The organism is Achromobacter sp. JD-1 (assembly GCF_038594925.1).
GTDB classification, from domain to species: domain Bacteria; phylum Pseudomonadota; class Gammaproteobacteria; order Burkholderiales; family Burkholderiaceae_B; genus Achromobacter; species Achromobacter spanius_C.
The window spans coordinates 349,568-403,864 of the sequence record NZ_JBCGCS010000003.1 but is presented as its reverse complement, the minus strand read 5'-3'; the positions used below and the strand labels follow the sequence as shown (position 1 = coordinate 403,864).

Sequence of the window (54,297 nt, the reverse complement as noted above, 5' to 3'; positions counted from 1 at the left end):
TGGACTTCGGGTTGCGTGCCATGGTCGGTCTCCTTGAAAACCATCATAGGCCTGCACACAAAAATCCTGACAGTCCCCGCCAGATCGATGCCAAGAACACCACCACCCATCGCGCGAAACCCATCAAGCAGCGCCCAAAAATTCATCACCCGTAGGATGGGTGCAGCGCGCCAGACCGATGGCAAAAACATCACCCCCCATCGCGCGAAACCCATCAAGCAGCGCCCAAACATTCATCACCCGTAGGATGGGTGCAGCGCGCCAGATCGATGCCAAGAACACCACCCCCCATCGCGCGAAACCCATCACAGCAGCCGACTACAGCAACTTCCCCGGATTCATGATTCCCGCTGGGTCCATCACCTTCTTGATATCCCGCATCAGCCGCAGCTCCACCGCGTCCTTGCTGTGCAGAAAATGGTCGCGCTTGAGCTGCCCGATGCCGTGTTCGGCGGAAATGCTCCCGCCATAGCGGTTCACCTCGTCCAGCACGGCGTCGGTGATGGCCGCCCCGTTCACCGCCACCCAATCGCGGGCCGCGCCGGCCGGGCGCGACAGGTTGTAGTGCAGATTGCCGTCGCCAAAATGGCCAAAAATAAAAGGTCGGATATCGGGGTATAGCGCTCGCACGCGCGCCTCGGCGGACACCATGAATTCAGGGATGCGTTCGATCGGCAGCGACACGTCGTGCTTCAAATGCGGACCATCAGCGCGCTGTGCTTCGGAGATTTCCTCGCGCAGTTTCCACAACGTCTGCAACTGCGACAACGAAGCCGACACCGCGGCGTCCAGACACAGGCCGCGTTCCAATGCCGTGCCGATCACATTTTCCAGCAGCGTAGTAAGACCTGCCTCGTCCGCCGTGTCGGCAAGCTCCACCAGCACATACGCGGGATAGCGTTGGTCGAACGGCTCTTGCACGCCTTCGGCATGGGCCAAGACCAGATCCAGGCAGTCGCCGGAAAAATATTCAAACGCCTGCAAGCGCGCGCCGCACTGCTCGAACAGGATTTCAAACAACTGCAAAGCCTGGGCGGGTGATTCAACCGCGGTCAACACCACCGACCTCACATCGGTACGCGGAAACAGGCGCAGCGCCACCGCCGTGATCACGCCCAGGGTGCCCTCGGAACCAATCAGCAACTGCTTCAGGTCGTAGCCCGTGTTGTCTTTGCGCAGCGTGCGCAAACCGTTGAAGATTTCTCCGGTGGGCAGCACGGCTTCCAGGCCCAGCACCAGCTCGCGCGCCATGCCGTAACGCACCACGTTCACGCCACCGGCGTTGGTGGCGACGTTGCCGCCGATCTGGCTGGAGTCCTCGGCAGCCAGGCTCAGCGGCAGCAAACGCCCCGCGTCTTGCGCGGCGCGGCGCAGATTGCCCAGGATGGCGCCCGCCTCGGCCACCATGGTGTTGGCCACCGTATCAATCGAGCGCACGGCATTCATGCGGTCCAGGCTTAACACAACGTTCCTGGCGCCGGCGTCGGGCGTGGCGCCGCCGCACAGGCCGGTATTGCCGCCGCGCGGCACCACCGGCACGCCTTCTTGCTGGCACAGCGCCAGGCAGGCGGCGACGTCGGCCGTGCTGCGCGGACGCACGACGGCCTGCGCGTGGCCGTTGTACAAGCCGCGCCAATCGGACAGCCAGGGCGCAATGTCGGTGTCGGCGGTGTAGACGGTGTCGGGGCCCAGGGCTTGGACGAGGCGCTGCGTGAAGTCGGAGGTGCTCATGGTGGCGTGGCTGCGGGAAAAAGGTGATCGAGTTGCAGGCGGTTGGCCGCCTGCTGCAAATGACGCACCGCCGCCTGGCGGGCGCGGTCAGGATTACGGGCGCGAATGGCTTCAAACACCGCCACGTGTTCCTGATGCACGGCAGCGCTCAGGCCGTCGTGCAAGCGGCTGTTCGCGCGGGCGGTGCTGACGGCCAGACGCAACTGACGGTTCAGATACTGCAACAGGTCCTGATAGCTGCGGTTGTGCGTGGCGGCGGCAATCGCGACGTGAAACGAGATGTCGTGCTCGACGCCCTGTTCGGGGTGTTCAAGATGAGCTTCAAGCGACGCCAAGGCCTGCGCCATGGCATTCAGGTCGGCGGCATTGCGCCGCAAGGCGGCCAACGCCGCCGCGCCCCCTTCCAGTTCCATCCGCAATTCGTACAGGTTAGCCAGCAGTTCGCGGTTGACCGCGACGCCGCTCGACACCTGGAAGCCTTGGCCACCCGTGCGCGACACCACCGTGCTGCCCGAACCCTGACGGCTTTGGATCAGCCCTTGCGCGCGCAGGCGTTCGGTGACTTCGCGGATGACGGCGGCGCTGACGCCGTACTGCTCGGCCAGCACCCGGCCAGGGGGCAGCTTGGCGCCCACGGCATGGACGCCGTCGGCAATATCCGTGGCGATGCGGTGCGCGACTTGTTCGGTCAGGGTCAGGCTTTTGGTCAGCATGCGGCGGATTATAAATAACTTTTCAGGTTATCTGATAAGTTTTAACCAAAAAAACAGGTCACGGACTCGGCAGTCAGACGGTCGCGGGCTCACTGCTGCCGCAGTCACCCGCCACGGGAGCATCAAGCGCGTTCGCCGCACCGTCGTCGACGACGCAGCAGCGCCCTCCTCTTGCCTTGGCGCGGTATAGGGCGGCGTCGGCGGAGTCCAGCGCCGCCTGGGGGCGGCGGTTGGCGGCCGAAATAATTGAAATGCCGATCGACAAGCCGACAATGACGCGCGTGCCATCCGCCAGTGCAATGGGTTGCAAGGCATCCAGCAACAGATGCTCACCCAGGCGCAGGGCGGAAGTGGCGTCGATGCCCGTCACCAGCACAATGAATTCGTCGCCGCCGATGCGGGCCGCCACGTCGTCCACCCGCAGCATGGCGCGCATGCGCTGAGCAATGGTCACCAGCACCTGGTCACCGGCGGTATGCCCGTAGGTGTCGTTGATGCGTTTGAAGTCGTCCATGTCCATGTAGAGCAGCGCGGCGTTGCTGTCGTGCCCGCGCGCGCTGGCGCAGACGCGTTCCAGCGCCACCTGCAAGCCGGTACGGTTGGCCAGTCCGGTCAGCGCATCTTCGTTGGCGCGGCGTTCGCTGGCTCGTTCGGCCACCATGGTCGACACCAGGATGCGGTTCAGCCGGTGCGAGGCAATGGTCATGCTGACCAAGTAGAACGGGATCTGGATGAAGACGATGGCGGTGACGTATTCGCCTGTGAACAAGGCGCCCAGGCACATGGGCCCCAGACTCAGGAAGATCATCACGCCCACCAGACGCGGCGCGCCGTAGTTGCGGAAACAGATGCCGCCCGCCATGGCCCCGCAGGACACGCCCGCCAGGGTGGCCGCCAGCCAATCGCCGTTGAGAAAGGTGATGAAGACGCCGTAGCCCACGCTGAAGGCCCAGACCAGGGCCAGCACGATGTACAGATCGGTATGGGTATTGCCACCCTTGGGCGCGGCACGCAAGGCCGCCCGCAGGATCGTCACGCGGACAACGGCCAGCACCACCTCCAGCAGCAGCCACGACACGTACAGGGGTTCGGGGCGCCGCCAGGCGACAACGCCGGAAATCATGAGTGTGTTGATGACGCCGCCCGCAAAAATGGGCAGCGTGCCGAATAGGCTGGCAATCAGCGCCGCGCGGATGTCCGCGGGGGTGTCCGGCCCCGAATGGGTCAGCCAGCGCGTCAGGCGCCACTTGGGCAAGCTGAACTTCAGTCCTGTATCCACGCGGTCATGTCCATATCGCCACCTTTGATTTCAGTAGGCTGGCTGGCGTTATAGCAGGTATTGGTGGCCTTTTATATTGTCCGCAAGGGCAATCCGGCGCGTGCGCGCGAGCGGCGCGGGGGGGTGATAAGAGGGTGGCTGGGTCATGAACCGGGAAGAAAACCGGTGAATGAACCGGGCGGTGATCCGGTTAGTGATCCGAGTAATGGACAGGGACAGGGACAGGGACAGAGGCAGGGCCAGGGACAGGCTGGGGAATTAGTGCCCGCGATGCCCGCAGACCGCGCATTCGGGGTCTCGCTGCACGTTGACGCTGCGCCATTGCATGGTGCGGACATCCAGCCACAGCAGCCGGCCCGACAGGCTTTCGCCCACGCCGGACAACAGTTTCAGGGCCTCGGCGGCCTGCATGCTGCCGATGATGCCGACCACGGGCGCAAACACGCCCATCGTGGCGCAATTGGCTTCTTCGACATCGTCGGCTTCGGGAAACAGGCAGTGATAACAGGGCGCGCTGTCGTCGCGCAGGTCGTACACGCTGACCTGCCCGTCAAAACGGATGGCCGCGCCCGACACCAAGGGCTTGCGGTGCTGCACGCAAGCGCGGTTGATGGCGTGGCGGGTGGTGAAGTTGTCGGTGCAGTCCAGCACCAGGTCCGCCGCCGCGACGGCGTCAGAGAGCGCTTGCCCTTGCAGCCGTTCGACCCGGGCATGCACCTGCGCCTGGGGGTTGAACGCCGCCAGCATGTCGCGCCCGGACTCGGCCTTGTGGCGACCAACGCTGGCGGTGGTGTGCAGGATCTGGCGTTGCAGGTTGCTGAGTTCAACCACGTCGTCGTCGGCAAGCGTGATGTCGCCTACACCGGCCGTGGCCAGGTACAAGGCGGCGGGGGAACCCAAGCCCCCCGCACCCACAATGAGCACACGCGCCGCCAGCAGTTTTTCCTGCCCTTCGATACCCAGCTCATCCAGCAGGATGTGGCGGGCATAGCGCAGCAATTGCTGGTCGTTCATTTGGCCTTGCTGGGTTCGACTCCGGTCGGCGTGATCGTCATGCGCACCGGGGTGCCGCCGCCGGCCTTGGCGTCAGCCTTGGCCTGGGCGCGCGCCGAACCCTTTTGCACCGGCTTGCCGGCCAGCACGTTCAGGGCTTGCTGCAGTTGGAAGTCGTCCTTGCCGCCGAACTCGAACATCTTGGTGGGCAGATCGACGTTGTCTTGCGTCGAGCTGGACTTCACCTCGTTGGCGGTCTCGGGGTTAGACAGGTGGCGTTGCAGGTCGGCTTCGCGCGGCAGGCGGAACAGATCTCCGTCTGCCGTATCGGCCACGACGTAGTCCGGTTCAATGCCCGTGGCCTGAATGGAACGGCCGCTGGGCGTGAAGTAGCGCGAGGTCGTCAGCTTGACGGCGGTGGATTCGGACAACGGCAGGATGACCTGCACCGAACCCTTGCCGAACGTGCGGTTGCCCAGCACCTTGGCGCGCTTGTGGTCTTGCAGCGCGCCGGCCACGATTTCAGACGCCGAGGCCGAACCCACGTTCACCAGCACCACCATGGGCACCGTCTTGGTCCAGGCAGGCAGGCCCGACAGGTAGTTGCTTTCGCCGCGGGCATATTCCGACGGCGTAGCCAGGTACTTGTGGCGGGCGTCAGGCGTGCGGCCGTCGGTGGACACCACCAGGGTGTCCGGCGGCAGGAACGCGCCCGACACGCCGATGGCGCTGGTCAGGAGACCGCCCGGGTCATTGCGCAGGTCAAGCACCAGGCCCTTGGGCGCTTCCTTGGCGCCAAGGTCCTTCAGTTGCTTGGCAAGATCAGCGCCGGTCTTTTCCTGGAACTGCGCCACGCGGACGTAGCCCACACCGTTGTCCAGCATCTTGCTGCGCACGCTGCGCACCTTGATCACGTCGCGCACGATCTTCAGCACGATGGGCTGAGGACGATCGGCACGCATGATGGTCAGGGTGATGGGCGACTTGGGCGCGCCACGCATGAGCTTGACCGCGTCGTTCAGGGTCATGCCCTTGGTGGGCGTGTCGTCGATTTTGATGATGAGGTCGCCGGCCATGACGCCAGCACGCGCGGCGGGCGTGTCTTCGATGGGCGAGATCACCTTCACGAAGCCGTCTTCCGCGCCGACCTCGATACCCAGGCCACCGAATTCGCCTTGGGTCGCCGTCTGCATTTCGCGGAAGGCGTCGGCGTCCAGATAGGCCGAGTGCGGATCAAGGTTCGAGACCATGCCCGAGATCGCATTGTCGATCAGGGTTTTGTCGTCGACCGCTTCGACGTAGTTGTTCTTGATGGCTGCGAAAACATTGCTCAGTTGCCTGAGCTCGTCCAAAGGCAATGGACTGCCGCGCTGGGCAACGGCTGTTACCCCTACGCTAAGCAATACGCCAGCCACCGCACCGATGGCAATCAGACCGAAACCGCGAAACTTGCGAGTGCCCATGCACACTTCCCGAATTTTGTTTTCGCCGATGGCGGTTTGGTAATTTACCAACGACTTGTACCTACCAACCTATTGGGCCAGCCACTGGGCCGGGTCCACAGGAGCGCCACGATGGCGAATTTCAAAGTATAGGCCGGATTCTACTTGGCCGCCGGTTGCTCCTACCGTAGCAATAGTATCGCCACCCGCCACCGGATCCCCCACCTGTTTGAGCAGGCTTTGGTTGTAAGCATAGACAGTCAGGTATTGCTGGCCATGATCCACAATGATGAGATTGCCAAAACCACGCAGCCAAGCGGCGTAGACCACGGTGCCGGGGGCCACGACCTTGACGGGCGTGCCTTCGGGCGCGCGCAGCACCACCCCGCGCCATACGCCGCCGTCCGGGCGGTCAAGCCCGAAACGGCCCTGCACCTGGCCGCGCACCGGCATGGCCAGGCCATGTTTCAAGCCGCTGCCGCCCCCCAGCGGGGCGGCGCGGGCGCTTTGCTGCGCCGATGCACTGCGAGTTGGAGTGGTTTCGGCCTCTGCGGGTTCCGTCTTTTTTGCGGCTTCAGTGGATTGGGCAGGCGTCTGCCGCGCCGATTCGGCCGGGTCAGTCAGGCGCGTCTGCCTTTGTTCAGCCGGACGTAATCCGGCGGCGTCGGGGTCGGCCACGGCAACCTGGCCGCGGCTTTGGCGCGTAGCCGCCTCAACCTGTTCGCGGGCTTGCGCCGCGTCGCGGGCATCGCGGCTGTCGCGGTCACGCTGGGCGGCGGCTTCGGCGGCCAGCTTGCGGTCGGCCTCGGCTTTTTTGCGGGCTTCTTGCGCACGGCGTTCGGCCTCGGCCCGCTTTTTGGATTCTTCGGCGGCGCGGCGCGCTTCTTCCACGAGGCGGGCCTCTTCGGCCTTCTTGCGCGCCTCTGCGGCCTTGCGGGCTTCTTCAATCTGCTTGGCGATGGCCGCGTCCAGATCGGTGATCAGGCGCGACAGGCGCTGATCATCGCGCCCCAGCTTGTTGGCTTCGGCGCGCTGGGCGGCAATCTGCCCTTCCAAGCGCGCCAGAAGCGTGGCGCGCTCTTTCTGCTGGCCTACCAGCGCGGCTTTCTGCTCGGAGGTTTCAGCCACGACCTTTTCGATTTCATCGCGCCGAGCGTCGGCACGCGCCTGCAAGGCCGCCAAGCGATCGATGTCCGCCCGGAGCGCCTTGACGGCATTGGCCCGGGCTTGCGACACGTAGTCCAGATAGCCCAGGTTGCGGCCCAGCACCTGGGGATCGTCGCCGGACAGCAGCGCCGTCCAGGGCGACAGGCCGCTGGTGTACTGGGTGCGAAGCTGGTCGGCAAGTTCCACACGGCGCTTGGCCAACACGGCTTCCTGCGCGGTGATCTGCTTTTCCAGCCCGGTGAGTTCGGTCTGCGCCTGACGGCCGGCATCAGCCAGTTCGCGCAGGCGCAGATTGATCTTGGAAATGGCCGATTCCGACTGTTTGAGCGCGTCGGCGGCTTCCTTGCGAGCGGATTCGCGCCTGTCGATTTCCTTTTGCAGATTCTCGATGCGGTCGCGCAAGGCCGCCTGCTGACGCTCGGCGTCGGACTGGCGGCCTGCAAGGTCGTTGGGCGCGGCGTGAGCCGACAGCACTCCACCGGTCAACATGACCGCCAACAACAACCCTGCCGTGCGACGCATAGAGATATCAGTCCTTCTTAGCCTTGCCTTGGGCGGCAACCGCAGCCATCGCCGCCTCGATCTCGGCGGCATCGCCCAGATAATAGTGGCGGATGGGGCGCAGGTCATCATCCAATTCATAAACCAGGGGCTGGCCGGTCGGGATGTTCAGGTTGACGATGTCGTCGTCCGACACGTTGTCCAGATGCTTGATCAGCGCGCGCAGGCTGTTGCCGTGGGCGGCGATCAGCACCTTGCGGCCAGCGCGGATGGCCGGGGCGATCGAATCGTTCCAGAACGGCAGCACGCGATCCACGGTGTCTTTCAGGCACTCGGTGGCGGGAAGCTGATCAGCCGGAATCTTGGCGTAGCGGCTGTCAAAACGGGGATGGCGTTCGTCGTCCAGCGACAGCGGTTCCGGGGCGATGGCGTAAGCACGGCGCCAGATCAGCACTTGCTCGTCGCCGTACTTGGCGGCGGTTTCGGCCTTGTTCAAGCCCTGCAGCGCGCCGTAGTGGCGTTCGTTCAGGCGCCAGTTCACGCCCACCGGGGTGTACATGGCGTCCATGGCGTCCAGCGCGATCCACAGGGTGCGGATGGCGCGCTTGAGCACCGACGAGTAGGCCAGGTCGAAGGTATAGCCTTCTTTCTTCAGCAGCTCACCGGCTTTGCGGGCCTGTTCACGGCCGGTTTCGGTCAGGTCGACGTCGGTCCAGCCGGTGAAGCGGTTTTCCAGATTCCACTGGCTTTCGCCGTGGCGCATGAGAACAAGTTTATGCATGGTTTGGCACGCTTTCCGCGCGGGTTAAAGTTAAAGGATGGTTAAAGAATGCGCTCATTTTATAATTGAGTGATTTTGCCCTTGATTTTGCCCCGGCGCACTCGTCCAATTCCCTGGCGCGGCGCCCGCGGGTTGGCCGAGGGTTCGCCCATATCCGGCTAGCTGCCGCCCTTCAGGATGCCCCGTGGATCTTTTGCAATTCTTGCTCGATAAAAACAATGTCTTCATCGTCGGCGTCGCCGTGATCTCCGGCGTGATGCTGGCGATTCCCGCCCTGCGCAAGGGCCGCAAGGGCTCGGCCGTCAGTACCGGCGAAGCCATCCAGATGGTGAACCAGCGCAACGCCGTGTGGATCGACGTGCGCCCCGCCGAACAATTCCAGGCCGGGCACATCGCCCAGGCACGAAATGTGCCGGCGGCAGACCTGGAACAAAAGGCTGCGTCGCTGCCCAAGAACAAGCCGCTGGTTGTGGTTTGCGACAATGGCCGTGATTCGGCCCGCGCCGCCGCCAAGCTGCGTGCGCAAGGTTTTGCCGACGCGGTGCCGCTGGAAGGTGGCATGCGCGCCTGGTCGGCGGCCAGCCTGCCGGTCACCCAAAAGGGCTGACACGGGCCGCCCCCGTGGCTACCCCGATTTTTTCCATCTTCGATTCGCAAGGAGCGCCTATGAATAAAGTCGTCATGTACAGCAAGGACTACTGTCCCTATTGCTCGCGCGCGAAGGCCCTGCTTGAGCAGCGTGGCGTGACCGATCTGGAAATCATCCAGATCGACCGCGACCCGTCACAACGCGATGTCATGATCGAACGTACCGGCCGACGCACCGTGCCGCAAATCTTCATCGGCGATACCCATGTCGGCGGTTGCGACGACTTGATGGCCCTGGACCGCTCGGGTGGCCTTGCCCCCATGCTCAACGGCTAATCGCCTCTACTTTTGCCCCCCCACCAACGGAAACACTCATGGCTGATCAAGACCAAAACACCCAGCAAGAAGGCAGCAACGACGCGCCCTCGTTCAATCTGCAACGCGTCTACCTGAAAGACCTTTCGCTGGAAATGCCGAACGCGCCCCACGTCTTCCTGGAGCAAGAAGCGCCCCAGGTTGAAGTGAGCATCACCGTGGGTGGCCAGCGCCTGGCCGAGACCGTGTTCGAAACCACGGTCACCGTCACCGTCACCACCCGCATCAACGACAAGGTCGTGTACCTGGTTGAAGGCACGCAAGCCGGCATCTTCGAAGCGGCCAATATCCCCGAAGAGCAGCTGGATCCGCTGCTGGGCATTGTTTGCCCGACGATGCTGTACCCGTACCTGCGCGCCAACGTGGCCGATGCGATCACCCGCACCTCGATGCCGCCGCTGCACCTGACCGAAGTCAACTTCCAAGCCCTGTATGAACAGCGCCTGGCCGAGTTGCAACAGCAGCAGCAAGGCGCCGCCAACGGCAATGCCAACGGCAGCGATTCGGGCATCATCCTGCCCGCCAGCGCCACCCGTCAGTAAGCACGCCGCGCCCCGATGAACCATCCCGCTCAGCCGCGCTTGCGCGTTGCCGTCCTGGGTGCGGGAAGTTGGGGCACCGCGTTGGCGGCGGCCTCCAGCCGCCGCCACCCCACCGTGCTCTGGGCGCGCGACGCCGCGCAGGCCGCCAACATGGCTGCCGCGCACGAAAACGCGCGCTACCTTCCGGGCATTAACCTGCCCGCTTCCCTGAATTTTTCATCCGACCTGGACGCCACACTGCGCAGCTTGCGCGGCGAGGGCGAGGTCGGAGACATGTCCGACGACACGCGCCGTCTGATCGTGCTGGGCGTGCCCGTGGCCGGGCTGGCCGCCCTTTGCGGCGAACTGGCCCGCCGGCTACCCGTCCTGGGTCTGCAAGACACCCCCATCGTATGGACCTGCAAGGGCTTTGAAGCCGACACGGCCAGGCTGCCCCACGAGATCGTGCAAGCGGCCCTGCCCGGCGCAATCGGCGGCGTCTTGTCTGGCCCGTCCTTCGCGCGCGAAGTGGCCCAGGGCCTGCCAGTGGCGCTGACAGTCGCCAGCACCCATTCCGGGCTGCGAGATGCCACCACCGCGGCCTTCCACGGCGCGGCGCTGCGCGTCTACGCCAGTTCCGACCTGGTGGGCGTCGAGGTCGGCGGGGCGCTGAAAAACGTCATCGCGGTTGCCTGCGGCATCGGCGACGGGCTGGCGCTGGGCACCAATGCCCGCGCCGCGCTGATCACGCGCGGCCTGGCCGAAATGACCCGCTTTGGCGTTGCCTTGGGCGCGCGCGGCGAAACCTTCGCCGGGCTGACCGGCCTGGGCGACCTGGTGCTGACCGCCACGGGCGAGCTCTCGCGCAACCGTCGCGTAGGCCTGGAGATCGGCGCCGGCCGCAAGCTGGCCGACATCCTGGCCAGCGGCATCACCGCCGAAGGCGTGCGCTGCGCCCGCGCGGCGCGCGACCGCGCCCGCGCCATCCATGTCGAACTGCCCATTACCGAAGCCGTATGCGCCGTGTTGTTCGACGGCGTTGCGCCCATGACCGCGGTGTCGGCGCTGCTGGCGCGCGACCCGCGCGATGAAAGCGCCGACGTCAGCGTGAACATCGGCGCCAACGGCAGCGGCCCGCTGGACGACACGCTGGGTGGCCATCTTTGACCCCTCTCTAACAACAACACACACGTCCCATCCCGAGGAGACATCCGTCATGACGCAAACCCGCAAATTCCGGGTCGGCCCGCTGCTGCGCGGCCTGTGCCTGAGCCTGGCCGCCGTGCTGCCCGCCGCCGCCCATGCCGACTGGCCCGACCGCCCCATCCATATGGTCGTGCCGTTTCCGCCCGGCTCGTCGCCGGACCTGTTGGCACGCACGATATCCGAGCCGCTGTCGCAGGCGCTGGGCCAGCCCATCGTCATCGACAACAAGCCCGGCGCGGGCGGCAACATCGGCACCCGCATCGTGGCCAAGGCCAAGCCGGACGGCTACACGTTGCTCTATACGATCAACGGCCCGCTGGTGACCGCGCCCACGCTGTACAAGAAAACGTTGGGCTACGACCCGCTGAAGGACCTGGCGCCGGTGACGCTGGTGGGCACCAGCCCGAACGTGCTGGTGGTGCCCGGCAGCCTGAAGGTCGACAACGTCCAGGACTTCGTCAAGCTGGTCAAGGAACGCGGCAATTCCTTGAACTACGGGTCGGTTGGGCCGGGCAGCTCGGCGCATCTGGCGATGGAAATGTTCAAGGAAAGCGCGGGAGTGGACCTGGCGCATATTCCATATTCCGGTTTTCCGCAGGTGATTACGGCCATCATCGGTGGCGATGTGCAGGCGGGTTTCATGGTGCCCGCGATTGCGGTGCCGCAGGCGCGCGACGGCAAGGTGAAGCTGCTGGCGGTGACCAGCCTGCAGCCCAGCGAGGCGCTGCCGGGGGTGCCGACGATGGCGTCGCAGGGCTATCCCGACTTCGAGGCGATTTCGTGGAACGCGGTGCTGGTTCCGGCGGGGACGCCCACGCCGGTGGTCGAACGGCTGAATAGTGAGTTGGCGCGTGTGATCAACAGCGAGGCGGTGCGCAAGCAGTTGGCGTTGCAGTATTTCACCCCGGCGGCGTCGACGCCTGAGGCGTTGACGACGCGGATCAAGAATGAGAAAGCGCGGTGGGATCAGGTGATTGAGCGCTTGAAGCTGTCGCTGGATTGATGGGTTTGCGTGTTTGAGGTGAGTGGGGCGATTTTTTATTCGCCGCTGCTTGATGGGTTTGCGCGTTGGAAGGCGGCGTTCTTGGGTAGGTCGTGGCGCGCTACACCCATCCTACGATCAACGGAAGGTGGGGTTCTGGGGCAGACCGTGGCGCGCCGCGCCCATTCACGATCCGCCTTCGAAGCCTTGTTGGCGCCAGGCTTCGAAGACGGTGACGGCGACGGCGTTGGATAGGTTCAGGCTGCGTTGGCCCGCGCGCATCGGCAAGCGCAGGCGCTGCTGGGGCGGGAACATCGCTTGATGCTCGTCGGATAGGCCGGCTGTTTCGCGGCCGAAGACGAAAACGTCGCCTGGCTTGAAGGCGACGTCGGCCACGCTGCGCTGCGCGTGCGTGGTCAGCGCGTAGATGCTGGAGGCGTCGGCCCCCGTGTCGTCCAGCGCTTCCTGCAGGGTGTCATGCACCCGCACGGGCTGCCACTCGTGATAGTCCAGCCCGGCGCGCCGCATGCGGGCGTCATCCAATTCGAATCCCAACGGACGCACCAGGTGCAATTGCGCGCCCGTGTTGGCGCACAGCCGGATGGCGTTGCCGGTGTTGGGGGGAATCTCGGGGCAGACGAGGATGACGTGGAACATGGCGAATACGGAGCGGGGACGTAGGACTAGGACGGCTTGCGGCGCCAGGGTGGCGGCGTGGCGCGATTGTCGCCGATTTGAGAGAGCGGCGCGCTGACGGCCCGGGCGCTCCACCAGCGCGGTAACACGACGCCGGCGCCATTACGGCGTGCGGGCGACCACCAGCACCGTCACTCCGGCCGCGCCCGCCGCCAACAGTGCCACCGCTGCGGCCTGCACGGTGCTGCCGGTGGTCATGACGTCGTCCACCACCGCCACGTGGCGGCCGCGTACTGCTGTAGAAGCCACGAACACGCCGGCTGCAACCTGGCGCCGCGCGTGCCGTCCCAACGCCGTCTGCCTGGGCGTTTCCCGGCACCGCCGCAGCGCTTGCCGGACCAGCGGCAGGTTCAGTTCGGCCGCCAGGCTGCGGGCGATTTCTGCTGCCGGGTTCATGCCGCGTGCGCGTAACGACGCGCGGCTGGCGGGCACGGGCGCCAGCAAGACGCCGTCGGGCAGCGGTGGTTCATTTCGGATGGCATCGGCCAGCAGGCTGGCCAGCACCGGCGCCATGCTCAGGCGCAGTTGCGTTTTCAGCATCCGGATCAGCGCGTCGGCGGGCGGCGCATAGTCAAAGGCCGCGATCGTCTGCACGTAAGCCCTTGGTGCTCCCAGGCAGGCGGGACAAATTGGAGCTGGGAGAAGAGCTGGGGCCGCGGCGGCAGTGGGCGTTGGGGCTGAGGCCGGGGCCGAAGCCACGTCCGAGGGCAACGCCGAAGCCACGTCCGAAGCCAAACCCGAAGCCAAACCCGGAGCCACACCCGAAGCAATAACCGGCAGCCGCAGCGCGCAGCACGGGCAGCGCGGGTTCGTGCCGGAAGGCGCGGCAGTGATGTCGTCCGCGCAGCCTAAACACAAGCGCGCGCCTGCCACGCGCGCCCCGCACAACGGGCAATCGCAACCCACGCGGGACCAAAGCCGCCGCCCCATCGCCTGTAGGGACAATCGAATCCGCCGACCGGGATGCGTAATAATGGATGCCATTCCTCATGAAACCATGTTCCGCCCCGCCGCCAAGACGTGGGTGCGACCGAAATGTCCCTGCCAGAATCCGCCCCGCTTCCCTCCCTTCCCATCGTCAGCGCCGACGTGCCGCGGCAGTTCGCCCGCCGTGGCGACCTGTCCGACGCCCAGTTTCTTTACGGTGAAGTCGCCCGCCGCATGCTGGGCCGTTTGCAGTACATCCGCGTGCAGCCACAGGCCATGCTGGATGCGGGCTGCGGCGCGGGAGACAACCTGCCGCTGCTGCGCGAACGCTATCCCGACGCGGGCTACACCGGCCTGGACAACTGCCAACCGCTGCTGGATCTGGCCAAAAAGCGCCATGCGCCGGCCGGTTTGGGCGCCTGGATCGGCAAACTGGCTGGACGCGGGGCCAAGGCCCCGGCCTTCGTCAACGCCGACTTGGCGGAAACAGGCCTGCCCCCGGAATCCCTGGAGCTGGTGTGGTCCAACCTGGCGATGCATTGGCACCGCGCCCCGCATGCAGTCTTGGCGGAATGGCGCCGCATCCTGAAAGTGGGCGGGCTGGCAATGTTCTCCTGTCTGGGGCCTGCCACCCTGCGCGAATTGCGCCAAGCCCTGACCGATGCGGGCCTGTCCACCGCCACGCCGTCCTTCGTGGACATGCATGACTTTGGCGACTTGCTGGTGGAAAACGGTTTCGCTGACCCGGTGATGGACCAGGAAATCCTGACGCTGACCTACCGCAGCCCTGAAAAGCTGCTGGCCGACGTGCGCGCGCTGGGCGGCAACCCCGCCGAAGGCCGGCGCGGCGGGCTGGTGGGGCGAGACTGGCGCAACCGCCTCTGCGCCGCCCTGGAAGCCCAACGCCGGGCCGATGGCCTGATCGCACTGAGCATTGAAGTGGCTTACGGCCATGCCTGGCGCGCCGCGGCGCATCGCACCGTGGCGGGCGAGACTCGCCTGTCCGTCAGCGCCATCGGCGGCCGGCAGGCCAAGCCCCTCTGAGGCCGCGATGACACTGCCCCCCCGCGACACCGCCGACCCACATGCCTGGATCGACACCTTCCGGGGGCAGATGCTGCGCTTTGCCACGTTGCAGTTGGGCCAGCCCGAAGCGGCGCAGGACGCGGTGCAGGAAGCAATCGCGGCTGCATTGGCCAAGCGGGGTGCGATGGAAGATAGCGCGGCATTCAAGCAATGGGTGTTCGGCATCCTCAAGCACAAGATCGTGGACACTATCCGCAGCCGCGCGCGCTTGACGCACTTTCCAGAAGCCGACGACCCCGACATGATGGACGCCTGCTTCACACCGAACGGCGAATGGACCCCACAAGCCCTTCCGGCGGCCTGGGCGGCGCCGGACGAAGCCATGCACAGCAAACAGTTCTGGCTGGTGTTCAGTACGTGCCTGGAACGCTTGCCGCCTGCCAATGCGCGCGTCTTCATGATGCGCGAGTACCTGGAATTTGACGCCGCCGAAATCTGCGAGCGCCTGTCCCTGACACCCGGTGCGCTGCACATCGCCATGCACCGGGCACGCCTGCGGCTACGCAGTTGCCTGGAACTGAACTGGTTTGCTGACCAAGGGGGCCGCAAATGCTGAAATGCCGTGACGTCTCGCAACTGGCGTCTCAAGAACGCGAAGCGCCCCTGCGCCTGCCCCAACGCATCGGCATGACGATGCATCTGGCGATGTGCTGGCGCTGCCGCCGCTTCCGGCAGCAGATCAGTCTGCTGGGGGATTTGACGCGAGCCTACCCTGGCCCCTTGGAAGAAGGCGCCGACCCTCGCCCGTCGGAACGCGACGACGACGCCGCCCCCAAGCCGCCTTCGCTCTGAATTTACATTTCTTACAATTCTCTCCGTAAGGAAAGCGCTCTCTCGCGCGACTACCTCTTGCCAGCACTGCAATCCGCGGTGTGGTAACCGTTCACGTAGATTCCCCAGGAGAGAGACACCATGAAGACACGTACCACCGCCGCCCTGGCACTGGCTTTTGGCGCCGCGTTCACCATGGCCGGCGCCCCCGCCGCCCACGCCGCAGACATGGAAAAGTGCTACGGCGTCGCCCTCAAGGGCAAAAACGATTGCAAGGCGGGAGCCGGCACAACCTGCGCGGGCAGCTCCAAGGTCGACTACCAGGGCAACGCCTGGAAGAACGTGCCGAAGGGCACGTGCGAGAAAACCCCGTCGCCCACCTCGCCCACGGGCCAGGGCCAATTGCAGGAATTCAAGGAAATGAAGAAAGCGTCCTGACCTGCCCTGGCGCGTCATGAAATCGCCCCCCTTCCCGGCCATGGCGTCCGGCCCGGGCCTATCGGCCCAGGTCGGCGTCGGCTTGAAGCCCGAACACGCCGACGCCCTGCTGGACGGGGCGGCCGGCGTGGGGTTTCTGGAAATCCACGCCGAGAACTATATGGTTCCCGGGGGGCCGATGCACGCAATGCTGACCCGCTTGCGTGAACGCTACCCCCTGTCTGTACACGGCGTAGGCCTGTCGCTGGGCGGGCCGGACCCGCTGGACGAGGAACTGCTGGCCGGGCACCGTCGCTTGCGCGATCGCTACGCGCCCGCGCTGGTGTCCGAGCATCTGGCCTGGTCTCGCGGCGCCGGGGTGTTCTTCAATGACCTGCTGCCGTTTCCCTACGACGGCACGACCTTGCGGCGCACCAGCGAGCACATCGATGCGTTCCAGAACAGCCTGGGCCGCCGCATCCTGATCGAGAACCCGGCGACCTATCTGCGTTTTGATGCAAGCCTGATCGACGAAGCGCAGTTCCTGGGCGAGCTGGTCGCCCGCACAGGTTGCGGCCTGGTGCTGGACGTCAACAACGTGTACGTCAGCGCGGTGAACCATGGGTTTGACGCGCGTGGCTACCTGGGCCTGCTGCCGCTTGGCAGCGTTGAAGAAATTCACCTGGCCGGCCATCACCGGCAAGTCGAGCCCGATGGCAGCGTGGTGCTTATCGACAGTCACGACGCCCCCATCGCCGAGCCCGTCTGGGCGCTGTATGAAACGGCGCTGCGCGCGACCGGCCCTGTTGCCACGCTGATCGAACGCGACGGCAACATCCCGCCCCTGACCGAATTGCTGCGCGAGGCGGCGCGCGTTCAGGCCTGCCTAGCCAAGCTGGACGCCACACTGGTCACGCCGCCATGACAGCCCTGCGCCAATTCGCCGATTTGCTGTTGGACCAGGCGCCTCCCACGCCGGACGAGGTCAGGACGCGGCTGCAAGTCGCGCCTCCGGAACGCTTCGCCATCTATCGGAACAATGTCGTCAGTTCACTGATGCAGGCCTTGGCCGACAACTTCCCCGTTTGCGTTGAGCTGGTGGGCGAGCCGTTCTTTCGGGACATGGCCCGCGGGTATGCACAGGCGAGTCCGCCGCGTTCCGCCATCATGGCCTACTACGGCGACACGTTCCCAGATTTTGTCCAAGCCTATGCGCCCGCGGCGTCGCTGCGCTATCTGGCGGATGTGGCGCGGCTGGAATATCGGGTCGTGCGCGCCTACCATGCCGCCGACCACGAGCCGCCCGCCCCAGCGGCGCTGCAAGCCTGTATCGCCGGCATGGCCGACTTGCCCGCCGCGCGCCTGCATATTCATCCCGCCGTGCAGGCCATGTCGTCGAACTACGCCGTGTTCTCGATCTGGGCCGCCCATCGGGGCCAGGGAGACCTGGCAACGGTCGACGTCTGCGTGCCGGAATCAGTGGTGGTGCTCCGGCCGGGGCAGACCGTGCATGCCGTTCCGGTGGACGCGCCGCTTGTTGAGCTGGTCGACGCCCTTGGCACGCAGCCGCTTGGCGAAGCATTCGAGCGACTGACCCAGCAGCATGACGATTTCCAGTGGAGCCACGCGCTGGCGCAACTGATCCGCCACCAGATCATCGTGGGTATATCGCCAGGCGCGTGATGCCGCGCCTGCCCCTTATTTGCTGACCCAAGGACTCTCATCATGGACCGCCCCGCCACTGCCGCCCCCGTACCCGAACACCGCTGCGTCTGGCGGCGGCTGAATGCGCAGTTCGAACGTATTCCGCACTGGTTGATTGCCTTGCTGGGGCGGTTTTCGATTGCGGCGGTGTTTTGGAAATCCGGACAGACGAAGGTCGAGGGTTTCGCCGTGGACCTGATCTCGGGTGAATTCCAATTGGGCTGGCCGTCGGTGTCGGCCTCGGCCGTGAGCCTGTTCGCCGACGAATACCGGTTGCCCCTGGCACCGCCCGAGTGGGCGGCGCTTGCCGCCGCCACCGCCGAGCATGTGCTGCCCGTGCTGTTGCTGCTTGGCTTGGCCACGCGCTTGTCGGCGCTGGGGTTGCTGGTGATGACCGCCGTGATCCAGATCTTCGTGTACCCAGACGCCTACCCCACGCACGGCGTGTGGGCGGCGGTGCTGCTGTATCTGGTTGCGCGCGGCGGCGGCGCCGTGTCGCTGGACGCCCTGATCCAGAACGCCAAGCGAAGATAAAGCACAATCGCGATAAGACAAAGCCGCGATAAGACTCGCGGCTTTGTTCCCTTCGATGGCTTCCGCCCAAGCGGCGGCAGCGGCTAGTGCAAGCGTTCCGGCAAGGGCACGCTGACACCGGGTTCCGACGCCGACAAGGGTTGCATCGGTTCGGAATTTGCCCGGATGCGCCGGCGCAGCACGGCGGTGGGCTCAGCCGGCGGGGCAGCCACCGTCTCGCCACGCCAGGCGTGCGTCATGGCGTCAACCATCAGCGGCAGGTCGCGCAGGCGATGGAACTGGCTGCGCAGCCAGCGTGCATCGTTGCCGCTGCGCATGGCCTCGTCGCGCAGGGCGGCGATCATGTCGCCCGTGCCCAGTTCTTCGGCCACCGGCATCAGGCGCTGGAACAGCGTGCGCAGGTGGTCCATCAGGCGCAGCCGCTGGCCGTCGGGCGTCACGTAACTGCCCTGCAAGCCAAAACGGCAGGCCTGGAAATGGTTGCTGCGGTAAGACAGCCAGGCATTGTCGCTGGGGTCGTCCTCGCGCATCAGCAGCACGGCCAGGGCTTGGGCGAACGCCGCGATCTGGCAGGCACGCTCCACGGTCAAGGGCGTATCGCAGACGCGGATTTCGACCGTGCCGAATTCCGGCTTGGGGCGGATGTCCCAATACAGGTCCTTGATGCTCTCGGCCAGCCCGTAGGCGCGCAGTTGCGACAGATGGGCTTCGAACTGGTACCAGTCCTTCACCTCGGGCGGCATGTGGCCGGCAAGCGGGAAGCTGTTGACGGCGTTCAGGCGCGAGCACGAGAACAGGGTATCCACACCCTCGCAGTACGGCGACGAGGCCGACAGCGCGATGAAGTGGGGCACATAGGGCGACAGGCGGCGCAGCAGCTTGATGGAGTCGTCGCCACTTTTCACGCCCAGATGGATGTGCTGGCCGAAGACCGTAAATTGACGCGCCAGGTAACCATACATTTCGGCCAGGTACTGGAAGCGCGGGGTGTCCGAAATGGACCGTTCCTGCCAACGCATGAAGGGGTGGGCGCCCCCGCCGGCCACCGACACGCCAACCGCGTCGGCCGCTTCGACCAGGGCATCGCGCATCTCGCGCATTTCGGCCAACAGGCCCATGGGGTGCTCGTGCACCGAGGAATTCAGTTCGATCATGGACCGCGTGATCTCGGGTTTGACGCGGTCGGCAATGGGGTGGTTGGCCATTTGGGCCAGCAATTCGTCAGAGGCGGCGGTCAGGTCAAAACTGCGGGGGTCGATCAGTTGCAACTCAAGTTCGATGCCCAGGGTGTTGGGGGCCGACGAAATGAACGGGATCGGTTCCATTCCGGACTCCTTTGAATGTTTGATATGAGGGGACGCGCCGTTCGACCTTGAAGCCCGGTAACTTCCCGGGGGGCACTAGACGGCAGCTTGTGGACTGGATGATAGCCGCAGGTTTGTGGCAATACGATTGAAAATCGTGACATTTGTGTGCAACATCGCGTAGCACACGGTTTTGCCCTCTGAGGATAAGTGAGCAAGCGCTTACAAGTCAGGAATGGCGCGGGTTGCCAAGCGATGGCGCCCGCAATTGCAGTAGCCAAGCGGTTTTCCGAGAGGGGCGGGATAACCCTGAGTAGGGTTATTCCTGAGCGGCTTTCGGGGTCAGCGCCCCTTATTTGCGCCAGAACATGGGGGTGAACAGCACCAGCACGGTCAGCAACTCCAGGCGGCCGATCAGCATGGAAAAGGTGCAGACCCAGATCTGGAAATCGGACAGCACCGAGAAATTGCCCATGGGGCCAACGGGCCCGAGCCCCGGCCCGGTGTTGTTGATGGTGGCGAATACGGCCGAGAACGCCGTGATGGGGTCCAGCCCGGACAGCAGTAGCAGGCTGGTGAACACCGCGATGGACAGCCCGTAGATCAGCATGAAGGCCAGCACGGACGACATGGTCCGCCCTTCCACCGCGCGCCCGTTGATTCGCACCGGGCTGATCGCATGCGGGTGCAGCATGGTCACCAATTCATTGCGAGCCTGCTTGACCAGCAAAATCGCCCGGATCATCTTGATGCCGCCCCCGGTGGACCCCGCCGACGTGGCGAAGCCCGACAGCAGCAGCATGGTCAGCGGCGCAAAGAGCGGCCACTGGGCAAAATCCGTATTGGCGTAGCCGGTGGTGGTAGCCAGGGAAATGGTGTTGAACATGCCATAGCGCAGCGCTTCCAAAGGCTCGTCGTAGACACCCTTGGCGTACAGGAACACCGAGATGACCAGGCCGGCCCCCAACACCACGACCAGGTACGGGATCGCTTGCGGGCATTGCACGTAGGCGCGCGCGCTGCGCTGGCGGAAGGCGTTGAAATGGGTGGCGAAGTTGATACCCGCGATCACCATGAACACCATCGCAACCATTTCCACGGCGACCGAATCGAAGTGGGCAAAGCCGTCGTCCCAGGTCGAAAAGCCGCCCAGTCCCATGGTGGTGGCCATGTGGCACCAAGCCTCAAACCAAGACAGGCCCGCCGCGCGGTACGCCAGGAAGCACAGAATCGAGAACACGAAATACACCGCGTACAGCGCCTTGGCGGTACTGGCGATGCGGGGCGTCAGACGCTCATCTTTCATCGGGCCGGGCGTCTCGGCCCGCACCACTTGGTGTCCGCCCACCCCCAGCAGCGGCAAAATCGCCACCGCCAACACCAGGATGCCCATGCCGCCGATCCAGACCAGCGTGGCGCGCCACAGGTTGATGGACGGCGGCAAGGCGTCCAGGTTGGTCAAGACCGTGGCGCCCGTCGTGGTCAGCCCCGACATGGCTTCAAAATAGGCGCTGGTGAAAGACAGCGGCAAGCCAGCCCGGTGAAAGTAGAGCAACAGGGGAATTGCCGCCAGCAGCGGCAGGCCGGCCCACACCGCGGACACCAGCACGAAACCGTCGCGCGCGCGCAATTCGCAGCGGCTGCGCCGCGTCAACGCGGCAAGCGCCCCCCCGATCCCCAGGGAAAGCAGGAAGCCGTGCAGGAAGGCGTCACGCGCCGCGTCGCCACCCACGTAGGCGATCAGCAGCGGGATCAGCATGGTGAGGGCGAACATCACCATGGTCAGCCCAAGGATATAGAGGGTTCCGAGAACGCGATTCATGGAGCCTATCCGGCGGCGCTCGGCCCGCGACGGAGCATGGAGTGGGCGCGCATCAGAAGAACGACGCCGACACTTGGAACAGCTTTTCCACGCGCGGCATCTGCCGGCGCGACGGAACGAAGACGATCACATGGTCGTTCGTTTCAATAATGGTGTCGGCATCCGGCAAGATGATTTCGTCTTCGCGCACCAGCGCGCCAATGCTGGCGCCCTTGGGCAGGCTGATCTGGCCCACCGGCCGGCCAACCACCTTGGACGTGGAGCGGTCACCGTGGGCAATGGCTTCCAGCGCCTCGGCCACGCCTTGGCGCAAGCGGTGCACGGCGGCCACGTCGCCGCGCCGCACGTGGCGCAGCAATTCGCTCATCGTCGCCTGCGAGGGCGATACGGCGATGTCGATATGGCTGCCCTGCATCAGTTCGCCATACGCCTGGCGATTGATCAGCGCAATCACCTTGCGGGCGCCCAGCCGCTTGGCCAGCAGCGACGACATGATGTTGTCCTCGTCGTCGCTGGTCAGGGCAAGCCAGGTGTCCATGTCTTCGATATTCTCGCGCTCCAGCAAGGCTTCGTCCGTGCCGCTGCCGTGAAGCACCAGCACGCTATCAGGCAGTTGCGTCGCCAGGTATTCGCAGCGCTTCAAGTCGCGTTCAATGATGCGGACGCTGTATTTTTCATCGGCCAACTGGCGCGCCAGGCGCAGGCCGATGTTGCCGCCGCCCGCGATCATCACGCGGCGCACGGCGCGTTCGGCATCGCGCAGTTGGCGCACGGCGCGGCGCGCATCGCGCGAATCCACCACCAACACGACCTCGTCGCCCGGGGCAATGACCGTGCCGCTACCCGCCCGCAGCGGGCGGCCGCCGCGCAGCACGTCAACCACCCGCGCCTTCACGTCCGGCCACACGTCTCGCAGCTTGTCGACGGGTGAATGCGCCATGGGGCTGCCATGCCCCACGCGCACGGTCACGACCGACACGCGACCTTCGGCGAATTCCACCACCTGCAAGGCTTCGGGAAATTCAATCAGGCTATGCAGATAGGTAGTGACGCTGCGCTCGGGGCTGATCAGCGCGTCAATACAGAAGCCCTCTTCGCTCATGAGTTCCGGGTGTTCCGGAAATTCGGCCGAGCGGATGCGGGCAATGCGGCGGGGAATATTGAACAGTTGGCGGGCGATCTTGCACGCCACCATGTTGGCGGCGTCAGAGGCCGCACAGGCAATGAACAGGTCGGTATCGGCCGCGCCGGCGGCTTCCAGCACAGAAACCTGCGAGCCGTCGCCATGGACGACACGCAGGTCGAAGTGTTCCTGCAGATAGCGAAGTTGCGTGGGGTCGGTATCCACCACGGTGATGTCGTTTTCTTCGGACACCAGGTTTTCGGCCACGCTGGTGCCTACGCGACCAGCGCCCATGATCAGGATTTTCATGTGCTGCGCTTGCGCGCCGATTCAATGCCCAATTGCTTGAGCTTGCGATACAGGTGGGTACGTTCCAGGCCGGTGCGCTCGGATACGCGCGTCATGCTGTGGCTTTCGCGGACCAGGTGATATTCGAAATAGATGCGTTCGAATTCGTCGCGCGCTTCCCGCAGGGGCTGGTCCAGCGAAATGGTGCCCAATTGGCCGTTGGAAGCAAGCGGCACTTCGTTGGCGGGCGCCGCCGTCAGAACCGGAGGGTCCAGCTCGTCTTCCAGCGCCACGGCCGTGTTGGCGGCCGCCGAATGCACGGCCACGGGCGCCGGTTGCGGAGCACGCCCGCGCGTCAGACCCGCCGCCACGGTCTTCAGAAGCCGTTGCAGCGTGATGGGCTTTTCCAGGAAATCCATGGCGCCGATGCGCGTGGCTTCAACCGCGGTGTCGATGGTGGCGTGGCCGCTCATCATGATCACCGGCATGTCCAGCAGGCCTTGCGAGCCCCACTCTTTCAGCAAACTTACGCCATCCGTGTCGGGCATCCAGATGTCCAGCAACACCAGATCAGGACGCATGCGAAGGCGTGCCGCGCGCGCTTGCGCCGCGTTTTCGGCCAGTTCGACCGTGTGCCCTTCGTCGTAAAGGATCTCTGACAAAAGCTCGCGTATACCGACTTCGTCGTCAACCACCAGAATTCTGGCCATAAAGCATCCACCTATTGCGTAGCCGCATTATCCTTTTCTTGCGCGGTCGCGTCCATAGTATCTGCCCCGGTCGCCAACCGGGTCAGCAAGATGGAAATCCGCGCGCCCCCTTCCTTGCGGTTCGCAAGGTCGATACGTCCGCCGTGCTCTTCCACAATCTTGCGTACGATTGCCAATCCTAACCCAGTCCCGTGGGACTTTGTGGTTACGTAGGGCTCGAACGCGCGCTGCATCACCTGGGCCGGAAAGCCCGGCCCGGTGTCTGCCACAGTAAATCTCAAGGCTTGCTGGTCGGCGCGGTCGGGTTGTTCACTGCGCATCAACTGCGTCGTCACGCTGACCCGCCCCTGGCCGCCCAGTTCGGCAATCGCGTCGCGCGCGTTGGACAGCAGGTTGTGGATGACCTGGCGCAGTTGGGTCGGGTCGCCTTCGATGTCGGGCAGGCCCGGCGCCAGCGTCACGTCCAGGTTCAAGGCTTTGCCGGTGATGCGAGACGCCCCGCCATCGGGCTCCCAGCCATACAGCGACAGCACGTCGGCCACCAGCGCGTTGAAGTCAATGCGCTGCATCACGGCCGGCGGCGTGCGAGCGTATTCACGGAAATCGTCCACCATCTGCTTCAGCGATGCCACCTGGTTGACGATGGTATTGGTGGAGCGCTGAACAATCTGCGCTTCCGCCGGTTGCAGCTTGCCTTCCAGCTTCATGGCCAGCCGTTCGGCCGACAACTGGATAGGGGTAAGCGGATTCTTGATCTCGTGCGCCAGTCGACGCGCCACTTCGCCCCAGGCCACGGTGCGGTTGGCGGAGATCACTTCGGTAATGTCATCGAACACCACCAGATAGCCGTTGCCGCGCCCATCCACGCGCAGATGGGTGCCGCGCGCCAGCAGGGTCAGCGGCTGCGGTGCCGTAGTGGCATCGCCTTGTGCCGGGCTGATTTCAAACTGCTGTTGCCAATGCTGCCGTTCCGACCCGACCGCCGCGTGCGTGGAAAACGCCTGTCGAACAATGTTCGCAAATTCGAGCATGCCGTCCACCGTTTCCAGTGGCCGGCCGATTACCGAACGCAGGTCCACCCCCAGAATGGTCTGGGCGCCCTGGTTGACGGTGGTCACGCGGAACGACTCGTCAAACACCAGCACCCCGGACGACAGGTTCGACAGCACGCTCTCAAGATAGACGTTGGATCGCTCCAACTGCTGGCGATTGCTTTCGACCATGCGGCGCGCTTCATCCAGTTGGCGTGTCATGGCATTGAACGAGCGCGTCAATTGGCCGACTTCGTCACGCTCCGGGGGCTCGGGCAGCGGCCGGTAATCACCCACGCCCACCGCCTGCGTGCCACCGGCCAGGCTGAGCAAGGGGCGCACCAGGCGCTTGGACAGCGACAGCGCCACCGCGATGGCGCCGAACGCGGCCAGGAGCAGCGCCAAGGTCAGCGTGATGCCATAAAGCTTGCGCAACCCCAGGCGCGACAGCGCCAGTTCTTGGTAATCCCGAAACCCCTGCTGCACCAGATTGGCGTTGTGCGCGATCTGCTCCGGCACCGGCTGCAGCAGTTGCAGCCAGCGCGGTTCGGACGACCCCAGCAGGTTGTCGTAGCGCTCGGGCCCGGTCAGCGGAATCACCACGCGCAAATGCAGCCCGCCTTCGGCGCCCGCCGTGACGGGGTCGTCCGCTTCGGCGGCGGAATAGCCGCGCGCCAGCCGAAGCTGGTTCATGACGGTGGACGGGGGCATGGCGGGCAACAACTGGCCGTACTGGCTGGTGGAAAACGCCACCATGCGGCCGCTGCCCGTGAACACCATGGCCTCTTGTACGCCATTGGCTTCGCGCAGCCGGGTCAGCGCCAGCGTCACGCCGCTGTCCGTATTGCGGTTCAATTCCACGGCCATGGAGCGGGCGCGCGCATCCAGATCGGCCAGCAGCGAATCCAGCGCCGCGCGGCCCAGGTTCAGCCCGGCTTCCAGCGCCGTATCCACCCTAACGTTGAACCACGATTCGATCGACCGCGACATGAATTGCACGGACACGGTGTAGATCAGGGCGCCCGGCACCACGCCGATCAGCGCGAACGCCAGGGAAAAGCGCGCGGTCAGCCGCGCGCCAAACTGCCGCCGCCGGATCTGGCGCGCCAGCCGCACCGTCAGCGCCACCACCCAGACAAACAGCGCCAGGGCGAAGATGCCGTTCAACACCAGCAGCGTGTCGTAATAGCGCGCAAAGCGCGAGGCGTTGCCCGTGGACCATGCCAGCAAGCCCAGCAACGCCAGGCCGCTTACGGCACCCACCATCAGGGCCAGCCGGAGCAACAGCCTCATGAGGGATCCTTCTCCTTGTCGCTCAGCATGAACGAGAAGTCCATCCAGGGCGTGCTTTGCGCCCATGAGCTGCTGTTCAAGGCGTTGACCTGAAACGGACGGGGCAGCAGCGAGGTGTCCAGACGCAGCCGAATCTGTCCACCATAGAGCACGCCGGCATCAAAATCGGTGGCATCCGCCACCGACCAATTGCGTATATGCTGGATGACGCTCATCGCGTCGTCCAGCGACGCCACGGGAAAGGACAGTTCGCCCACGCCCGCGCGCCATTGCCGCGTCAGCGCGTTATAGATGACGCGCCACGTGCGTGAGGTGTCCACCAGCGACTCGTCGAACCACCACCAGCGTTCGCGCGTCACGGTCAGGTCGGCCGTGAAATAAAGCGGGATGCCGCGCTGGGCCGCATCCCGCAATTGCTGATTCAGTTCAAATTCGATATCCGCATCGAATTCAAGCTTGCCATTGCGCACCGCCGGCTCAACCCGCGTCACCTGCGGCTCGGCGGCATGCACCTGGCCGCCCGGCACCGTGGAAAGCAAGGTAGATACCAGCAACAAGCCAAGAAATAAACGCGAAATAATGGACATACGACACCGCAACACCGTTATGCCCCTATTCTTGGTGATTCAGGACTGCTTGGCAAACAAGGCATAGAAAAAGCCGTCATGTTGCTCGACGGGTGTTGCATTGAGCGCAACTGGCAGCAACTGCCCGGGCGCATCCAGCCGTTGGGCCTCGGGATGACGCTGCAGGAATTCGAGCGCCTGGCGCGCCCCTTCAATCGGGAAGACCGAGCACGTCACATACAGCAGACGCCCCCCGGGCGCGACGGTTTTCCACAGGGAGTCCAGAATCCGGGCCTGCAACGTGGCCGTGCGGCGCACATCGTTTTCCCGGCGCAGCCAGCGGATGTCCGGGTGGCGACGCACGATGCCCGAGGCCGTGCAGGGCACATCCGCCAGCACCGCATCAAAAGGCTTGCCGTCCCACCAGGCGTCCAGGTCAGCCGCGTCGGCCGCTTCCAGGTGCACGCGCTTGCTGGCCAGGCCCAGGCGGTCCAGGTTTTGCTCCACCCGTTCCAGCCGTTCGCCGTCGGCGTCCAGCGCCACCAGGTCGATATCGGCCAGTTCCAGCAGGTGCGCGGTCTTGCCGCCGGGCGCCGCGCAGGCGTCCAGCACCCGCATGCCGTCAGCCGGCGCCAGCAGTTCGGCCGCCAACTGCGCGCCCGCATCCTGCACCGACCACCAGCCCTCGGCAAAGCCGGGTAACTGCGTCACGGGCTTGGGGCTGCCGAGCACCACGCCGGCTTGGCCAACAGGTTGCGCCGCGAGGCCGGCGGCCTCGAAGGCGGCCAGCACCTGTTCGCGGCTGGCGCGGCGGCGGTTTACGCGCAAGGTCAGGGGCGCCGGTACATTGGCCGACTCCAGGATCCGCTGCCAGTCCTGCGGGTAGGCAATACCCAACTGCTTGACCCACCAGCCGGGGTGGTTCCATTGCGCCTCGGGGCTGTCGGCCACCGCGGCTTCCAACGCCGCGCGTTCGCGCAAAAAACGGCGCAGGCAAGCATTGAGCATGCCTTTGAACGACGCCAGGCTGCGGGTGTTGGAGGCGGCTGTCACGGCCTGGTCCACCACCGTATGGGCCGCGTAGACCGGCATGCCCGGCAACTGCGCAGCGGCCTCGCCCTCTTCTTTCAGCAGGGTCAAGGACACCAGCAGCAGCGATTCGAACAACACGCTGGGGTAGCGCTGCACCAATTCCCGGCCCACGGCATCCGCCCAGCCCAGATAGCGCATCGCATGAAACGACACCGCCTGGGTGGCCGGGCGCAAGGCGGCGCTGACGTCGGTCAACGCGTCCGTCAGGGAACGGCCGTCCAGCACGCCCTCGACCACCCCCGCGCTGGAAAGAAGAACGGAGGAAAGCGGGGGAGCAAGATGGGGGGAGTCGGAACGCGTGGACATGGTGGAAATTCTGAGGATAAGACCGATATGGTAGCCGGACCTGGACGATTGGCGCAGGCGGCGTCAAACTGGCCGCTGCCTAGGAGAGCGCTTTATGTCCACCGCCACGCTGCTGCTGTTCATCCTGGCCTCGGCCGTCGCCATCGTGACGCCCGGCCCAACCACCCTGCTTGCCATGAGCAATGGCTCGCGCCACGGCGTGCGCGCCGCCGGTTGGGGCATGGCGGGCGCGGTGCTGGCGGATTTGATTCTGGTTGGCTCGGTGGCGTCCGGCCTGGGCGTGGTGCTGGCCGCGTCTGAGGTTGCCTTTCAGATCATTAAATGGGTCGGCGCGGCGTATTTGGCGTATCTGGGTTGGAAGATGCTGCGGTCGAACTCAGCGCTGATCTTGCCGACCGCCACGGCGGTTGATGGCCGCCCGGTTGGCCTGTCGCTGGGCGTGCGCAGTTTTCTGGTGGCGCTGACGAATCCCAAGGCGCTGTTATTCATGTCGGCGTTCTTGCCGCAGTTCATTGATCCGCAGGCGCCGCTGTTGATGCAATACGCCATCGTGGCGGGGGTGCTGGCGACGATTAACGTGCTGACCATGCTGGTTTATGCGGCGCTGGGCGCGCGGTTGGTGCGGCTGTTCAGGGGCGCAGGGTTGCGGTGGATGAACCGGGTTTGTGGGGGACTGATGATCGGGCTGGCGGGGACGCTGGCGTTGTATCGGCGCGGGGCGGGGTAGCAAGCCCCGAGAAATGGGAACGGAACGGCCAGCACAGCCCGTTTGCCCCTAAAATAACTGCCCCCGCTCTGCCGCGCTAAAATTGCGCAGATTTTGATCATTGGCGCCGGCTCGCGCCCACCGAGGTATTCCATGTCTTCCCCCAAAGTCGGCTTCGTCAGCCTGGGCTGTCCTAAAGCCCTGGTCGACTCCGAACGCATCCTGACCCAACTGCGCACCGAAGGGTACGAAGTCACGCCCGAGTACAACGATGCGGACGTCGTCGTCGTCAACACCTGTGGATTCATCGACAGCGCCAAGGCCGAATCGCTTGAAGCCATTGGCGAAGCGCTGGCCGAGAACGGCAAGGTCATCGTCACCGGCTGTATGGGCGTTGAGGAATCGGTGATCCGCAAGGTGCACCCCAGCGTGCTCGCGGTGACTGGCCCCCAGCAATATGAAGAGGTGGTGCGCGCCGTGCATGACGCCGCGCCGCCCAAGCAGGACCACAACCCCTATCTGGATCTGGTGCCGCCGCAAGGCATCAAGCTGACGCCGCGCCACTACGCGTACCTGAAGATCTCGGAAGGCTGTAATCACCGTTGCAGCTTCTGCATCATCCCGTCGATGCGCGGTGATCTGGTCAGCCGTCCGGTGGGTGATGTGCTGAGCGAGGCCGAACGCCTGGTCAAGGCCGGCGTGAAAGAAATGCTGGTGATCTCGCAGGACACCAGTGCGTATGGGGTCGACGTGAAGTACCGCAGCGGCTTCTGGAACGGTCGCCCGGTCAAGACGCGCATGACGGAGCTCTGTCTGGCCTTGTCCGAAATGGGCGTCTGGACGCGCCTGCACTATGTGTACCCGTACCCGCACGTGGACGAAGTGATTCCGCTGATGGCCGAGGGCAAGATCCTGCCCTACCTGGACATTCCGTTCCAGCACGCCAGCCCGCGCATCCTGAAAGCCATGAAGCGCCCGGCGTTCGAAGACAAGACGCTGGCGCGCATCAAGCGCTGGCGCGAGATCTGCCCCGACCTGACCATCCGTTCCACCTTCATCGTGGGCTTTCCCGGCGAGACCGAGGAAGACTTCCAGTACCTGTTGGACTGGATGCAGGAAGCGCAGTTGGATCGCGTGGGCTGTTTCCAGTATTCGCCGGTGGAAGGCGCGCCCGCGAACCTGCTGGACAATCCCGTGCCCGACGAGGTCAAGCAAGACCGTTGGGAACGCTTCATGGAATTGCAGCAGGGCATTTCGACCGCGCGCCTGGCCCGCAAGGTGGGCCGCGAGATCGACGTGCTGATCGACGAAGTGGACGAAGACGGCGCCATTGGCCGCAGCAGCGCCGATGCGCCTGAGATTGACGGCTGTGTGTACGTCAGTTCGGAAAAAACGCTGAAGGCGGGCGACATGGTGCGCGTGCGCGTCACCGAGTCAGACGAATACGACCTTTGGGGCGAGGCGATCTGAATCTGATAAAGCAAGGGCGCGCCGCCAGCCTTGGCGGTGCGCCCCTCTTGGTTTGACCGCGCCCGTCAGCCGAGCGCCTTGGCCGCGCGCGACGCGCGGCTGCTTCTTTACAGGAAATCCGCCAGATCGTCGGCGTGTTCCTCTTCCACCGCCAGGATCTCTTCCAGCAAGCGGCGCGTGGTGGAATCCTGTTCACCGATGTATTCGATCATCTGGCGATAGCTGTCGATGGCGATACGTTCGGCGATCAGGTTTTCCTTGATCATCTCCTGCAGGCTTTTGCCTTCGACGTATTCCGAATGGCTGCGCTCCAAGAGGCCCTTGGGCGACAGGTTCGGTTCGCCGCCCAACTGCACGATGCGTTCGGCCAGACGGTCGGCATGATCCTGCTCTTGCGTGGCGTGTTCGGCAAATTCCGCGGCCACCGGTTCGGCGTTCAAGCCACGGGCCATGAAGTAGTGGCGCTTGTAGCGCAGCACACAGACGATTTCCGTGGCCAATGCTTCGTTAAGCAGCTTCAGCACGGTTTCGCGGTCGGCACGGTAGGTGTCCGTGACGGCGCCGGACTCGATGTCTTGGCGTGCCTTGGCGCGGATCGCCTTCACGTCCATGTCAAATGGGCGGCTGGCCTTCTGGGGGGTTCGGGTTGCTTGTTCCATATCGTTCGCTCCTCTAGTTAGTGAAAGCCCTACGACGCTGGATTTCCAGTCGTACCGAACGACCCAGTCTACCGATCACAGCGGAACTTGCTGTGTCGAAACATTGCTCCTGCCACTAATTTGCACGGCTGGCCGGGCCTGAAACACGCCCGCCGGCCTTCTCGTAAACTATCGGCTTCCCGGAACGCCCGTGACGCAATCTGTAACGGGCCCGGCCATCTCGTACCTGTCATGAACCTGAAGAACATCTGCGTGTATTGCGGCTCGAATCCCGGCACCCGCCCGGACTACATCGAACAGGCCCGCGTGCTGGCCCGCGAATTGGTCAAGCGTGACCTGGGGCTGGTGTACGGCGGATCGGTCGTCGGCATCATGGGCGTGGTGGCCAACGAAGTGCTTGCGGCCGGTGGCCGCGTGATCGGCGTGATCCCTGAACTGCTGCAGAAAAAGGAACAGGCGCACCGCGGCCTGACCGAACTGCACCTGGTGCAGAACATGCACGAACGCAAGGCGATGATGATCGAGAAGTCCGACGGCTTCATCGCGCTGCCTGGCGGCGCCGGCACGCTTGAAGAATTTTTTGAAGTCTGGACCTGGGCGCAATTGAACATGCACCAGAAGCCCTGCGGTCTGTTGAATATCGCGGGATACTACGATGCGCTGGTGCAGTTCGTGGACCACGCCGTCGAAGAAGCCTTTATCCGCCCGCAGCATAGCGACATGCTGGTGGTGGAAGAAGACCCCGCGCTGCTGCTGGACCGCTACGCCATCTACGAGCCGCCCAACGTCTCGAAGTGGTTCGATCCCATCACCGCCTGATGCCCCACTCTTACTGTTGAGACCATGACGGAAGCCCTTGCAATGTCCTCCGATTCGTTGTCCCCTTCCAGCACCGAGTCCGTGTTGCGCGCTTATTTTCACGCCAAGGACGAAAACCGCCCCCACCACATGGCGCGTGCCTTCGCCCCCGACGCCGTGCTGAAAATGGCGCTTCGCACGCAGGCCATTGCCTTTCCACCGGAATCCCACGGTTTGGCGGCCATTGCCGACACGCTGGTGCGCAAGTTCGGCCAGACCTACGAAAACGTCTACACGTTCTACCTGTCGCGCCCGGCGCCCGACACCCGCCTGCCTGACTACCAGTGCGACTGGATCGTGGGCATGACCGAAAAAGCCACCGGCAACGTGCGCGTGGGCTGCGGCCGGTACGACTGGAAGTTCCAGCCGGAACCCTATCGCGCCACCGACCTCATCATCACCATCGAAACCATGGTCACGCTGCCGGCTGCCGACATGCCCGCCGTGTTCGGCTGGCTGCTGGGCCTGGACTACCCCTGGACCAACGCCGCCCGTGTCGTGGCCAGCGCGCCGCCGCTTGAAGCGCTGGCGCCGGTGGTGCACTATTTGCTTCACCCCAACGGCTTGTAGCGCCGCCGCAAGCCGGCAAACGGATTGATTACTTGAAATACGACATCGCTGCATTCGACTTCGACGGAACCTTGGCGGACACCATGCCTTGGTTCAATTCCATACTGAACACGGTGGCCGACAAATACGGCTTTCGCAAGATCGACCTGTCCGAACGCGAAAACCTGCGCCATCGCGAAGCCTCGGAAATCCTGAAGTACCTGGGCATTCCGCTGTGGAAGCTGCCGGCCATCATGACGCATGTGCGCACGCTGATGCAGGACATCGACCCCAGCGTGCACCTGTTCGAGGGCATTCCCGCCATGCTCGCGCAGTTGAAGGCAAGCGGCATGCGCCTGGCGGTGGTGAGTTCGAACTCGATTGAAAACGTGCAGCGTGTGCTGGGCGCCGACACCGCCGCGCTGTTTGACGACTATGAATGCGGCACCGATCTGTTCGGCAAGGCCGCCAAGATCGACCGCCTGATGCGGCGCCATGACGTGACCCCCGAACGCTTTCTGCTGGTGGGCGACGAAATGCGCGACATCGACGCCGCCCGCAAGGCCGGCGTGCGCGTGGGGTCGGTCGCCTGGGGCTATAACCACATGGATGCCCTGCGCGAGCGCAAGCCCGACGAACTGTTTTTGACTGTAGCCGACCTGCCCGCCATCCTGGCCTGACCCTGCCCGCCGGAATCCGCCATGCACACCGACCCCGCTCATCTCGTCACCGAACCCGCCGCGCTGCAGGCGCTGTACGGCGCGCCTGGCGAGGCCTCGTTGAAGAAGGAAGTGGATCATGTGCACCCGCACTACCGCGCCTTCATCGAGGCGGCGCCGTTCGCGATGCTGGCCACTTGTGGGCCGGATGGCCTGGATGCATCGCCGCGCGGCGACCCCGCCGGCTTTGTGGTGGTTGAAGACGAAAAGACGCTGTTGCTGCCCGACCGCCGTGGCAACAACCGCATGGACAGCCTGCTGAACGTGTTGGCCGACCCGCGCGTGGCGCTGCTGTTCCTGGTGCCGGGCGTGGGCGAAACGCTGCGGGTCAACGGCACGGCGCGCATCAGCGTCGACCCGGCCCTGCTGGAACGCTTTGCCATGGACGGCAAACTGCCGCGCTCGGTGCTGATCATCGATGTGCAGAGCGTGTACTTCCAATGCTCGCGCGCCCTGCTGCGCTCGCGCCTGTGGGATCCGGCCACGCAAGTGCCGCGCAGCGCACTGCCCAGCACCGGCCGCATCCTGTCTGACCTTAGCGCCGGCACCTTCGACGGCGAGACCTACGACCGCGACCTGCCCGCGCGGGTGGCAGGCACCTTGTACTGACATCGGCCCAGGGGGTCCGCTCGCATGGCACGCAACGTTGAAATCAAGGCCCGAGTCGATAGCCTGGCCGCGCTGGAACCGCTGGCCGCCGCGCTATCAGGGCAAGAGCCGGTGGCCCTGGAACAAGACGACACCTTCTTCACCTGCACCCACGGCCGCCTGAAACTGCGCGCATTCGCCGACGGCACGGGCGAACTGATCTTCTATCGCCGCGCCGACGACACCGGCCCCAAAGAAAGCTTCTACTGGATCTCGCCCACGGAATCGCCCGACACCTTGCGCGAGACCCTGACGCTGGCCTACGGCGCCATCGGCCGCGTGAAAAAGCACCGGGTCGTGTTCATGGCCGGACGCACCCGCATCCATCTGGACCGGGTCGAGGGCCTGGGCGAATTCCTGGAACTGGAAGTGGTGCTGCGCGATGACGAAAGCATCGACGCCGGCATGCAAGAAGCCCGCACCTTGATGGCGGGGCTGGGAGTAGCGCCCACGCAGTTGGTGGCGGGCGCCTACCTGGACTTGCTGGCCGGCAGCCGCCGGCCCTGAGCCTTCAGGCCGGCTGCCAGCCGCGCATGAACACATCCACCGGCTGGCGCTTGCCGCCCGCCTTTTGCAATTCCAGCAAACGCAGCACGCCCGCACCGGTGGCGATGTCGATACCGTTCGCGTCGGCGCGCAACACGCTGCCGGGCTCGGCCGTCACGGCCATGTCCAGCGCCTGCGCGCGCCATACCTTGACGGGGTCGGCCAAGCCAGCCAGGCGGATACTGGCGCCGGGTACGGGGTTGAAGGCGCGCACGCGGCGCGCCAGCAATTCGGCGGGCTGGCTGCAGTCCAGCGCGGCTTCGGCCTTGTCCAGCTTGGCGGCGTAGGTCACGCCGGCTTCGGGTTGCTTGCGCGGGGTCAGGCCGCCTTGAGCCAAGGCGTTCAGCGCATCCACAATGGCTTCGCCGCCCGCCAGCGCCAGCGCGTCATGCAATTGCGCGGCATTGGTATCGGCGGAAATGGGCACCACGCGTTCAAGCAGCATGCCGCCCGTATCCAGGCCCTGATCCATCTGCATGATGGTCACGCCCGTTTGCGTATCGCCCGCTTCAATGGCGCGCTGGATCGGCGCCGCGCCACGCCAGCGCGGCAGCAGGCTGGCGTGAATGTTCAGGCAGCCCAAACGCGGCAGGTCCAGCACCCATTGCGGCAGAATCAGGCCATAGGCGGCCACCACCATCACGTCGGGCGCCACCTGTTCCAGCAGCGCGCGGGCCTCGGCGGCTTCCTCGGGATAACGGCCATCCAGGCGCAGGCTGCGCGGCTGGGCAACGGGAATGCCGGCGTCCAGCGCGGCCTGCTTGACCGGGCTGGGCGTCAGCTTCAAGCCGCGTCCGGCGGGGCGATCGGGTTGGGTCATCACCAGGGCAATCTCGTGACCCGCGGCCCGCAAGGCGTCGAAAGCGATACGAGCGAATTCCGGCGTGCCGGCAAAAACTAGGCGCATGGGGGTTCAGACCAAAGAGTGGAAAACGGGAATCAGTCGCGCAGCGCTTCGCGCTCGGCCTTCTTCAGCTTGGTCTTGATGCGGTTCTGCTTGAGGTTGGACAGGTATTCAACGAAGACCTTGCCTTCCAGGTGGTCCAGCTCGTGCTGCACGCACACGGCCAGCAGGCCGTCGGCCTCGAACTCGAAGGGTTTGCCGTCGATGTCCAGCGCCTTGCAACGGATGCGCGAGGCGCGTTCGACCTCGTCGTAGATGCCCGGCACGGACAGGCAGCCTTCTTCGTAGACCTTGTGGTCGTCGCTGCGCCAGGTGATCTCGGGATTGATCAGCGTGAGCAGTTCGTTGCTGTCCTCGGACACGTCGATCACAACCACGCGTTCGTGCACGTCGACCTGGGTTGCGGCCAGGCCGACACCCGGCGCGTCGTACATGGTTTCGGCCATGTCGCGCACCAGTTGACGAATGCGGTCGTCGACTTCGGCTACCGGCTTGGCCTTTTTGTGCAAGCGCGGGTCCGGGTAGCGAAGGATAGGAAGTAAAGCCATTGAAAAGGGGTCGCCAGTAATTGATGCTTGGGCAAGAGTTTAATTCATTAGAGTCTTGATTTCTAATAGTTTTCGGCTAAGTCCGGCATTGCGGGATTGCTGTGTCCCCGCTTGTAGCTGGCGCCATCCTTCCGGCTTGCAGGGCCGCTTTCATCCCTGCCGCCGCGGCATGTATCGCGCCTTGCATGCGACACTTGCCCACCTCTGCTTGCCTGCTATCCGCCCGCCTCATGCCGCTTACGCATACTGTTGACGAACTGTCCGCCTGGTTGCGGCTGTCCCTGGAGCCCAACGTGGGTTCCGCCACCGCCTGTACGCTGCTTAGCGCGCTGGGCCTGCCCGAACAAATCTACGCGCAGCGCGCCACCGCCCTGGCCCGCCATTTGCCCGACGCGCTGGCACGCCAACTGGCCGCGCCCATGCCGGCCGACATGGCTGCCCTGGTGGAAGGGGGGCTGCAATGGGTGCAAGGGCCTGACCGCTACATCGTGACGCTGGCCGACCCGGCCTATCCGCAGAATCTCTTGACCATCGCCGACCCGCCCATCCTGCTGTACGTGGTGGGAAATCCCGATTACCTGCAAGGGCCGTCGCTGGCGGTCGTAGGCGCGCGCAACGCCACGCCCGGCGGCCAAGAGAACGCGCGCGCGTTTGCCCGCCATCTGGCCGCGCACGGCTGGCGCGTGGTCAGCGGCCTGGCGCTGGGCATCGACGCCGCGGCGCACGAAGGCGCGCTGGAAGCGGGCGCCGATGGCGCGGGCACGGTTGCCGTCATGGGCACCGGCATCGACCGCATCTACCCCGCGCGCCACCGCGAGCTGGCGCACCGCATCGCCGCGCAGGGCGCGCTGGTGTCCGAATTCCCCTTGGGCACGGGCGCCCTGCCGCCGCACTTTCCCAAGCGCAACCGCATCGTGGCGGGTTTGGCGCGTGGCGTGCTGGTGGTGGAAGCCGCCAAGCAAAGCGGGTCGCTCATCACCGCGCGGCTGGCCGGCGAAAGCGGACGCGAGGTCTTCGCCATTCCCGGCTCCATCCATTCGCCCTTGTCGCGCGGCTGCCATGCCCTGATCCGCCAAGGCGCCAAGCTGGTGGAAACGGCCGCCGACATCACCGACGAACTTGGCGGCGGCCCCACGCCCAGCGCGCGCCGCGTGGCGCCGGCCGCGCCGGCATTGCCCAGCCACCCCGTGCTGGACGCGCTGGGCTTCGACCCGCTGCACCTGGACGCCATCCAGGTTCGCTCGGGGCTGGCGGTGGGCGATCTGCAAGCGCAATTGGTGGAACTGGAATTGCAGGGCCGCATCGCCCGGCTGGATGATGGGCGGTATCAGCGGCTGACCTAGGGGCCGGTGCGTGGGCTCTCAAGCCACGCACATTGCATGCGGCTCATGTACCCATCATCCGCTATACCCATCACCCGCTTGGGCAGCGCGCGTTCCGATGGCGCTAATATTGACGATGGCGCCGCAGCCTTGCGCGCCGCGTCACCCAAATCGAACCAGGAAGAGACATGGCTTTGCCCTCCCGCGTGAAGATCGTCGAAGTGTCGCCCCGCGACGGTCTGCAGAATGAAAAGGAATTCGTGCCGACCGAGATCAAGGTCGAGCTGATCAACCGCCTGTCGGCCGCGGGCTTCCCCAACGTGGAAGCCGCGTCGTTCGTGTCGCCCAAGTGGGTGCCGCAGATGGCCGATGGCGCCGACGTCATGGCGCGCATCGAGCGCCGCCCCGGCACGATTTATTCGGTGCTGACGCCCAACATGAAGGGCTTTGAAGGCGCGCTGGCCGCCGGCGCGGATGAAATCGTCATCTTCGGCGCCGCCAGCGAAGCGTTCTCGCAAAAGAACATCAACTGCTCCATCGCCGAATCCATCGCCCGCTTCGAACCCGTGGTGCAAGCCGCGCGCGACGCCGGCATCCGCGTGCGCGGCAGCATCAGTTGCGCGCTGGGCTGTCCGTACCAGGGTGAGGTTCCGGTCGAGGCCGTGGTGGACGTGGCGCAGCGCTACCTGGCGATGCAGGTCGATGAAATCGACGTGGCCGACACCATCGGCGTGGGCACGCCGCGGCGCGTGCGCGACGTGATGGCGGCAGTCACCCGCGTGGTTGACCCGGCGCGCGTGTCCGGCCACTTCCACGACACCTACGGCCAGGCGCTGGCCAACATCCTGGCGGCGCTGGAAACCGACATTTCCATCTTCCATACCTCGGTCGCCGGCCTGGGCGGCTGCCCCTACGCCAAGGGCGCCACCGGCAACGTCGCCACCGAAGACGTGCTGTACATGCTGCGCGGCCTGGACATCGACACGGGCGTGGACTTCGACGCCGTGGTCGATATCGGCCAATGGATGTCGGCCCACCTGAACCGCAAGGGTTCCAGCCGCGCGGGCAATGCCATCGCGGCCAAACGGGCCGCATGAGCCAGCCCGGCCCGGCCCCGTCTCTGGAAGACCGCGCGGCCTTGCTGCGCGAAATCGGCCCCCTGCCCCTGTCGGGGCAGGCGTGGCCGGATTGGGTGCGGATCCTGGCCTGGGTCGTCCTGGCCGTGTTGGGCGTGCAGGTGGTCACCACCGCCATCCGCGCGCCCGCGCAGCCCTTTGACACCTTGCTGGCCGTCGTGGTGGTGCTGTGCTTTGTGGGGCTGTTGTTCGTGTCCTGGCACATGCAGGTGTCCATCACCACCATCGACGAGCGCGGGCTGCGTCAGTCTTGGTTCACACGCCGCGAAGTCGCGTGGGAAGACGTGCGCTACGCCCGCTTCGTGCCAATGCTGTTCTCAAAACGGCTGGTGATCTTCACGCACCGGGGACGGCCTGTGATCGTTCAGGGCGGCACCCGGGAACTGCGCGCGGCTTTTGTAAAGATCGCGCAGTTGTACCGGCAGGGGTGACCGGGGCGCCTGCTTGCCGTCAGGGCAATCGAACGATCAGCGGATCGGCAGCGCGTACATCAAACCGCCCTGCGTCCACTGCGCATTCAGGCCGCGCTTGATCTTCAAGGGGCTGCCTTCGCCCACATTGCGCTCAAAGCTTTCGCCGTAATTGCCCACTTGCTTGACGATGTTGTAGGCCCACTTTTCATCCAGACCCAGGTTGGCGCCGCTGCCGGGCGTTACGCCCAGAATGCGCCTGATATTGGGATTGGCGCTTTTCAGTTGCTCGTCCACGTTCTTGGACGTTACGCCGTATTCCTCGGCTTCAATCATGGCCGATAGCGACCAGCGCACGATGTTCAGCCATTTATCGTCGCCTTGTCGCACGAAGGGGCCCAGCGGCTCTTTCGAGATGATCTCGGGCAACACCAGGTAATCGTCGGGATTTTGCAGCTTGGAAATACGGATCGAGGCCAACCCCGACGCATCGGTCGAGAACACATCGCAACGGCCGGTAGCAAAGGCGTTGACCACCTCGTTGAATGTTTCGATCACCACCGGCTTGTACGTCACGTTGTTGGCGCGCGCCCAGTCGGCCAGCGTGTTTTCGTTGGACGTGCCCGTTTGCAGGCAGATGGTGGCGCCGCTGATTTCCTTGGCGCTTTTCACACCCAGCGACTTCGGCACCAGAAAGCCCTGGCCGTCGTAGAAGTTGATGCCGGCGTGAATGATGCCCAGTGCGGTATCGCGCTGTTGCGTCACGGTGGTGTTGCGCGTCAGCACATCCACTTCGCCCGATTGCAGCGCGGTGAAACGCTGCTGCGAATTCAAGGGCACCACCTTGATCTTGTTGGCGTCGCCGAAGACCGCCGCGGCAATGGCGCGGCAAACGTCCACGTCCAGCCCCTGCCATTTGCCTTGCGCATCGGGCGCCGAAAAGCCGGCAAAGCCCGTGGTGGTGCCGCAGGCCACGGCGCCGCGCTCGCGCACCACGTCCAATGTTGCCGCCTGCGCACCTTGCGCCGCTGCCATCAAGAGCGCCGCGCCCACCAACCCTTTTGCAATGTTCATGACCTGGTTCCTGTGTTACTGGGCGCGGGGACGCGCCAAGGCAAGAAGCTTATAGACATGAAGCGCCCGCGCCAAATAACAAGCGCTTATTAAGGTATGTGCGCGGCGGCCCGCAAGCGAGCGCCGCTTTGCCGCGATGCGGTTATGCCGTCACGCCGCCAGCGAAATCGACACGGGCTCGTTGGCTTGGCAGGCATCCAGCGCGCGGCCCAGGCGCACCATGCCCTGGGCGATCTGGCTTTCGTTCATGGTGGCGAACGACATGCGCATGGCAAACAGGTCGGCCTGTTCGACGTTGGCATAGAACGCCTTGCCCGGCACATAGACCACTTCATGCTCGATGGCGTAGGGCAACAGGCGTGTCGCGTCCACATCACCTGTCAGGCGCGCCCAGAAGAACATGCCGCCTTCGGGTTTGCTGAAGCTGACGCGGCCGTCCAGTTCGCGCGCCAAGGCCTCGGCCATGGCGTCGCAGCGCAAGCCATAGGCGGCGCGAATGCGCGGCACATGTTCGTCGTAGCGGCCGTTGGCCAGGTACTGCGCCACCACTTCCTGGATCCAGGCGGATGACGCCATGTCGTCGGCCGCCTTGGCGCTGACGCAGCGGCGGCGGATTTCGGGCGGGGCGATCAGCCAGCCGATGCGCAGCGCCGGCGCCATGGTCTTGGACATGCTGGCCAGGTACACGGCCCAGTGGCGGGCTTCGCCCTCGGCCAGGGCGGCGATGGGCGGCACCGCTTCGCCGGCAAAACGCAGTTCGCTGTAGGGGTCGTCTTCCACGATCAGGAAGCGGTGCTTGACGGCAAGTTCCAGCAAGCGCAGGCGGCGCTGTCGCGAGATCGTGGCGCCGCAAGGGTTCGAGAACGACGCCACCACGCAGACCATCTTGGGTTTGACGCGCGCGGCCAGTTCGTCCAGCGCATCAACGTCGATGCCATCCGGGCCGGACGCAACCGTATGCACCGTGGCGCCGGTGTAGCGCAAGGCCTGCACGGAATTGGGGAACGCGGGCGATTCAATGATGGCGTGGTCGCCAGGTTGCAGCATCACCCGGGTCAGCAGCGCCAGGGCCTGCTGCGAGCCGCCGGTCACGACAAGCTCGGTGTCGGCGTTGCAATGCAGGCCGCGCGCGGCGGACAGGCGGGCCAATTCGTTGCGCAGGCTGGCCTGGCCGTCAATGTTGGAATACTGCAGGCACGCGCCCAGGCGCGACATGACCTGGGTGGACGCGACCGACAGGCCCTCGACGTCGAACAGTTCTTGCGCGGGGTAGCCGCCAGCCAGCGAAATCGTGCCCGGCCGCAAGGCATACGGCATGAGCGATCGAATGGGGGATGCGGGGGGATTCAGGAACGGCGTGGCAAAGGCGTATTCAGGCGCTGCGCTGGACATGGCGGGGAGACTGGGAAGGGGAAGAACCGTGTCGCCTGCTGGGGCGGCGCCGGAGGGCATAGAACATTGAAATATAAACAAATCTCTGCAAATTCTAAGCCTGCCGATTACGCAGGGTCAACGACGGCCGCACGCGGTGTGGCGAAACCGTCCCGCACAGTCCTACACTATGGGACATCCTGTTCCTGCAAGAGAGCTGCATGACCGTCGTAGACACCATGGCCGGGCGCCTCGCCCACATCCGCCAACGCATTGCCGATGCCTGCGCGCGCGCCGGGCGCAGCCCGGACAGCGTGGTGCTGCTGCCCGTCAGCAAAACCTTCGAGGTGGACGCGATCCGCGAAGCCATGGCGCTGGGCCTGACCCGCTTCGGCGAAAACAAGACCCAGGAAATCCGGCAGAAGGCGGCCGCGCTGGCCGGGCAAGGCCTGCAATGGGTGCTGATCGGCCATTTGCAGACCAACAAGGCCAAGGACGCCGCGCGCGACGCCACCGAAGTGCAGTCGCTGGACCGCGCCGACCTGGCCGAAGCCCTGCACCGTCGCCTTCTCAATGAGGGCCGCACCCTGGACGTGCTGATCCAGGTAAAGACGTCGACCGAACCCAGCAAGTTCGGCATGGCGCCCGAGGACGTATCCGCGTTCCTGCGCCGCATTGCGGCGGAATTTCCCACCTTGCGCGTGCAAGGCCTGATGACGCTGGCGGTGAACTCGCCCGACCCGGAACAAGTGCGGGCCTGCTTTCGCGCCCTGCGCGAGCTGCGCGACAGCCTGCGCGCCGAGCATATCGACGGCGTTTCGCTGGAGCGCCTGTCGATGGGCATGAGCGGCGACTTCGAACTCGCCATCGAGGAAGGCTCGACTGAAGTGCGTATCGGCACCGCGATTTTCGGCGCCCGCACTTACCCCGATCCCCAGTAAGCGGACAGCTGCATGCGGGAAAACAGGGGGCCAGCCGGCCCCCTTTTCGCGTCGAACGCGAGCATAATAGCGGCGCAAAAATAGCGGCGCAGACTGACGGCGCAGAACAGAAAAGCGCCCGCGTCGCGCTCAATCTTTGATCCCGCACGAGGAGACACCCCATGCACAATCCCGCACGGCGCCTGTTGGCGCTGGCCGCCCTGTCGCTGGCCGCCGCCACGGCTTCCGCCCAATCCTGGCCCACCCAGCCGATCCGCTGGATCGTGCCGTATCCGGCAGGTGGCGGCACCGACGTGGTTGCCCGCACGGTCGCCAGCAGCCTGGAAAAGACGCTGGGCCAGACCATCGTGGTGGAAAACCGCCCCGGCGCGGCCACGATCATCGGCGCCACCGCCATCGCGCAGGCCGAACCTAACGGCTATATGGTCGGCACGGCCGATTCGGGCACGCTGGCGTTCAATTCGTCGCTGTACGCAAAGCTGTCCTACGATCCGGCCAAGTTCACCTACATCGGCGGTATTGCCAAGTTCCCGCTGCTGCTGGCCGTGAACGTCAATTCGCCGTACAAGACGGTGGCCGACGTGCTGGCCGCCGCCAAGAAAGAGCCGGGCAAGCTGAGCGCGGCATCGGCCGGCGCGGGCTCGCCGCACCATCTGGCGCTTGAGCTTTTCAAGCAGCGCACCGGCGCGGACCTGCTGCACGTGCCTTACAAGGGCGCGGCGCCCGCCATCCAGGATCTTCTGGGCGGACAGGTGGATGTGATGTTCATCGATCTGGCTTCGGGCTTGCCAAACGTCAAGGCCGGCAAGCTGCGCGTCCTGGCCGCCGCCACGCCGGAACGCCTGTCGGTGCTGCCCGACACGCCGACGATGGCAGAACAAGGCGTTGCCAATTTCACGGCCTACGCCTGGCAAGGCCTGGTCGGCCCCGCCGGCTTGCCGGAAGCGGTGGTGAAGAAGCTGTCAGCCGACCTGGACGCCACGCTGAAAAGCGACGCCGTGTCCAAGAAGATGCTGGACATGGGCGTGATCCCGATGCCGATGTCCGCGCAAGACTTCAAGGCCTACGCCGAACAAGAGCGCAGCACTTGGGCAGACGTGATCAAGAAGGCGAACATCAAGCTGGAGTAATCCGGCCAGCCATTAAAAAACCCGCGTTCAGCTTGGGCTGAACGCGGGTTTTTTTTGTTGCTGTCGGGAAGTTGCCTGGTACCGCGAAGATGGGTTCCGCGCGATTCGCGATTCGGTCCTTCTGACCAAGCTCTCGCGCTTCACCCATCCTACATAAGACGACCATCCGTAGGATGGGTGAAGCGCGCAAAACCGCCAAGAAAATCCCAAGTCAATTTCGCGCGCAACCCATCACACCAGCACCCGCTCAATCCCACCCGCGTTCGCGCGCTTCACGTAATCTTCCATCCACCCCTCACCCAGAATGTGCCGGGCCATCTCGACGACGATGTAATCCGCTTCCATCTTGACGTCGCCTTCATAGCGCGACAGCCCCTGCAAGCACGACGGGCATGACGTCAGCACCTTCACGTCGCCGGCAAAGCCATCACCGCGCAGCGCCGCGTCACCCTTCAGCAGTTCTTCCTGCTTGCGGAAACGCACCTGCGTGGAAATATCCGGCCGGCTGACCGCCAGCGTGCCCGATTCCCCGCAGCAGCGGTCGCTCTTGATGGCTTCATCGCCCACCAGCGCCCGCACCGTTTTCATCGGCTCTTGCAGCTTCATCGGTGTATGGCAGGGATCGTGATACATGTAGCGCACGCCCTTGGCGCCTTCCAGCTTGATGCCCTTTTCCAGCAAATACTCGTGGATGTCGATCAAGCGGCAGCCCGGGAAGATCTTGTCGAACTCATAGCCGGACAACTGGTCGTAGCAGGTGCCGCAACTGACCACCACCGTCTTGATGTCCAGGTAGTTCAGCGTATTGGCGACCCGATGGAACAGCACACGGTTATCGGTAATGATCTGCTCGGCCTTGTCCGTCATGCCGTTGCCGCGCTGGGGATAGCCGCAGCACAGATAACCCGGCGGCAACACCGTCTGCACGCCCGCATGCCACAGCATGGCTTGCGTGGCCAGGCCCACTTGCGAGAACAGGCGCTCTGAACCGCAACCCGGGAAATAGAACACGGCTTCCGTATCGGCGGTCGTGGCCTTGGGGTCGCGGATGATCGGCACGTAGTTCGCGTCTTCGATATCCAGCAGCTTGCGCGCGGCCTGCTTCGGCAGCCCGCCCGGCATCTTCTTGTTCACAAAGTGAATGACCTGCTCGCGCAGCGGCGGCTTGCCCACGGTGGCCGGCGGCTTGGCCGTCTGCTTTTTCACCAGGCCCGAAAACAGGTCGTGCGCCGCGCGCTGCACCTTGTAGCCCACGCCTACCATCGCCTTGCGCGTGGCGTTGATCGTGGCAGGGTCCTTGGCGTTCAAGAAGAACATGGCGCTTGCCGTGCCCGGATTGAACGACTTGCGGCCCATGCGGCGCAGCACGGCGCGCATGTTCATCGACACGTCGCCGAAGTCGATGTCCACCGGACAGGGGTTGTAGCACTTGTGGCAGACCGTGCAGTGGTCAGCCACGTCTTCGAATTCTTCCCAGTGCTTCAGGCTGACGCCGCGCCGAGTCTGCTCTTCGTACAAAAAGGCTTCAACCAGCAGCGACGTTGCCAAAATCTTGTTGCGCGGCGAATACAGCAGATTCGCGCGCGGCACGTGGGTGGCGCACACCGGCTTGCACTTGCCGCAGCGCAAACAGTCTTTGATGGATTCCGAGATGGCGCCGATGTCGCTTTGCTGCATGATCAGCGACTCGTGGCCCATCAAATTGAAGCTGGGCGTCCAGGCGTGGCGCAAATCGGCGCCGGGCATGAGCTTGCCCGCGTTGAAGTGGCCATTGGGGTCGACGCGGCGCTTGTAATCCTGGAACGGCGCCAGCTCGGCGTCGGTCAGGAATTCGTACTTGGTCAGGCCGATGCCGTGTTCGCCCGAGATCACGCCGTCCAGGTCGCGGGCAATCTGCATGATGCGGTCGACAGCCTGGTGGGCCTCGCGCAGCATCTCGTAGTCGTCCGAGTTGACCGGGATGTTGGTGTGCACGTTGCCGTCACCGGCGTGCATGTGCAGCGCCACGAACACGCGGCTCTTCAGCACACGGCCGTGGATGGCGATCAGCTCATCGACGATCTTCTTGTACGCCGCGCCCGAAAACGCACGCTGCAGGCCGGGCAGCACTTCAGTCTTCCACGACACACGAATCGTGCGGTCCTGCACCACGTCGAACAGGCGCGCCGTGGGTTGCGCGGCCAGGCGGTCGGTCAGCGCGGCTTGCACGTCGCCCAGGCCCAGCGCTTGCAGTTCAGGCAGCGCCTGCGCCAGCGGCAGGTCCAGGTTGTCCAGCAGCCATTGCCAGCGCTGGCGCACGCTGCCCAGCACTTCAAGCGCCTGGCGCGTACGTTCGGCCAGCACTTCGGCGCGGGTGCTGTCGATGTCCGCATCATCCGCCTTGCCCACCGGCAGCGGCGTACACAAGTAAGCGTCCAGCGCACCCAGCAGCTTCAACTTGTTGCTGGTCGACAGTTCGATGTTGATGCGTTCGATGTGATCCGTGTATTCGCCCATGCGAGGCAGCGGAATCACCACGTCTTCATTGATCTTGAAGGCGTTGGTGTGGCGCGCGATGGCGGCGGTACGCGAGCGGTCCAGCCAGAACTTCTTGCGCGCCTCGGGGCTGACGGCCACAAAGCCTTCGCCATGGCGCGTGTTGGCCAGGCGCACGACTTCGCTAGCGGCGGCGGCCACCGCGTCATCGTCGTCGCCGACGATATCGCCAATCAAGACCATCTTGGGCAGCACACCGCGCTTGCTCTTGGTGGCGTAGCCCACCGCGCGCAGATAGCGTTCGTCCAGGTGCTCCAGGCCGGCCAGGATGGCGCCGCGCGCCTTGCCTTCCCCGTCCAGGTAGCCCTTGACCTCGACAATCGACGGGATGGCGTCGCGCGCCTGCCCGAAGAATTCCATACAGACCGTGCGCGTGTGGCGCGGCATGCGGTGCAGCACCCAGCGCGCCGACGTGATCAGGCCGTCGCAACCTTCCTTCTGAATGCCGGGCAGGCCGGCCAGGAACTTGTCGGTAACGTCCTTGCCCAGGCCTTCCTTGCGGAACACACGGCCCTTGATTTCCAGCAGCTCGGTCTTCAACAGACGTTCGCCGGGCTTGCCCTTGCCATCGAACCACTTGAGTTCGAAGCGCGCCGTGTCCACGTCATGGATCTTGCCCATGTTGTGTTCCAGGCGGGTGACTTCCAGCCAGTTGCCGTCCGGATCCACCATGCGCCACCAGGCCAGGTTGTCCAGCGCGGTGCCCCACAGCACGGCCTTCTTGCCGCCCGCGTTCATGGCGATGTTGCCACCCACGCACGATGCTTCGGCCGACGTCGGGTCCACCGCGAATACAAAGCCCGCGGCCTCGGCCGCTTCGGACACGCGCTTGGTCACCACGCCGGCGCCGGCGTGGATGACGGCCACGGGCTCGGTCAGCCCGGGCAAGATACAGGACTCGACCTTGCCCAGCTTGTCGAACTTTTCGGTGTTGATGACGGCCGACTTCCAGGTCAGTGGGATGGCGCCGCCGGTATAGCCCGTGCCGCCGCCACGCGGAACAATGGTCAGGCCCAGTTCAATACAGGCGGTGACCAGCGCGGCGATCTCATCTTCGGAATCGGGCGTCAGCACGACGAACGGGTATTCCACGCGCCAGTCGGTGGCGTCCGTCACGTGGGACACGCGCGACAGGCCGTCGAACTTGATGTTGTCGCGCGCGGTGATGCGGCCCAGCACCTTCTGCGCCTGTTTGCGCATCATGGTGGTCTGGTCGAATTCCCCTTCGAAGGCGGCAATCGCCGAACGGGCGCGGGCCAGCAGGCCGACCACCTTTTCGTCGCGATGCGGATCATGGCCTGCTTCGGTGGGTATACCCGGTTCACGGCGGCGGTCGATCTCGCCCAGGCGATGGTGCAGGGCATCGATCAACTGCTTGCGCCGCTTGGGATTGTCGAGCAGGTCGTCTTGCAGGTACGGGTTGCGCCGCACCACCCAGATATCGCCCAGCACTTCGTACAGCATTCGCGCGGAACGGCCCGTGCGGCGTTCCCCGCGCAGGTCGGTAAGCAGGCTCCAGGCGTCATCGCCCAGCAACCGGCCGACAATCTCGCGGTCGGAAAACGACGTGTAGTTGTAGGGGATTTCGCGCAGTCGCGCGGGCGTTGCGGGCGGCATCGCCCCGTTCAAAATGTGGCTAGCGAGTGGGGCGTTCATGGCAGCAAGAGGGGCCCATAAAAAATTATTTTATGCCATTGGCCGGACTTGACCCCAAATACCCCTGGGAAGCCGGCTCACGGCACGGGGAAAACGGCACATACCGTCCCCATTTAAGTTCGATGTCAGTGCTTAGATCTGGCCCGGGAAGAACCACAACAGACTGGCCGTCATGGTCAGATAGCGCAGGAATTTGCCGATGGCCATATAGAACACGCAAGGCCAGAACGACAGGCGCAGCCACCCGGCCACGGCGCACAGCGGGTCGCCCACCGCGGGCAGCCAGGACAGCAACAGGGCCGGCGGGCCCATGCGGTGCAGCCAATCGTGAGCGCGTTCGTTCCAACGGCCCCGCATCCGCCCGCCCTCGGTGGCGTCGGGATGGGGGTGGGGATGCTTTTCCTTCCAGCGTTCAACCGCCTTTTCAGCGCCCAGGCCCATGGCGTAGCTGATGGCCCCGCCCGCGGTGTTGCCGGCCGTCGCCACCAGGATGGCGGGCCAGAACATATCAGGCGCCAGCTTGATGAAACCAAATACCGCCGGCTCGGAGCCCAGCGGCAGCAAGGTGGCGGAAACGAGCGACACCGTAAAGATGGCGGACAAACCCACCGAGGGCAGAGCCAGCGTGCCCATGAGCCAGTGAACCGCGGATAAGAGGCTTTCTTCCATGATGAGCGAGTGTAGCCGCGCGCAAGCGAATGCCCATCGGGAATCGAATCGACCGCGCTTGGCGCCGCCGCGCCATCGCCACGACAGAGCTTTTCAGCCAGCGCGGCATTCCCTGCAATAATCTGGCCCAGTCCTCACTCTTGCTCTTGCGCGGTCCATGTCCACTGATTATCTGAAACGCATCCTGACTTCGAAGGTTTACGACGTAGCGGTCGAGTCGCCGCTGGAAGCCGCGCCCCAGCTATCCGCGCGGATTTCAAACACGGTGCTGCTCAAGCGCGAAGATACTCAGGCGGTGTTCAGTTTCAAACTACGCGGCGCCTACAACAAGATGGCCAATCTGCCGCCAGCCGCCTTGAACCGGGGCGTGATCGCGGCCTCGGCCGGCAACCACGCCCAAGGCGTGGCGCTGGCCGCCAGCCGCTTGGGCTGCCGCGCCGTCATCGTCATGCCCACCACCAGCCCGCAAGTGAAGATCGACGCGGTGCGCCGCCTGGGTGGCGAAGTGGTCCTGGCGGGCGAAAGCTTCACCGACGCCTTCGCGCATGCGCAAATCCTTGAGAAGAAAGAGAAGCTGACGTTCGTCCACCCCTTTGACGACCCCGACGTGATCGCCGGCCAGGGCACGGTGGGCATGGAGATCCTGCGTCAGCACCCGGGGCCGATCGACGCCATCTTCGTAGCCATCGGCGGCGGCGGGCTGATTTCCGGTGTCGCCGCCTACATCAAGCAACTGCGGCCCGAGATCAAGATCATTGGCGTGCAGACCGAAGATTCCGACGCCATGCTGCGCAGCGTGCGCGCCGGTCGCCGCGTGCAGCTGAACGACGTGGGCCTGTTTTCGGACGGCACTGCCGTCAAGATGGTGGGCGCTGAAACCTTCAAGCTCACGCGCCAATATGTGGACGACTTCGTGGTGGTCAATACGGATTCAATCTGCGCCGCCATCAAGGACGTGTTCCAGGACACGCGCAGCGTCCTGGAACCGGCGGGCGCCATGGCGGTGGCCGGCGCCAAGCAATACGCGGCCGAGCACCATCTGAAAGGCAAGACGCTGGTGGCCATCGCCTGCGGGGCCAACATGAACTTCGACCGCCTGCGCTTCGTGGCCGAACGCGCTGAAGTCGGCGAAATGCGCGAAGCCGTGTTCGCCGTGACCATGCCCGAGCAACGCGGCAGCTTCCGGCGCTTTTGCGAACTGGTCGGTGAACGCAGCGTCACTGAATTCAACTACCGCATTTCCGACGCGGACCGAGCGCACGTGTTCGTCGGTATCCAGGTGTCGTCCGCGACCGAGCCCGACAAAATCGCCGCCAACTTCCGCCGCCATGGCTTCGACACGCTGGACTTGACCCACGACGAAATGGCCAAGACGCACTTGCGCCACATGGTGGGCGGGCGTTCAGCGCTGGCGCGCAACGAACTGCTGTATCGCTTTGAGTTCCCGGAACGTCCCGGCGCGCTGATGCGCTTTCTGAACGCGATGAACCCGGACTGGAACATCAGCCTGTTCCACTACCGGAACCAAGGCGCGGACTATGGGCGCATCCTGATCGGCATCCAGGTGCCGCCCACGGACAAGAAGCAGTTCCGCACGTTTGTGGCCGAACTGGGCTACCCGCATTGGAACGAAACCGAGAACCCGGCCTACAAGCTGTTCCTGTAGACAACACGGCGCCGGAATGCGAGAGGGCCTCCTGATGGAGGCCCTTCCCTTCTGGGCATCGAATGCGCCCGACCGGACCCAGGCGGGGGGGGTGCTGTCACTCGGCGGCCTACGGAGATAAGCCACGCATTCAGCAAGGTCCGGTCAGACGCCCCGTTGCTTAGAAACGGTGGCGCATGCCGACAGCAACGGCGGTGTCGCGCGCGTCGTGCTGGAACGCGTAGTTGTCGCCATAAGACGCGTAGGCGTACAGATTGGTGCGCTTGGTGAAGTCGTAGGTGTAGCCCAGGCTGTAGACGTTGAACGTGGCGTCATCGCCGGTCAGTTTGTCGTTGCCGGCGGTGGCGCGCTGCCAGGAACCGAACACGGCGTGGCGGCCCAAAGGCACGGTGGCGCCAATCATGTACGAGTTGGCGCGAAAGCCGTCGGCCAGCTTGAACGAACCCAGCGTGTTCATGCCTTCCGGCGTGGTGCCCATGTTCTGGCCCACGAACCAGCCGTCGCGGGTCTGGCCAAATGCGGCCGCCAGCTTCACGACTTCAAAGTCGTACGAACCGCCGATGATGTATTCCTGGATGCGAGCCGCGCTCTTGCCGCCAACGCGGTCGTTGGTCGGGTCGAAGCGGTCATAGGCCGCGGCCAGGTTCAAGGGGCCATTCACGTACTGCATGCCAACCGTCAGCACGCGGTTGTTGTCACCCGTGGCAAAGCCGGTCTGCGTGGTGTCGCTAACGGTGTCGTCGGCGCTGAACGAATAGCCGACACCGGCCTTGAAGCCGCCCAGGCTGGGGGTTTGGTACAGCACCATGTTGTCCAGGCGCATCGTGTTGGCGCTGCCGAACGTGGTGCCCATGTTGGCGGTGTTGTAGCTCGTGGAGAACGGGTCGATCGAACCGAAGTACTTCGACGCCAGGTTCGTCTGACGACCGAATTCCAGACGGCCCCAGGAATCGCTGTCCAGGCCCACGGTGGCCTGGCGGCCGAACAGGCGGCCGTTCTGGGCCGACTTGCCGTTCATGGGGCCGAAGCCGCCTTCCAGGGTGAACACGGCGCGCAAGCCGTCGCCCAGATCTTCCGTGCCGCGCAGGCCGAAACGCGAGCCGCTGCTTACGCCCTGCACGCCGCCGACGCGGCTTTGCTTCACCCCATTGAATTTCACTTGCTCGTAGCCGATACCCGCGTCGATCAACCCGTACAGCGTCACGGAGTCAGCGGCTTGCGCGGCGCTGGCAAAGCCTGCCAGCAACGCAACGGCCAATAGCGTCTTCTTCATGTAAGTCCCCAAAATGGCGAGATAAAGGCATGCGCAGTCGCGCCGTCCAGGTGACGGGGCTCTGCGTGCCGCTGCAATCCGCAAGCGGCGTCTGCACTAAATCCAGTGTCCATCCTGATGCAACTTGAAGTAACACGGATTTCGACGAACTACTTTCCACGGTTGGGATAATGACAGTCGGCTGACATGTCAAAAGACCGGCTGGCTCTCCGCAGGTTCTCTTTAACGCCTTGAAAACAAATACGAATGTTTGCTCGCTATTGAGAGGGGTGCAAGGCGCGGTAGCGTCACGGCACAAGAATTCTCGACAGCAGTTGTTGGTGGCTGCGTACAGTGTTGCGGCGTAAACACCACAGTGTCGCCCCACAATCACCACGCCATCGCGGCCACCCTTGCTTCGACGAGGACAAAAAAACCCCTTGGCGTCTCAAGGGGTTTCGTGACCATCCGGGTGTAGGCGCCAAGCTGAATAGCCAGGCCTGGCTTGCAGCCTTACTTGCCCTGGGGCGGGTAGTCGAGTTCACCAAAGGTGTATTCGCCGCTGGCCTTGGCTTCGGCCAATTCCTGGCGCACTTGTTCGCGCGTCTTGCCGCCGGCTTGCGACACGGCAGCCTTTGGCGGGTAGTCCAGTTCGGCGGAAGTGACTTGGCCGGCGATCTTCGCGGCTTGTAGTTCTTGTTGGACCTGAGCGCGCGTCAGGCTGGTTTGCTGCACCGTGGCGGGCGGGTAATCCAGTTCACCAAACGTGACCTGGCCGGCGGCCTTGGCGGCTTGCAGTTCTTGCTGAACCTGCTCACGCGTCTTGCCATCGGCGTGGGCGGCGGACATGCCAACCAGGGTTGCGGTGACCATAAGTGCGCTTGCTAGTGCTTTCATTGTGATGACTCCATCCTAAACCTTGCACAGCGTCTGCTGCCAGAATGGCAACGGCTTTGTGACTGTTTGATTGCTGGGACGAAGTATCTGGGGTTTCGAGCCTAGTAAAAACCCTTATTTTGGCGAACATATTTTCACAAACGGGACAATTACCGGCCATATCGGCCAAATGTGGAAGAAATTTGCGCGATCTTTGCGCAATGCAGGGTATGGCGAAGCGCCGCAATCCTTGCAGGGTTTCAGCTTGCCGCAAGAATGGACGCAAAACCCAGGCTGGGTGCCGCAGGGGCGCCGATGTTCCTCAGGCGGGAATAGACATTTTCGCTGGCGGGACAATAAATCCATTTATCATACAAACCTGCCAGAAATGGAATTTAGAGATTTGAGGCCCCATGGATATCCAGCTTAACGACATCGCGCTCTTTGTCGAAGTCGCCAAGCGCAAGAATTTCAGCCACGCCGCCGAAGCCCTGAATATTCCGACATCCACGCTCTCGCGCCGCGTCAGTGAACTGGAACGCAGCGTCGGAATGCGGCTGCTGAACCGCAGCACGCGCAAAATCGATCTGACCGAAGCCGGCGCCATCTATTTCGAGCGCTGCCGGCACATCGTCGAGGAAGCGCGCATTGCGCATGACCAATTGCTGGACATGGCGGTGCAGCCCAAAGGGCGTTTGCGTATTTCGCTGCCGACCAGCCTGGCGCAATTGTTCCTGCCCGCCGTCATACGCGAGTTTCGCGAACAGCACCCCGACATCGAATGCGATTTCGATCTGAGCATGCGTCCGATCGACCCGATCAGCAATCCGTTCGATTTGGTTCTGCGCTTCGGACAGCAGCCCGATTCCAGCCTGATTTCGCGCAAGATCGTGCTGATGGCGCACCAGTTGTATGCGTCGCCGGAGTATCTGGCGCGCTATGGTGAACCGCGCGTGCCCGCGGACCTGGCCCACCACGAATGCCTGCGCCCCACGATGCGCGAAGAATCGTCGTTCTGGATGCTGCATTCCGGCGACAAGGTAGAGCGCGTGCAAGTGTCGGGCAGGTTGTCGGCGAACAATGTAGGCATGCTGGGACGCCTGGCCGGCCAGGGCTTGGGCATTACGCCGCTGCTGGTATTCGACGCGATGGAACGCGCCATCAATCAAGCGGGCCTGGTGCGCGTGCTGCCCGATTGGAGCCTGACGCCCCTGCCGCTATTCGCCCTGCTGCCCTCGCGCATGCTGCCCGCAAAAACCAAGGCGTTCCTGGATTTCATCCAACCGAGGCTGTCCGATTCGTAGGATGGGTGCAGCGCGAGGAATCCGCCGCCAAGCACCCCACCGCAATTCGCGCGAAACCCATCAAGCAGCCGCTGAACAAACAAAAATTCAGCCACACCGCAGCGATGAACACCTGGCAAATTCACCCACAACGCGACGGTCGCCTGATGGGTTCGCGCGATCAGCATTGCATTCCCAATGCACACCATCGCGCGCCACACCCATCCTACCAACAACCGTAGGCTGCGTGCAGCGCGAGAGATCCACGCCAAGCCCCCACCCCATCCACGCGAACCCCATCAAGCAACGACAAATAAACGGCAACTCGTAGGATGGGTGCAGCGCGAGGAATCCGCCGCCAAGCACCCCACCGCAATTCGCGCGAAACCCATCAAGCAGCCGCTGAACAAACAAAAATTCAGCCACACCGCAGCGATGAACACCTGGCAAATTCACCCACAACGCGACGGTCGCCTGATGGGTTCGCGCGATCAGCATTGCATTCCTAATGCACACCATCGCGCGCCACACCCATCCTACCGACAACCGTAGGCTGCGTGCAGCGCGAGACATCCGCCGCCAAGAACCCCACCCCAATCCACGCGAAACCCATCAAGCAACGGCAAATAAACGGCAACTCGTAGGATGGGTGCAGCGCGAGAAACCCGCGCCAAGAACCCCACCGAGGTTCGCGCGAAACCCATCAACCCGCCGCGAACAGCACCCCCTAAGGCGTATCCGCCCCATACTGGCAAACCGTAAACAGCGGCGTACCCGTCGCCGCCACTTTCGCTGACCCGCCCAGATCAGGCAGATCAATGATCGCGGCAGCCTCCACGACATTCGCGCCCAGGCGTTGCAGCAGCTTGATCGCGGCCAGCATCGTGCCGCCCGTGGCGATCAAATCATCGACCAGCAGTACGCGCTGACCGGTGCGCACGGAATCCGTGTGCATCTCAACCGCCGCGTTGCCGTATTCCAGCGAATATTCCTCGGCCACGGTACGGAAAGGCAGCTTGCCCTTTTTGCGCACCGGCACGAAACCCAGGTTGAGCTCATAGGCCAGCACGCTGCCCACGATGAAACCGCGCGCGTCCACACCCGCCACCAGGTCTAGGCGTTGGCGCATATAGCGGTAAACGAACAGATCGATCAGAACCCGGAACGCCCGCGGGTCCTGCAGGACGGGCGTGATGTCGCGGAAAGTGACACCGGGTTGGGGCCAGTCCGGAACGCTGCGGATGGTGCGCCGGATGGCCTCGGCGTTGTCGGTCTGCATGAAAGGCGGGCCTGAAGAATTGAAGCAAGGCGAACTATAACCTTGCCACCGCGCTTAAGCCAGGATTGCCGCCCGCGATGACACGTCATGTAATCGTCCATTGCGCAATTGCAGGCAACGGTCCACCGCGCCGGGCGGCAG

General features: G+C 64.4%; 54 protein-coding genes (1 of these 54 running past the window's edge). 26 read left to right on the top strand and 28 right to left on the bottom strand.

Annotated features, from left to right (window positions below; translation table 11 throughout):
- Window positions 1-318 precede the first annotated feature (318 nt).
- The 7 genes from WBR68_RS07580 to gpmA all read right to left on the bottom strand — a co-directional run bounded on the left by WBR68_RS07580 (window position 319) and on the right by gpmA (window position 8,607).
- Window positions 319-1,731 (bottom strand): FAD-binding oxidoreductase, encoded by a 1,413-nt coding sequence (locus WBR68_RS07580; RefSeq protein WP_127186029.1) that lies wholly within the window; start codon window positions 1,729-1,731, stop codon window positions 319-321.
- Entirely contained in the window at window positions 1,728-2,444 is a 717-nt protein-coding gene (locus WBR68_RS07575; protein WP_050445790.1) for a FadR/GntR family transcriptional regulator, read from the bottom strand. Before WBR68_RS07575 ends, WBR68_RS07580 begins: the two co-directional genes overlap by 4 nt.
- A gap of 73 nt (window positions 2,445-2,517) precedes the next feature.
- Window positions 2,518-3,723 carry a GGDEF domain-containing protein gene (locus WBR68_RS07570; protein WP_230693792.1) on the bottom strand — a complete coding sequence of 402 codons (1,206 nt, stop codon included), beginning with the start codon at window positions 3,721-3,723 and terminating at the stop codon, window positions 2,518-2,520.
- A 258-nt stretch (window positions 3,724-3,981) separates the two neighbouring features.
- On the bottom strand, window positions 3,982-4,737 hold the full coding sequence (locus WBR68_RS07565; protein WP_230693791.1) for a HesA/MoeB/ThiF family protein: 756 nt from the start codon (window positions 4,735-4,737) through the stop codon (window positions 3,982-3,984).
- Window positions 4,734-6,179, bottom strand: a complete 1,446-nt coding sequence (locus WBR68_RS07560; protein WP_050445900.1) for a S41 family peptidase — start codon at window positions 6,177-6,179, stop codon at window positions 4,734-4,736. Before WBR68_RS07560 ends, WBR68_RS07565 begins: the two co-directional genes overlap by 4 nt.
- A gap of 69 nt (window positions 6,180-6,248) precedes the next feature.
- Window positions 6,249-7,847 carry a murein hydrolase activator EnvC family protein gene (locus WBR68_RS07555; protein ID WP_230693790.1) on the bottom strand — a complete coding sequence of 533 codons (1,599 nt, stop codon included), beginning with the start codon at window positions 7,845-7,847 and terminating at the stop codon, window positions 6,249-6,251.
- A gap of 7 nt (window positions 7,848-7,854) precedes the next feature.
- Window positions 7,855-8,607: a 2,3-diphosphoglycerate-dependent phosphoglycerate mutase gene (gene gpmA, locus WBR68_RS07550; RefSeq protein ID WP_050445786.1), complete on the bottom strand. Its 753-nt coding sequence runs from the start codon at window positions 8,605-8,607 to the stop codon at window positions 7,855-7,857.
- Window positions 8,608-8,791: 184 nt separating this feature from the next.
- Here gpmA and WBR68_RS07545 point away from each other — a divergent pair, with 184 nt between their 5' ends.
- The 5 genes from WBR68_RS07545 to WBR68_RS07525 are packed head-to-tail and all read left to right on the top strand — an operon-like array spanning window position 8,792 to window position 12,300.
- The gene (locus WBR68_RS07545) at window positions 8,792-9,214 is read left to right on the top strand and encodes a rhodanese-like domain-containing protein (protein WP_050445785.1); all 423 of its coding nucleotides are present in this window, start codon (window positions 8,792-8,794) and stop codon (window positions 9,212-9,214) included.
- 59 nt (window positions 9,215-9,273) lie between these two features.
- Window positions 9,274-9,531, top strand: coding sequence for a glutaredoxin 3 (gene grxC, locus WBR68_RS07540; RefSeq protein ID WP_050445784.1), 258 nt, complete (start codon window positions 9,274-9,276; stop codon window positions 9,529-9,531).
- 38 nt (window positions 9,532-9,569) lie between these two features.
- A complete protein-coding gene (gene secB, locus WBR68_RS07535) occupies window positions 9,570-10,112 on the top strand; it encodes a protein-export chaperone SecB (protein ID WP_050445783.1) in 543 nt (180 codons plus the stop codon).
- Between the two features lie 15 nt (window positions 10,113-10,127).
- Window positions 10,128-11,258: an NAD(P)H-dependent glycerol-3-phosphate dehydrogenase gene (locus WBR68_RS07530; protein ID WP_230693789.1), complete on the top strand. Its 1,131-nt coding sequence runs from the start codon at window positions 10,128-10,130 to the stop codon at window positions 11,256-11,258.
- A gap of 49 nt (window positions 11,259-11,307) precedes the next feature.
- Window positions 11,308-12,300, top strand: coding sequence for a Bug family tripartite tricarboxylate transporter substrate binding protein (locus WBR68_RS07525; protein ID WP_127186034.1), 993 nt, complete (start codon window positions 11,308-11,310; stop codon window positions 12,298-12,300).
- Between the two features lie 165 nt (window positions 12,301-12,465).
- Here WBR68_RS07525 and WBR68_RS07520 read toward each other — a convergent pair whose 3' ends face one another.
- Both WBR68_RS07520 and WBR68_RS07515 read right to left on the bottom strand, forming a co-directional pair.
- Window positions 12,466-12,936, bottom strand: a complete 471-nt coding sequence (locus tag WBR68_RS07520) for a tRNA (cytidine(34)-2'-O)-methyltransferase (protein WP_050445780.1) — start codon at window positions 12,934-12,936, stop codon at window positions 12,466-12,468.
- Between the two features lie 141 nt (window positions 12,937-13,077).
- Entirely contained in the window at window positions 13,078-13,569 is a 492-nt protein-coding gene (locus tag WBR68_RS07515) for a ComF family protein (protein WP_230693788.1), read from the bottom strand.
- Window positions 13,570-14,010: 441 nt separating this feature from the next.
- Between WBR68_RS07515 and WBR68_RS07510 the strand changes: the two genes are divergently transcribed.
- The 7 genes from WBR68_RS07510 (at window position 14,011) to WBR68_RS07480 (ending at window position 18,414) form a co-directional block, all read left to right on the top strand.
- Window positions 14,011-14,946, top strand: a complete 936-nt coding sequence (locus WBR68_RS07510; protein ID WP_050445899.1) for a methyltransferase domain-containing protein — start codon at window positions 14,011-14,013, stop codon at window positions 14,944-14,946.
- Between the two features lie 7 nt (window positions 14,947-14,953).
- On the top strand, window positions 14,954-15,544 hold the full coding sequence (locus tag WBR68_RS07505) for a sigma-70 family RNA polymerase sigma factor (RefSeq protein ID WP_230693787.1): 591 nt from the start codon (window positions 14,954-14,956) through the stop codon (window positions 15,542-15,544).
- Window positions 15,538-15,780 carry an anti-sigma factor family protein gene (locus WBR68_RS07500; protein WP_230693786.1) on the top strand — a complete coding sequence of 81 codons (243 nt, stop codon included), beginning with the start codon at window positions 15,538-15,540 and terminating at the stop codon, window positions 15,778-15,780. Before WBR68_RS07505 ends, WBR68_RS07500 begins: the two co-directional genes overlap by 7 nt.
- Window positions 15,781-15,900: 120 nt before the next feature.
- On the top strand, window positions 15,901-16,197 hold the full coding sequence (locus WBR68_RS07495) for a BufA1 family periplasmic bufferin-type metallophore (protein WP_230693785.1): 297 nt from the start codon (window positions 15,901-15,903) through the stop codon (window positions 16,195-16,197).
- A gap of 16 nt (window positions 16,198-16,213) precedes the next feature.
- Complete coding sequence (gene bufB / locus WBR68_RS07490; protein ID WP_230693784.1) at window positions 16,214-17,101, top strand: MNIO family bufferin maturase; 888 nt, start codon at window positions 16,214-16,216, stop codon at window positions 17,099-17,101.
- Complete coding sequence (locus WBR68_RS07485) at window positions 17,098-17,859, top strand: HvfC/BufC N-terminal domain-containing protein (RefSeq protein WP_230693783.1); 762 nt, start codon at window positions 17,098-17,100, stop codon at window positions 17,857-17,859. Before bufB ends, WBR68_RS07485 begins: the two co-directional genes overlap by 4 nt.
- Before the next feature lie 42 nt (window positions 17,860-17,901).
- Window positions 17,902-18,414, top strand: a complete 513-nt coding sequence (locus tag WBR68_RS07480) for a DoxX family protein (protein WP_050445773.1) — start codon at window positions 17,902-17,904, stop codon at window positions 18,412-18,414.
- Window positions 18,415-18,497: 83 nt separating this feature from the next.
- On the opposite strand, the gene WBR68_RS07475 is transcribed toward WBR68_RS07480, so the two are convergent.
- From WBR68_RS07475 to rsmB, 7 genes are all read right to left on the bottom strand, one after another.
- On the bottom strand, window positions 18,498-19,739 hold the full coding sequence (locus tag WBR68_RS07475; protein WP_050445772.1) for a YbdK family carboxylate-amine ligase: 1,242 nt from the start codon (window positions 19,737-19,739) through the stop codon (window positions 18,498-18,500).
- Between the two features lie 331 nt (window positions 19,740-20,070).
- Entirely contained in the window at window positions 20,071-21,540 is a 1,470-nt protein-coding gene (locus tag WBR68_RS07470; RefSeq protein WP_050445771.1) for a TrkH family potassium uptake protein, read from the bottom strand.
- Between the two features lie 52 nt (window positions 21,541-21,592).
- Window positions 21,593-22,972 carry a Trk system potassium transporter TrkA gene (trkA, locus tag WBR68_RS07465; RefSeq protein WP_050445770.1) on the bottom strand — a complete coding sequence of 460 codons (1,380 nt, stop codon included), beginning with the start codon at window positions 22,970-22,972 and terminating at the stop codon, window positions 21,593-21,595.
- The gene (locus tag WBR68_RS07460; protein WP_230693782.1) at window positions 22,969-23,661 is read right to left on the bottom strand and encodes a response regulator; all 693 of its coding nucleotides are present in this window, start codon (window positions 23,659-23,661) and stop codon (window positions 22,969-22,971) included. The genes trkA and WBR68_RS07460 overlap by 4 nt, the downstream gene beginning before the upstream one ends.
- Before the next feature lie 11 nt (window positions 23,662-23,672).
- Complete coding sequence (locus tag WBR68_RS07455) at window positions 23,673-25,985, bottom strand: sensor histidine kinase (protein WP_050445768.1); 2,313 nt, start codon at window positions 25,983-25,985, stop codon at window positions 23,673-23,675.
- Window positions 25,982-26,572 (bottom strand): DUF4390 domain-containing protein, encoded by a 591-nt coding sequence (locus tag WBR68_RS07450; protein ID WP_083447289.1) that lies wholly within the window; start codon window positions 26,570-26,572, stop codon window positions 25,982-25,984. The genes WBR68_RS07455 and WBR68_RS07450 overlap by 4 nt, the downstream gene beginning before the upstream one ends.
- A gap of 39 nt (window positions 26,573-26,611) precedes the next feature.
- Entirely contained in the window at window positions 26,612-27,949 is a 1,338-nt protein-coding gene (gene rsmB, locus WBR68_RS07445; RefSeq protein ID WP_127186042.1) for a 16S rRNA (cytosine(967)-C(5))-methyltransferase RsmB, read from the bottom strand.
- 94 nt (window positions 27,950-28,043) lie between these two features.
- Between rsmB and WBR68_RS07440 the strand changes: the two genes are divergently transcribed.
- A complete protein-coding gene (locus WBR68_RS07440) occupies window positions 28,044-28,676 on the top strand; it encodes a LysE family translocator (RefSeq protein WP_230693781.1) in 633 nt (210 codons plus the stop codon).
- A 132-nt stretch (window positions 28,677-28,808) separates the two neighbouring features.
- On the top strand, window positions 28,809-30,125 hold the full coding sequence (gene rimO, locus WBR68_RS07435; RefSeq protein WP_230693780.1) for a 30S ribosomal protein S12 methylthiotransferase RimO: 1,317 nt from the start codon (window positions 28,809-28,811) through the stop codon (window positions 30,123-30,125).
- Window positions 30,126-30,232: 107 nt separating this feature from the next.
- Here the strand turns inward: rimO and WBR68_RS07430 are convergent, their stop codons facing one another.
- Entirely contained in the window at window positions 30,233-30,784 is a 552-nt protein-coding gene (locus WBR68_RS07430) for a ferritin-like domain-containing protein (RefSeq protein WP_230693779.1), read from the bottom strand.
- Window positions 30,785-31,015: 231 nt separating this feature from the next.
- On the opposite strand from WBR68_RS07430, the gene WBR68_RS07425 reads away from it, so the two are divergent.
- From WBR68_RS07425 to WBR68_RS07405, 5 genes are read left to right on the top strand one after another with little or no spacing between them, the layout of a single operon-like run.
- Window positions 31,016-31,603, top strand: coding sequence for an LOG family protein (locus WBR68_RS07425; RefSeq protein WP_230693778.1), 588 nt, complete (start codon window positions 31,016-31,018; stop codon window positions 31,601-31,603).
- 24 nt (window positions 31,604-31,627) lie between these two features.
- Complete coding sequence (locus WBR68_RS07420; protein WP_370641207.1) at window positions 31,628-32,212, top strand: hypothetical protein; 585 nt, start codon at window positions 31,628-31,630, stop codon at window positions 32,210-32,212.
- Window positions 32,213-32,244: 32 nt separating this feature from the next.
- Complete coding sequence (locus WBR68_RS07415; RefSeq protein WP_050448761.1) at window positions 32,245-32,871, top strand: HAD hydrolase-like protein; 627 nt, start codon at window positions 32,245-32,247, stop codon at window positions 32,869-32,871.
- 21 nt (window positions 32,872-32,892) lie between these two features.
- Complete coding sequence (locus tag WBR68_RS07410; protein WP_230693777.1) at window positions 32,893-33,519, top strand: pyridoxamine 5'-phosphate oxidase family protein; 627 nt, start codon at window positions 32,893-32,895, stop codon at window positions 33,517-33,519.
- A gap of 24 nt (window positions 33,520-33,543) precedes the next feature.
- Window positions 33,544-34,065, top strand: coding sequence for a class IV adenylate cyclase (locus WBR68_RS07405; protein ID WP_230693776.1), 522 nt, complete (start codon window positions 33,544-33,546; stop codon window positions 34,063-34,065).
- Between the two features lie 4 nt (window positions 34,066-34,069).
- Here WBR68_RS07405 and fmt read toward each other — a convergent pair whose 3' ends face one another.
- Together fmt and def are read right to left on the bottom strand one after the other, a co-directional pair.
- Window positions 34,070-35,011 carry a methionyl-tRNA formyltransferase gene (fmt, locus tag WBR68_RS07400; RefSeq protein WP_230693775.1) on the bottom strand — a complete coding sequence of 314 codons (942 nt, stop codon included), beginning with the start codon at window positions 35,009-35,011 and terminating at the stop codon, window positions 34,070-34,072.
- 32 nt (window positions 35,012-35,043) lie between these two features.
- Entirely contained in the window at window positions 35,044-35,556 is a 513-nt protein-coding gene (def, locus tag WBR68_RS07395) for a peptide deformylase (protein WP_127186048.1), read from the bottom strand.
- Between the two features lie 230 nt (window positions 35,557-35,786).
- Between def and dprA the strand changes: the two genes are divergently transcribed.
- The 3 genes from dprA to WBR68_RS07380 all read left to right on the top strand — a co-directional run bounded on the left by dprA (window position 35,787) and on the right by WBR68_RS07380 (window position 38,445).
- Window positions 35,787-36,899 (top strand): DNA-processing protein DprA, encoded by a 1,113-nt coding sequence (gene dprA, locus WBR68_RS07390; RefSeq protein ID WP_230693774.1) that lies wholly within the window; start codon window positions 35,787-35,789, stop codon window positions 36,897-36,899.
- 167 nt (window positions 36,900-37,066) lie between these two features.
- Window positions 37,067-37,975 (top strand): hydroxymethylglutaryl-CoA lyase, encoded by a 909-nt coding sequence (locus tag WBR68_RS07385; RefSeq protein ID WP_230693773.1) that lies wholly within the window; start codon window positions 37,067-37,069, stop codon window positions 37,973-37,975.
- Window positions 37,972-38,445 carry a hypothetical protein gene (locus tag WBR68_RS07380; protein WP_230693772.1) on the top strand — a complete coding sequence of 158 codons (474 nt, stop codon included), beginning with the start codon at window positions 37,972-37,974 and terminating at the stop codon, window positions 38,443-38,445. The genes WBR68_RS07385 and WBR68_RS07380 overlap by 4 nt, the downstream gene beginning before the upstream one ends.
- Window positions 38,446-38,481: 36 nt before the next feature.
- Here the strand turns inward: WBR68_RS07380 and WBR68_RS07375 are convergent, their stop codons facing one another.
- A complete protein-coding gene (locus tag WBR68_RS07375) occupies window positions 38,482-39,498 on the bottom strand; it encodes an amino acid ABC transporter substrate-binding protein (protein ID WP_050448769.1) in 1,017 nt (338 codons plus the stop codon).
- 150 nt (window positions 39,499-39,648) lie between these two features.
- Window positions 39,649-40,890 carry an aminotransferase-like domain-containing protein gene (locus tag WBR68_RS07370; RefSeq protein WP_050448770.1) on the bottom strand — a complete coding sequence of 414 codons (1,242 nt, stop codon included), beginning with the start codon at window positions 40,888-40,890 and terminating at the stop codon, window positions 39,649-39,651.
- A 200-nt stretch (window positions 40,891-41,090) separates the two neighbouring features.
- Here WBR68_RS07370 and WBR68_RS07365 point away from each other — a divergent pair, with 200 nt between their 5' ends.
- Both WBR68_RS07365 and WBR68_RS07360 read left to right on the top strand, forming a co-directional pair.
- On the top strand, window positions 41,091-41,810 hold the full coding sequence (locus WBR68_RS07365) for a YggS family pyridoxal phosphate-dependent enzyme (protein WP_050448771.1): 720 nt from the start codon (window positions 41,091-41,093) through the stop codon (window positions 41,808-41,810).
- Window positions 41,811-41,971: 161 nt separating this feature from the next.
- Window positions 41,972-42,940, top strand: a complete 969-nt coding sequence (locus tag WBR68_RS07360; RefSeq protein WP_050448772.1) for a Bug family tripartite tricarboxylate transporter substrate binding protein — start codon at window positions 41,972-41,974, stop codon at window positions 42,938-42,940.
- A 231-nt stretch (window positions 42,941-43,171) separates the two neighbouring features.
- Here the strand turns inward: WBR68_RS07360 and WBR68_RS07355 are convergent, their stop codons facing one another.
- Together WBR68_RS07355 and WBR68_RS07350 are read right to left on the bottom strand one after the other, a co-directional pair.
- Entirely contained in the window at window positions 43,172-47,131 is a 3,960-nt protein-coding gene (locus tag WBR68_RS07355) for a DUF3683 domain-containing protein (protein WP_230693771.1), read from the bottom strand.
- A 132-nt stretch (window positions 47,132-47,263) separates the two neighbouring features.
- On the bottom strand, window positions 47,264-47,800 hold the full coding sequence (locus tag WBR68_RS07350) for a YqaA family protein (protein WP_230693770.1): 537 nt from the start codon (window positions 47,798-47,800) through the stop codon (window positions 47,264-47,266).
- 157 nt (window positions 47,801-47,957) lie between these two features.
- On the opposite strand from WBR68_RS07350, the gene ilvA reads away from it, so the two are divergent.
- Window positions 47,958-49,466, top strand: a complete 1,509-nt coding sequence (gene ilvA, locus WBR68_RS07345) for a threonine ammonia-lyase, biosynthetic (RefSeq protein WP_050448775.1) — start codon at window positions 47,958-47,960, stop codon at window positions 49,464-49,466.
- 160 nt (window positions 49,467-49,626) lie between these two features.
- Here ilvA and WBR68_RS07340 read toward each other — a convergent pair whose 3' ends face one another.
- On the bottom strand, window positions 49,627-50,739 hold the full coding sequence (locus tag WBR68_RS07340) for a porin (protein ID WP_230693769.1): 1,113 nt from the start codon (window positions 50,737-50,739) through the stop codon (window positions 49,627-49,629).
- Between the two features lie 492 nt (window positions 50,740-51,231).
- Window positions 51,232-51,615 (bottom strand): DUF4148 domain-containing protein, encoded by a 384-nt coding sequence (locus WBR68_RS07335; RefSeq protein ID WP_127186055.1) that lies wholly within the window; start codon window positions 51,613-51,615, stop codon window positions 51,232-51,234.
- Between the two features lie 392 nt (window positions 51,616-52,007).
- On the opposite strand from WBR68_RS07335, the gene WBR68_RS07330 reads away from it, so the two are divergent.
- Window positions 52,008-52,898, top strand: coding sequence for a LysR family transcriptional regulator (locus WBR68_RS07330; RefSeq protein WP_050446239.1), 891 nt, complete (start codon window positions 52,008-52,010; stop codon window positions 52,896-52,898).
- An 87-nt stretch (window positions 52,899-52,985) separates the two neighbouring features.
- On the opposite strand, the gene WBR68_RS07325 is transcribed toward WBR68_RS07330, so the two are convergent.
- The 3 genes from WBR68_RS07325 to cydC form a co-directional block, all read right to left on the bottom strand.
- Window positions 52,986-53,375, bottom strand: a complete 390-nt coding sequence (locus WBR68_RS07325) for a hypothetical protein (RefSeq protein WP_230693768.1) — start codon at window positions 53,373-53,375, stop codon at window positions 52,986-52,988.
- A 229-nt stretch (window positions 53,376-53,604) separates the two neighbouring features.
- Window positions 53,605-54,156 (bottom strand): adenine phosphoribosyltransferase, encoded by a 552-nt coding sequence (locus WBR68_RS07320; protein ID WP_050446237.1) that lies wholly within the window; start codon window positions 54,154-54,156, stop codon window positions 53,605-53,607.
- 54 nt (window positions 54,157-54,210) lie between these two features.
- Window positions 54,211-54,297, bottom strand: partial view of a thiol reductant ABC exporter subunit CydC gene (gene cydC, locus WBR68_RS07315; RefSeq protein WP_127186056.1) — the 3' portion only. Its footprint extends 1,611 nt past the window's final position; 87 of the gene's 1,698 nt are visible here — the last part of the coding sequence; its start codon lies off the right edge, out of view — the gene reads right to left on this strand; the stop codon is at window positions 54,211-54,213.

Coding starts and splice junctions, on each gene's coding strand:
- dprA (WP_230693774.1), top strand. CDS start 35,787: ATGCCGCTTACGCATACTGTTGACGAACTGTCCGCCTGGTTGCGGCTG.
- WBR68_RS07420 (WP_370641207.1), top strand. CDS start 31,628: ATGACGGAAGCCCTTGCAATGTCCTCCGATTCGTTGTCCCCTTCCAGC.
- secB (WP_050445783.1), top strand. CDS start 9,570: ATGGCTGATCAAGACCAAAACACCCAGCAAGAAGGCAGCAACGACGCG.
- rsmB (WP_127186042.1), bottom strand. CDS start 27,949: ATGTCCACGCGTTCCGACTCCCCCCATCTTGCTCCCCCGCTTTCCTCC.
- WBR68_RS07510 (WP_050445899.1), top strand. CDS start 14,011: ATGTCCCTGCCAGAATCCGCCCCGCTTCCCTCCCTTCCCATCGTCAGC.
- WBR68_RS07480 (WP_050445773.1), top strand. CDS start 17,902: ATGGACCGCCCCGCCACTGCCGCCCCCGTACCCGAACACCGCTGCGTC.
- WBR68_RS07455 (WP_050445768.1), bottom strand. CDS start 25,985: ATGAGGCTGTTGCTCCGGCTGGCCCTGATGGTGGGTGCCGTAAGCGGC.
- ilvA (WP_050448775.1), top strand. CDS start 47,958: ATGTCCACTGATTATCTGAAACGCATCCTGACTTCGAAGGTTTACGAC.
- WBR68_RS07405 (WP_230693776.1), top strand. CDS start 33,544: ATGGCACGCAACGTTGAAATCAAGGCCCGAGTCGATAGCCTGGCCGCG.
- WBR68_RS07470 (WP_050445771.1), bottom strand. CDS start 21,540: ATGAATCGCGTTCTCGGAACCCTCTATATCCTTGGGCTGACCATGGTG.
- rimO (WP_230693780.1), top strand. CDS start 28,809: ATGTCTTCCCCCAAAGTCGGCTTCGTCAGCCTGGGCTGTCCTAAAGCC.
- WBR68_RS07505 (WP_230693787.1), top strand. CDS start 14,954: ATGACACTGCCCCCCCGCGACACCGCCGACCCACATGCCTGGATCGAC.
- def (WP_127186048.1), bottom strand. CDS start 35,556: ATGGCTTTACTTCCTATCCTTCGCTACCCGGACCCGCGCTTGCACAAA.
- gpmA (WP_050445786.1), bottom strand. CDS start 8,607: ATGCATAAACTTGTTCTCATGCGCCACGGCGAAAGCCAGTGGAATCTG.
- WBR68_RS07460 (WP_230693782.1), bottom strand. CDS start 23,661: ATGGCCAGAATTCTGGTGGTTGACGACGAAGTCGGTATACGCGAGCTT.
- WBR68_RS07450 (WP_083447289.1), bottom strand. CDS start 26,572: ATGTCCATTATTTCGCGTTTATTTCTTGGCTTGTTGCTGGTATCTACC.
- trkA (WP_050445770.1), bottom strand. CDS start 22,972: ATGAAAATCCTGATCATGGGCGCTGGTCGCGTAGGCACCAGCGTGGCC.
- WBR68_RS07410 (WP_230693777.1), top strand. CDS start 32,893: ATGCACACCGACCCCGCTCATCTCGTCACCGAACCCGCCGCGCTGCAG.
- WBR68_RS07365 (WP_050448771.1), top strand. CDS start 41,091: ATGACCGTCGTAGACACCATGGCCGGGCGCCTCGCCCACATCCGCCAA.
- WBR68_RS07530 (WP_230693789.1), top strand. CDS start 10,128: ATGAACCATCCCGCTCAGCCGCGCTTGCGCGTTGCCGTCCTGGGTGCG.
- WBR68_RS07485 (WP_230693783.1), top strand. CDS start 17,098: ATGACAGCCCTGCGCCAATTCGCCGATTTGCTGTTGGACCAGGCGCCT.
- WBR68_RS07360 (WP_050448772.1), top strand. CDS start 41,972: ATGCACAATCCCGCACGGCGCCTGTTGGCGCTGGCCGCCCTGTCGCTG.
- WBR68_RS07385 (WP_230693773.1), top strand. CDS start 37,067: ATGGCTTTGCCCTCCCGCGTGAAGATCGTCGAAGTGTCGCCCCGCGAC.
- WBR68_RS07355 (WP_230693771.1), bottom strand. CDS start 47,131: ATGAACGCCCCACTCGCTAGCCACATTTTGAACGGGGCGATGCCGCCC.
- WBR68_RS07425 (WP_230693778.1), top strand. CDS start 31,016: ATGAACCTGAAGAACATCTGCGTGTATTGCGGCTCGAATCCCGGCACC.
- WBR68_RS07520 (WP_050445780.1), bottom strand. CDS start 12,936: ATGTTCCACGTCATCCTCGTCTGCCCCGAGATTCCCCCCAACACCGGC.
- grxC (WP_050445784.1), top strand. CDS start 9,274: ATGAATAAAGTCGTCATGTACAGCAAGGACTACTGTCCCTATTGCTCG.
- WBR68_RS07325 (WP_230693768.1), bottom strand. CDS start 53,375: ATGCTGATCGCGCGAACCCATCAGGCGACCGTCGCGTTGTGGGTGAAT.
- WBR68_RS07555 (WP_230693790.1), bottom strand. CDS start 7,847: ATGCGTCGCACGGCAGGGTTGTTGTTGGCGGTCATGTTGACCGGTGGA.
- WBR68_RS07525 (WP_127186034.1), top strand. CDS start 11,308: ATGACGCAAACCCGCAAATTCCGGGTCGGCCCGCTGCTGCGCGGCCTG.
- WBR68_RS07340 (WP_230693769.1), bottom strand. CDS start 50,739: ATGAAGAAGACGCTATTGGCCGTTGCGTTGCTGGCAGGCTTTGCCAGC.
- WBR68_RS07335 (WP_127186055.1), bottom strand. CDS start 51,615: ATGAAAGCACTAGCAAGCGCACTTATGGTCACCGCAACCCTGGTTGGC.
- WBR68_RS07380 (WP_230693772.1), top strand. CDS start 37,972: ATGAGCCAGCCCGGCCCGGCCCCGTCTCTGGAAGACCGCGCGGCCTTG.
- WBR68_RS07475 (WP_050445772.1), bottom strand. CDS start 19,739: ATGGAACCGATCCCGTTCATTTCGTCGGCCCCCAACACCCTGGGCATC.
- WBR68_RS07500 (WP_230693786.1), top strand. CDS start 15,538: ATGCTGAAATGCCGTGACGTCTCGCAACTGGCGTCTCAAGAACGCGAA.
- WBR68_RS07575 (WP_050445790.1), bottom strand. CDS start 2,444: ATGCTGACCAAAAGCCTGACCCTGACCGAACAAGTCGCGCACCGCATC.
- WBR68_RS07565 (WP_230693791.1), bottom strand. CDS start 4,737: ATGAACGACCAGCAATTGCTGCGCTATGCCCGCCACATCCTGCTGGAT.
- WBR68_RS07350 (WP_230693770.1), bottom strand. CDS start 47,800: ATGGAAGAAAGCCTCTTATCCGCGGTTCACTGGCTCATGGGCACGCTG.
- bufB (WP_230693784.1), top strand. CDS start 16,214: ATGAAATCGCCCCCCTTCCCGGCCATGGCGTCCGGCCCGGGCCTATCG.
- WBR68_RS07320 (WP_050446237.1), bottom strand. CDS start 54,156: ATGCAGACCGACAACGCCGAGGCCATCCGGCGCACCATCCGCAGCGTT.
- WBR68_RS07430 (WP_230693779.1), bottom strand. CDS start 30,784: ATGGAACAAGCAACCCGAACCCCCCAGAAGGCCAGCCGCCCATTTGAC.
- WBR68_RS07580 (WP_127186029.1), bottom strand. CDS start 1,731: ATGAGCACCTCCGACTTCACGCAGCGCCTCGTCCAAGCCCTGGGCCCC.
- WBR68_RS07375 (WP_050448769.1), bottom strand. CDS start 39,498: ATGAACATTGCAAAAGGGTTGGTGGGCGCGGCGCTCTTGATGGCAGCG.
- fmt (WP_230693775.1), bottom strand. CDS start 35,011: ATGCGCCTAGTTTTTGCCGGCACGCCGGAATTCGCTCGTATCGCTTTC.
- WBR68_RS07560 (WP_050445900.1), bottom strand. CDS start 6,179: ATGGGCACTCGCAAGTTTCGCGGTTTCGGTCTGATTGCCATCGGTGCG.
- WBR68_RS07495 (WP_230693785.1), top strand. CDS start 15,901: ATGAAGACACGTACCACCGCCGCCCTGGCACTGGCTTTTGGCGCCGCG.
- WBR68_RS07370 (WP_050448770.1), bottom strand. CDS start 40,890: ATGTCCAGCGCAGCGCCTGAATACGCCTTTGCCACGCCGTTCCTGAAT.
- WBR68_RS07330 (WP_050446239.1), top strand. CDS start 52,008: ATGGATATCCAGCTTAACGACATCGCGCTCTTTGTCGAAGTCGCCAAG.
- WBR68_RS07440 (WP_230693781.1), top strand. CDS start 28,044: ATGTCCACCGCCACGCTGCTGCTGTTCATCCTGGCCTCGGCCGTCGCC.